We start from the raw sequence: 54,618 nt of genomic DNA, 5'->3' as shown, positions 1-54,618 counted from the left end.
CTCGGCCGGTATCCGGGCTGGCGGCGGTCCGGCTCGCCTTCCCGCGCGATGACGCGCAGTGGCCCGCGTCCGCATGCAAGACTTGCACGCGAAACGCGCCCGAGCCGGCCTGCGTCACGGGACGCGGCCGCTTACCGTTGCGGGGGCAGCGCAGGTTGGCGGGCTTCCGGCGCCCGCGCCCTGCTTCCCGTTTAACCGCGCGTGCCACGCGCGAGCACCGAGGCGGCGCCAGTTTAGGAGCGGGTCGCGCGAGCGTCAAGGAAGCGTCCGGACGTGCACGGGACGCGCCGATTCGCGGCAAGAAGCAGGGGTGTTACGACTGGAAACGTTACAGATGTCGGATTGCGCGTTATTCCGCGCTAAAATGCTGGGTCTTTAGAGGACGCAGCAAATGCTCAACGAACTCGAAACCCTATCTCAAAATATTGGCCGTCTGATTTCGCTGAACAAGCGCTATCACTCGGAACGGCTCGCGCTCGAGGAGCAGGTCGCGCAATTGCGCGCGGATGCGGACGCTGTCCGCGCGGAACTCGCGCAACTGCGCGATGAACGCAATGCACTTGCGGCCGAGCGTGACACGCTGTCAGCGAAGATCGACGACGCCCAGGTGAAACTGAACGCGATTCTCGAAAAGCTGCCACGCTCGAAAAGTGCGGAGCAAGCCGACAACCAGCTCGACCTGCTGGATGGGCAGGCGCGTACGGATGGCGATGACGCGGCCAGCCACGGAGAACATGCATGAGCACCAAGCAGATCGAAGTCTCGATTCTCGGTCAGGCCTATCGGCTCGCCTGCTCGGCCGAGACCGAAGCGGCACTGCTCGAAGCGGTCGCGCGGGTCGATGCCGAAATGTCGAAAATCCGCTCGAACAGCTCGGTACGCGGCACCGATCGCATCGCCGTGATGGCGGCGCTGTCGCTCGCGTCCGAATTGCTGCGGCTGCAAACGAGCGTGCGGCACGGTGAAGCATTTCCGGCGGAGGAAATCCGTCGTACAATGCACCAGATGAATGAACAGCTCGGCGCGGTGCTCGCACAGCACGAGACGCAGTAACGTTTTAATCGATGCGTCGATTCCCCTTGATCTCGGCGATCAACGGTGGTCAAATTGGCGCATCGAATCACAGTTCAGTCAGCTTCCCTGCCTGGTTCGCCAAGGTCATATATTCCTTGAACCAATGCCATGTGCACGGTTGCGGAAATTTGTAGCACGGGCGCGCGCGTCACTCTGTCTGATGTACCCGAAGTGCTGCTAACTGCGACCAATTCTGAACCTCAGGTTCAGGATGCCGGCCTAGCGGCCAAGGCGGGGGCCTATCCAACGGCATCGGGCGAAGCCCGGTGCCGTTTTCTTTTGTAGCAGCCTCTTTCTGCGTCGATCACGATCCATGCAATACTGGCTGATGAAGTCCGAACCGGACGAAGCAAGCATCGACGATCTCGCCAATGCACCGCAGCGCTCGCTGCCGTGGACGGGCGTGCGCAACTATCAGGCGCGCAATTTCATGCGCGACACGATGAAGATCGGCGACGGCGTGCTGTTCTATCATTCGAGCTGCCCCGAGCCGGGCATCGCGGGTCTCGCCGAAGTGTCGTCGACGCCCTACCCCGACCCCACGCAGTTCGATCCGAAAAGCCCCTATTACGACCCGAAGTCGACTCAGGAAGCACCGCGCTGGCTGCTCGTCGACGTGCGCTACGTGAAAAAAACGCCGCTCGTGCCGCTCGCCGCACTGCGCGAACACGACGAACTCGCCGACATGCGTGTGCTCGCACGCGGCAACCGGCTGTCGATCACGCCTGTCACGCGCGCCGAATGGCGCTTCATCACCGAAAAGCTGATGAAGTAGGCGCATGCCAAAGGTCAAATCTGGTCAGTACGCGTCGCCGCCACGGAACTCGCGGCGCTTTCGCGCGGCCTAAGCAACCGCTGTCGGCCGATCAGGCCGACTGCCGTTTTTCGTCGCGCGGTACGCCCGCGTCGTGCACGCGCGATCCGCGTGCACGCCCTCGCACAAGGAGTCCAACAATGACCAAGAAATCCGCACTCGCGCTGTCGCTCGCCCTTGCCGCCGCCGTGCCCGTCGCGCTGACGCTCGCGTCGACCACCGCGCACGCGCAAACCGCGAACCCGCACTTTCCGGAGCCGGCAGGCGTGCTGTCGCTGTCGTCGCAGGCCAGCGCCGACGTGCCGCAGGACATCATCCACATCACGCTGTTCTACGAGCAGCAAGCCAAGGATCCGGGCAGCCTCACCGCGCAGTTGAACCAGCGCGCCGACGCAGCGCTGTCACAGGCGAAGGGCGTATCGGGCGTCACCGCACACACGGGCGCGTTCTCCGTGTACCCGAGCACCGATCGCGACGGCAAGATTTCCGCGTGGCGCGGCCGCACCGAGGTCGCACTCGAATCGCGCGATTTCGCTGCAGCGTCGAAGCTTGCGGGCCAGTTGTCGAACCTGATGCAGGTCGCGAACGTCGAGTTCTCGCTGTCGCCCGAAGCGCAGCGCGCGGCCGAACAGAAGCTGACGACCGAGGCGATCAAGTCGTTCCGCGCCCGCGCGGACGAAGCCGCGAAGGCATTCGGTTACAGCAGCTACACGATCCGCGACGTGAACGTCGGCGGTGGCCGCAACGTGCAGCCGTACCCTCGGATGATGGCGATGGCCGCCGCGCCGATGGACAGCGCAAAGATGAGCGCACCGATCGCGGTCGAAGGCGGCAAGGCCACCGTGTCGGTCACCGTCAACGGCTCCGTGCAGATGAAGTAACGCGCAGCGCACGGCAGCCCGAAATGAAAAACGCCGGCCCTCGGGCCGGCGTTTTTCATTTGCGTGCGTGTTGTCGATGCACGCGCCGATCGCACGTGCACCGGCATCGGATCATGCAGCGGCATGCGCCGCGCGACGGCGATACGCCCAGACCATCAGCGCGATGCCCCCGAGGATCATCGGCAGCGACAGCCACTGCCCCATCGACAGGCCGAGCGCGAGCAGGCCGAGGAAGTCGTCGGGCTCGCGGGCGAACTCGACCGTGAAGCGTGCGAGCCCGTAGCCGATCAGGAACAGCGCGGACACGGCGCCCATCGGCCGCGACTTGCGCGAGAAGAAGAACAGCGCGAAGAACAGCACGATGCCTTCGAGCGCGATTTCATAGAGCTGCGAAGGATGGCGCGGCAACATCTGGTACTGCATGAACACGTCGGCGAGATGCCACTTCTCGACGAGTTCCGGATGCTTCGGCAACCATGCCGCATCGTCGCGCATCGCACCCGGGAACAGCATCGCCCACGGTGCGGAAGGATCGGTCACGCGGCCCCACAGTTCGCCGTTGATGAAGTTGCCGAGCCGCCCGGCCGCGAGCCCGGTCGGCACCATCGGCGCGACGAAATCGGTGACCTGCAACCAGTGGCGCTTGCGCTGCCACGCGAACAGCATCATCGCGAGCGTCACGCCGAGGAAGCCGCCGTGAAACGACATGCCGCCCTCCCACACCTTGAACACGTCGAGCGGATGCGAGAAATAGAAATCGGCCTTGTAGAACAGCACATAGCCGAGCCGGCCGCCGAGCACGGTGCCGAGCACGCCGTAGAACATCATGTCGTCGATGTCCTTCGCGGTCCAGCCTTGTGCCGCGACGTGCGGCAACTTCAGCCGGATCCGGCCGACGACGATCGCCGCGATGAAGCCGACGAGATACATGAGCCCGTACCAGCGCACGGCCAGTGGCCCGAGATGGATCGCAACGGGGTCGAAATTCGGGTGAATGATCATGGGTTAGCGAAGAAGTTTTCGAATGCGGTACGGCCGTCGCAAACGCACGGCACCGCGCTTTGGACGGCACCGGCGCGTCATCGTTCACGTCACGTGGCGAGGGCCTGCGCGCGCACGACGTCGATGAAGCCGGCCAGCACGGGGCTCACGTCGCCGGTGCGCCACACGAGGCCCGTCTCGACGACCGGCGCGTGACCGGCGAGCGGCCGGTAGACCACGCCGGTGCGCCGCAGGTTACGCAACGATTGCGGCACCAGTGCGACGCCCATGCCGGCCGACACGAGGCTGACGATCGTCTGCATCTGGATCGCCTCCTGGCCGATGTGCGGAGTTTCCCCCGCCGCGCCGTAGCAGCCCGTAATGATGTCATAAAAGCCGGGCGCCAAACGACGCGGAAAGATCACGAGCGGCAACGCGGCAATCTCGGCGAGACGGACAGGCTCGTCTTCCGGCGCATCGCTCGCCGCGGCCGGCATCGCCACCACCAACGGCTCGCGCACGACGGGCAGGTACGACAGCCCGGCCGCGTGGCGTGGCGGCACGGGCGGAATGACGAGCCCCGCGTCGATGCGGCCCGCGACGAGATCGTCGATCTGCACGTCGCTCGTCGCCTCCGCGAGTTGCAGCCGCACCTGCGGATAGCGCGCGCCGAACGCACGCAGCAGCGCAGGCAGCAGCCCGTAATCGGCGGTCGACACGAACGCGAGCGACAGCGAGCCGGCCTCGCCGCGCGCGAGCCGTCGCGCAAGCGGCGGCAACGCATCGGCCGATGCCAGCAGCCGGCGCACGTCGGGCAGCAGCGCCGCCCCGACCGCAGTCAACGCCACCGAGCGCTTGGTGCGCGCGAACAGCGCGACGCCGAGCGCATCCTCGAGCGCACGGATCGCCTGTGACAGCGGCGGCTGCGTCATCGACAGGCGTTCGGCCGCGCGGCCGAAATGACGCTCGTCGGCGACGGTCACGAAATAGCGCCACTGGCGCAGGTCGGGAATCGAATCGGCCATACCTTTTTCATTCGGAAAACGACTTAATACGCGACAAATAATATATTGGACATCCCAATCCGGAAACTCCATTCTTGACTGATCCGAACCGGCGCGCCGCTCACCGGCATCGCCCAGACAACGATGGAGTCCCCCATGGCTTACAACCGTCGCTCGAAGCACATCACGCAAGGCGTGGCCCGATCGCCGAACCGCTCGATGTATTACGCACTCGGCTACCAGAAGGACGATTTCGACAAGCCGATGGTCGGCATCGCGAACGGCCATTCGACGATCACGCCGTGCAATTCCGGCCTGCAGCGCCTGTCGGACGCGGCCGTCGCGGCGGTGAAGGCCGCCGGCGCGAACCCGCAGATCTTCGGCACGCCGACGATTTCGGACGGCATGTCGATGGGCACCGAAGGCATGAAGTACTCGCTCGTGTCGCGCGAGGTGATCGCCGACTGCATCGAGACCTGCGTGCAGGGGCAATGGATGGACGGCGTGGTCGTCGTCGGCGGCTGCGACAAGAACATGCCGGGCGGCATGATCGCGCTCGCGCGCCTGAACGTGCCGGGCATCTACGTGTACGGCGGGACGATCCGCCCCGGCAACTGGAAAGGCCGGGACCTGACGATCGTGTCGTCGTTCGAGGCCGTCGGCGAATTCACCGCAGGCCGGATGTCGCAGGAGGATTTCGAAGGCGTCGAGCAGAACGCATGCCCGACGTCGGGGTCGTGCGGCGGGATGTACACCGCGAACACGATGAGTTCGTCGTTCGAGGCGCTCGGGATGTCGCTGCTGTACTCGTCGACGATGGCGAACCCCGACCAGGAGAAGGTCGATTCGGCCGCCGAATCGGCGCGCGTGCTCGTCGAGGCCGTGACGCGCGACCTGAAGCCGCGCGACATCATCACGAAGGCGTCGATCGAGAACGCGGTGTCGGTGATCATGGCGACGGGCGGCTCGACCAACGCGGTGCTGCATTACCTCGCGATCGCACACGCGGCCGAGGTCGACTGGACGATCGAGGATTTCGAGCGCATCCGCAAGCGCGTGCCGGTGATCTGCGACCTGAAGCCTTCGGGGAAGTACGTCGCGACCGACCTGCACCGGGCCGGCGGGATTCCGCAGGTGCTGAAGATCCTGCTCGACGCGGGGCTGCTGCACGGCGACTGCATGACGATCACCGGCCGCACGATCGCCGACGAACTGAAGGACGTGCCGAGCGTGCCGCGTGCGGACCAGGACGTGATCTTCCCGATCGACCGCGCGCTGTACAAGGAAGGCCACCTTGCCATCCTGAAAGGCAATCTCGCGGAAGACGGCGCGGTCGCGAAGATCACCGGCCTGAAGAACCCGGTGATCACGGGCCCGGCGCGGGTGTTCGACGACGAGCAGAGCGCGATGGATGCGATTCTCGGCGACCGGATCCGTGCCGGAGACATCCTCGTGCTGCGCTACCTCGGCCCGAAGGGCGGCCCCGGCATGCCGGAAATGCTCGCGCCGACGTCGGCGATCATCGGCAAGGGGCTCGGCGAATCGGTCGGCTTCATCACGGACGGCCGCTTCTCGGGCGGAACCTGGGGCATGGTGGTCGGCCACGTCGCGCCCGAGGCGTTCGTCGGCGGCACGATCGCGCTCGTGCAGGAAGGCGACTCGATCACGATCGACGCGCACCGGCTGCTGCTGCAGTTGAACGTCGACGATGCCGAACTCGCGCGCCGTCGTGCCGCGTGGAAACAGCCGGCGCCGCGCTATACGCGCGGCGTGCTCGCGAAATTCGCGGCGCTCGCCCGGCCCGCGAACCAGGGCGCCGTCACGGGGTGATGCGGGCGCATCAAAAAATGCGACCCCAATAAACATGGCCGCCGGGGAACGCGCAAAACGCGCGTTCCCTTTGCTTTTATAATGCGCGGACCATGTAGCCGGCCGTCCCCGCCGGCGGAGAACCGCATGAAACACTCGATATTGCGCGTCCTGCTCGCCACGCTGGCAATCGGCAGCGCGGCGGCGGCGCGCGCCGACCAGGCCGACGGGCTCGCGCTTGCCCAGCGCAAGAACTGCATGGCCTGCCACGCGATCGGCAAGCCGCTGATGGGGCCGTCGTTCCGCGACATCGCCGGCAAGTATGCGGCGCGCGGCGACGCCGTCGACTACCTTGCCCAGTCGATCGTGAAAGGCAGCGTCGGCGTATGGGGCAGCGTGCCGATGCCCGCCAATACGCAATTGACGAACACCGAAGCCCACACGCTCGCGCAATGGGTGCTGTCGGTGCGCTGAACCGGACGGCCCGGCGGGAATAGCCAGCCTGCCGGATTCCGCCGACTGCCGGGCACGCCCCGGCTACCCGTGCAGCGTCACCGGCAGCTTCAGCGGCTTTGACTGAAATCGCACCCTGTTTTTCACAGGAACAACCAGGTGCTTAGCCGGAATGACCGGCGCGGCGTGCGATCTCTTCGTCGACCGCGTCGCGGACCCAGTCCATCACCTCGGTTTCCAGCGCAAGTGCCACTTCGCGCGTGATCTGGCCAACCAGCCAGGCCGAATGCTCATGCAGCGCGTCGCGACAGCGCGCTTCGATGGCATCGCGCCCTTCTCCCGTCAGATAGTTCGTCAGGCGATTGCGCAGGCGCTCGGCGATGTGCTGGGCATCTTCCGGCGTCAGCCCGGCTGCGGCCTGCGTATCCGGCTGCGGCGCGGCGGCCGGTACGACAGCCTCCGGCATGTGTGCTTCACGCGCGTGCCCCACCGCCTCGTGCGGCACCGCGGCGAACACGGGTTGCGGCTCGTCGTTGCCGGCCAGCGACGATTGCAGCGGCGCACTCATTGCCGCCGAATCTTCGGCGACCACATGCTCCGCGGCGGCGGGTTCGGCCGGCGCATCGGGCTCGGCCGGCGCATCGGTTTCGCCCATCGCCGCGGCCGTTGTCGTCACGTCGCCCGGCAGTTCGACCGCCGGCACATGCGGCGTCGGCACGCGTTCGACCACGACGGAATCGGGATCAAGTTCACTTTGCGAGGAATCGGCCAGTGCCGCTGCGTGCGGCGCGACCACGTCGGTGAGCACCGGAATCGCCGCGCCGGCGGGCGGCCGCGGTGCGTCGGGCGCGGGCACGCGCGGCGGCACCGGCTTGCCCGGCACCAGCACGTCGGTCAGCGTCGGGATCGAGGATGAATCGACTTCTGTCACGGGAACACTCCGTTGACGGTTGCGGCTAGCTGCCCTGCTTGTAGTTGTTCAGCGCGTATCCGCGGTCGCGGTAGAACCGGTAGCGGTCGCGGCCCGCGGCCAGCTCGTCCGGCGCGTTGCCGACCACCTCGAGCAGACGCTCGAAGCGGGCGAACTGCGCGGGCACGGCTGCGCCGAGGTTCAGCAGCACGTGATGATGCGGCGCGCGGTCGAGATCGGCGGCCAGCACGATCGGCGTGCCGGCTGCGTGCTCGCTGTCGACACCGCAATGCGGGATGAAATCGAGCGGCGAGAACGTCCAGAGCCGCTCGTCGAGCGCGCGCAGGCGCGCGGGCTCGGCGAGCACGACGACCGGCTGCCCGGCCAGGTAGGCCTTGCGCAGCAGCCGGCACGCGTACGCGAGCGAATCGCCGACGTTCGAGTGGAAATCGATCCGCGTCATTGCCCGCGTACCCGCAGCGTCGTCAACCCCGCCATCACTGGCCGGCGCGGTCGATCAGGAACTGCGCGAGCAGCGGCACCGGACGGCCCGTCGCGCCCTTCGCCGCACCACCCTTCCACGCGGTGCCCGCGATGTCGAGGTGGGCCCACGGATAGCTCTCCGTGAAGCGCGACAGGAAGCACGCGGCCGTCACGGCGCCGGCCGGGCGCCCGCCGATGTTCGCGAGATCCGCGAAATTCGACTTCAGCTGCTCCTGGTACTCGTCGTCGAGCGGCATGCGCCATGCCGGGTCGTTCGCTTCGCGCGACGCGTCGAGCAGTTCGCCCGCGAGCGCGTCGTTCGTCGAGAACAGGCCGCTGTTGTGGCCGCCCAGCGCGATCACGCATGCGCCCGTCAGCGTGGCAACGTCGATCACCGCGGCCGGCTTGAAGCGCTCGGCATACGTGAGCGCGTCGCACAGGATCAGACGGCCTTCGGCGTCGGTGTTCAGCACCTCGATCGTCAGGCCCTTCATGCTCGTGACGATGTCGCCCGGCTTCGTCGCGTTGCCGCCCGGCATGTTCTCGCAGGTCGGCACGATCGCGACGACGTTGATCTTCAGGCCCATCTCGGCAACCGCACGCATCGTGCCGAGCACCGAACCGGCGCCGCACATGTCGTACTTCATCTCGTCCATGCCCTCGCCCGGCTTCAGCGAGATGCCGCCCGTGTCGAACGTGATGCCCTTGCCGACCAGCACGACCGGCGCGGCCTTCGCGGCGGCGCCCTGGTAGTGCAGCACGATGAACTGCGGCGGCTCGACCGATGCGCGCGCGACCGACAGGAACGAGCCCATCTTCAGCGCCTGGATCTGCTTGAGCCCGAGCACCTCTGCCTTCAGGCCCCAATCCTTCGCGATCTTCTTCGCGGTGTTGCCGAGGTAGGTCGGCGTGCAGACGTTGCCCGGCAGGTTGCCGAGGTCGCGGGTGAGATCCATCCCGTTCGCGAGCGCGACGGCCTGCTTGACCGCGACCTTCGCGGCCTTTTCGTCGGACGGATCGACACTGAACACGACGCGCTTGAGCGTGTGCGACGCCGGCTCCGGCTTGCTCTTCATCTGCGTGAAGCGATAGGTCTCGTTGCGCAGCGCGAGAATCGCCGCGCGCACGCCCCAGTCGGAGCTGCGCTCGTCGACCGGCAGTTGCGCGAGCGTGAACGTGACCTGGACGACCTTGGTCGCCAGCAGCGCGCGCCATGCGGCGGTCGCGGCATCGTTATAGGCTTTCTGATTGAAAGCATCCTGCTTGCCGAGGCCGACGAGCAGCACACGCGACGCGCCGATACCCGACACTTCGTGCAGGAACAGCGTCTTGCCGCGCTTGCCGTCCATGTCGCCGGCCTTCACCACGCGCGAGATCAGCCCCTTGGTGGCCGTGTCGATGTCGAGCGCCGCGCCCGAAAGGGTCTGCGCCTCGAAGATGCCGAGCACGATGCAGTCGGACTTCCCGGTCAGGAACCCCTTCGCCTCGCCTTTGCTCCAATCACAGCCTTTTATGCTAAAGTCCATCGCGCTTGTCCTCGGATAAAATCTGGGCTAAGGATGAAAGCCGCAATTATCCGCTATTTTTCCCGTGGCGGCGCGAGCGCTCCACCACGCGTGCGCAGCCTCCCGCCCTCTTCTCATCAAGAATGATCTTCGAACGCTCCCTCCAGCGCGAGCTTGCGTATACGGCTGGCGCCGTGTTCATGGTGCTGCTCACGATCATGCTCACGACGATGATGATCCGCATCGTCGGCTACGCCGCGTCCGGTGAAATCGATCCGCGGGACGTCCTCGTGCTGATCGGCCTCACCGTGATCGGCTACCTTGCCGTGATGCTCGTCGTCACGCTGTTCGTGTCTATCCTGTTCGTGCTGACCCGGTGGTACCGGGACTCCGAAATGGTCGTGTGGCTCGCGTCGGGCGTGAGCCTTACGCGCCTCATCAAGCCGATCGGCGTATTCGCCACGCCGATCATCCTGCTGATCGCCTTCTTCGCGTTCGTCGGCTGGCCGTGGTCGAACCAGCAAAGCAAGATGATCAAGGCGCGCTTCCAGCAGCGCGACGAGATCTCGCTGCTCGCGCCGGGCCAGTTCCGCGAGTCGGCCGCGAACCACCGCGTGTTCTTCATCGAGAAGATGACGCCCGACCAGAGCAAGGTGCAGAACGTATTCGTGACCTCGACCGAGAACGGCAAGGTCAACGTGGTCGTGTCGCAGACGGGGCATACGGAAACACGCGACGGCAGCCGCTTCGTCGTCCTGGAGGACGGCCGCCGCTACGACGGCACGCCCGGCCAGCCGAACTTCAAGATCATGGAGTTCGAGCGCTATGGCGTGAAGATCACGAGCATGCCGGTCACCAACGTGCCGACCACCAACAGCACGCCGACGCCGGACCTGCTGCGCAGCCCGACGCGCGACAACCTCGCGGAATTCGCGTGGCGCGCGGGGCTGCCGCTGATCGCGATCAACCTGATGGTGCTCGGCATCCCGCTGTCGTACCAGAACCCGCGCCGCAGCCGCACGATCAACCTCGTGATGGCCGTGCTGATCTACCTGACGTACTCGAACCTGCTGAACGTCGTGCAGGCGCAGATCGAGCAGGGCAAGATGTCGTTCGGCGTCGGGCTCGTTGGCCTGCATCTGGTTGTCGCGGTAATCGTCGCGTTCATCTTCTGGTTGCGCGTGCGCAATCGTCCGCTGTTCACACGCGCGCTGTTCGGCCGCTCGGGAGCATGATCGATGCGGCTCTATGAAAAGTACTTCGCGCGGCAGATCTACGTCACGTTCGTCTTCATCCTGTTCGCGTTCTCGGGCCTGTTCTTCTTCTTCGACCTGATCAGCGAACTGAACTCGGTCGGGCACGGCAACTACAAGTTCGGCTACGCGGTGTTGCGTGTCGCGCTGCAGACACCGTCGCGCTTCTACGAAATCATCCCGGTCGCCGCGCTGATCAGTGCGATCTACGTGTTCGCGCAGATGGCCGCGAACTCGGAATTCACGATCTTCCGCGTGTCGGGCCTCGCGACCAACCAGGCGCTGCGCTCGCTCCTGAAGATCGGCGTGCCGCTCGTGATCGTCACCTACCTGATCGGCGAATTCGTCGGCCCGTACGCCGACCAGCTGTCCGAACGCGTGCGGCTGCAGGCGCTCGGCGCATCGGTGTCGTCGAATTTCCAGTCGGGCGTGTGGGTGAAGGACACGCTCGCGGCCCGTGAAAACGGCGAGCAGGTCACGCGCTTCGTCAACGTCGGCAGCCTGTCGCCCGACTCGACGATCAGCAACGTGCGCATCTACGAATTCGATTCGAAATTCCAGCTGCGCAACGTGCGGATCGCGCAGACGGGCCGCTACGAGCCGCCCGGCCACTGGCTGCTGAAGGGCGTCACCGAGACCGAGCTGACGCCGATCAAGCCGGTCAGCGGCCAGCCGCCCGACGCGCTGAACCCCGTATACCGGTCGCAGCAGGTATCGCTGCCCGAATACCGGCTGCGCTCGGACCTCACGCCGCAGATCCTGTCGGTGCTGCTCGTGTCGCCGGAGCGCATGTCGATCATCAACCTGTTTCGCTACATCCAGCACTTGCGCGAGAACCAGCAGGACACGCAGCGCTACGACATCGCGCTGTGGCGCAAGCTGCTGTATCCGTTCGCGGTGTTCGTGATGCTCGTGCTGTCGCTGCCGTTCGCATACCTGCACACGCGTGCGGGGGTGGTCGGCGTGAAGGTGTTCGGCGGCATCATGCTCGGCATGAGCTTCCAGCTCCTCAATACGCTGTTCTCGCACATCGGCACGCTGAACACGTGGCCCGCGCCGCTCACCGCGGCGACGCCGGGCCTGATCTATCTCGCGCTCGGCCTGTTTGCACTCAAGTGGGTCGATCGGCACTGAGCGCCGCGTCACGACGGAGGCTTCGACATGAGTTCGCACGGCATCGTCCTGTTCGGCCACGGCGCCCGCGACCCGCGGTGGGCCGAGCCGTTCGAGCGGCTCGCCGCGCGGCTGCGCGGCGCCCCCTCCCCTGCTGCACACGTGTCGCTCGCATTCCTCGAACTGATGACGCCGTCGCTCGGTGACGCGGTTGCCGCGCAGGCCGCGGCCGGCTGCTCGCACATCACCGTGGTGCCCGTGTTCTTCGGCCAGGGCGGCCATGTCCGCCGCGACCTGCCGCAGCTCGTCGACGCATGCCGCGTCGCGCATCCCGGTGTCGAGATCCGTTGCGCCACGGCCGTCGGCGAGGACGACGGCGTGCTCGACGCGATCGCGCGCTACTGCATCGACCAGATCGGCGACGGCGCGTAAGCCACGCATTCACGGCCCACAAAGAAAAAGCGCTGGCTTCCGCCAGCGCTTTTTTCGTTTGGGACTCCAGCCGGATTCCGCTCAGGCGGCATTCCGCATTGGATCGCCGGCTTCTGCCTGCCCGGCGCGCTCGGCGAACGCATCGCCGATCATCAGCAGGCTCGGTTCCGCGGGATCGAGCCACGCCTGCGCGTCGCCCGCCGCCATCCGCGCGAGCGTCAGCGTCAGCGTGCGCTCGCGCGCGGTGCTGCATGCCTCGACGATCGCCACGGGCGTCGCCGGCGCACGGCCTGCGTCGATCAGTTCCTGCGCGATGCCGGGCGCGCTGTCGCGGCCCATGTAGTAGACGATCGAATCGGCGCGCGCGGCTTCGCGAATCTCGTCGCTGCCCGGCGCGCGGCTGTGCGTCGCGAACGCGACGCTGCGCGACACGCCGCGCAACGTCAGCGAACGCTTCAGCGTCGCCGCCCCGGCCAGCGCCGCGGTGATGCCCGGCACGACCTCGTAGTCGATACCGGCCGCTTCCAGCGCGCGCATCTCCTCTTCGGCGCGACCGAACAGCATCGGGTCGCCGCCCTTCAACCGCACGACGCACGCATGCTCGCGTGCCGCATCGACGATCTGCTTGTTGATGAAGTGCTGCGCGGTCGAGCGCTGCCCGCAGCGCTTGCCGACCGCGATCTTGCGCGCATTCGGCGCGTAGTCGAGCATCGCGGGCTCGACGAGCGCGTCGTGCAGCACGACATCCGCCTGCTCGAGCAGCCGCGCGCCGCGCACCGTAATGAGGTCGGCCGCGCCCGGCCCTGCTCCGATCAGATACACCTTGCCCATGTTTGTCGCTTCACCTTCCAGCGGGCGTCGGCTCCGGCCCGCGCCGCCGCAAAGCGGCGCGGTTTTCCGGTTATGCCGAGAACGCCCGGATCATCCCTGCGGCAACCGTGTGATGCGTCGCCTCGTCGATCAGCACGAACGCGCCGGTACCCGGATGCGCGTCGTACGTGTCGCAAACGATCGGCTTCTGCAGCGTCAGCGCGACGCGGCCGATGTCGTTCATCTTCAGCTCGTGACGGTCGGTCGCGTGCGACAGCGTGTGCACGTCGAGCACCTGCTTGACCCCACCGATCTTCGCGAACACCGTGCTGGTGGTCTGCTTCAGCAGGTACTTGCGCTGCAGCGACAACGGCGTCTCGTCGAACCAGCACAGATCGGCTTCGAGCTTCTTCGCCGGCGCGACCGGCTCTCCGGACGTGACGAACATGTCGCCGCGCGACACGTCGACGTCTTCCTCGAGGCGGATCGTCACGGCCTGGCCCGCGTACGCCTGCGGGACGGACGCCGTGCCGCCCGGCACCGGCGCGACGATCTCGGCGATCGTCGCCGTGCGGTTCGACGGCAGCACGACGATCTCGTCGCCGACCTTCACTTCACCCGACTCGATACGGCCCATGTAGCCGCGGAAATCGTCGGCCGAGCTGCCGTCCTGGCGCGCGACCCATTGCACCGGGAAGCGCAGCGCGTCATGCGCCTGCGTCTCGACCGGCAGCGATTCGAGCACGTCGAGCAGCGGCTCGCCCGCGTACCACGGCATGCGCTCGCTCGCGCCGACGATGTTGTCGCCCTTCAGCGCCGACACCGGCACGAAGCGCACGTCGGCGAGGCCGAGCTGCTTCGCGAGCGCGACGTACGCATCGCGGATCTCGTTGAAGCGCGCTTCGCTGTAGTCGACGAGGTCCATCTTGTTGATCGCGACGATCACGTGCTGCAGCGCGAGCAGCTTGACGATCGCGCTGTGGCGCTTGGTCTGCGGCAGCAGGTCGGCCACGCCGTTCTCGACCGTCACGCGCGTCGCGTCGATCAGGATGATCGCCGCGTGCGCGGTCGATGCGCCCGTCACCATGTTGCGCGTGTACTGCTCGTGGCCGGGCGTATCGGCGATGATGAACTTGCGCTTCGCGGTCGCGAAGTAGCGGTACGCGACGTCGATCGTGATGCCCTGCTCGCGCTCGGCTTCGAGACCGTCGGTCAGCAGCGCGAGGTCGAGCTCGTCGCCGACCGTGCGCTTGTTCTTCGCACGCGACAGCGCGGACAGCTGGTCGGACAGCACGGCCTTGCTGTCGTACAGCAGGCGGCCGATCAGCGTGCTCTTGCCGTCGTCGACGCTGCCTGCGGTAATGAAACGCAGCACGCCGAGGTCTTCGGTGTTCTCGATGATGCTCATGATGTGAATGTCCTCGTGTGCCTCAGAAATAACCTTGCTTCTTGCGCTGTTCCATCGCGGCTTCGGACGCCTGGTCGTCCATCCGGGTCGCGCCGCGCTCGGTGATCTCGGTCACCGCCGTCTCGGCGATGATCTTCTCGACGTCGTCCGCGTCGCTCTCGACCGGGCACGTGCAGGAAATATCGCCGACCGTGCGGAAGCGCACCTGGGCGAGCTCGCTCGTCTCGCCGTCACGCATCGGCGTGAGCGGCGTGACGGGCACGAGCAGCCCGTTGCGGCGCACGATCTCGCGCTCGTGCGCGTAATAGATCGACGGCAGTTCGAGGTTCTCGCGCGCGATGTACTGCCACACGTCGAGCTCGGTCCAGTTCGAGATCGGGAACACGCGCAGGTGCTCGCCCTTGTGCAGGCGGGCGTTGTACAGGCTCCACAGTTCCGGGCGCTGTGCCTTCGGATCCCACTGGCCGAATTCGTCGCGGAACGAGAAGATGCGCTCCTTCGCACGCGCCTTCTCTTCGTCACGACGCGCACCGCCGATCAGCGCGGTGTAGCCGTGCTGCTCGATCGTCTCGAGCAGCGTGACGGCCTGCGCGGCATTGCGCGAATCGGTTTCGCGGCGCAGCACGACCGTGCCGCGCTTGATCGAATCCTCGACGTGGCCGACAACCAGCTCGGCGCCGAGTTCTTTCGCGCGGCGATCGCGGAAGTCGATCACTTCTTCGTAGTTGTGGCCCGTGTCGATGTGCACGAGCGGGAACGGCAGCGTCGTCTTACGGTTCGCGCCGAGGCCGAATGCTTTCAGTGCCAGATGCAGCACGACGACCGAATCCTTGCCGCCCGAGAACAACAGCGCCGGCTTGCTGCATTCGGCGACCAGTTCGCGCAGGATGTGGATCGACTCGGCTTCGAGCCAGTCGAGGTGGCCCATGCGGCTGTCGGCACCGGCGGGCGGGGCAAAGGCGGATTGCTCGAGCGTCGTGCTCATGTTTTCAGTCCTTCTCTTCTGGGTTCGTGCCGCCCGCTGTCGCAGGCGGCGCAATAGTCAGTTTCTTGTCAGGCTTTCAGTGCGTGGCGCCGGCTTCTGCGGGAATCGGCGTGATCGTCGTGATGTGCAGCCCGCATTCCTTCGTATCGCGCGACTCCCACCACCAGCGGCCCGCGCGGCTGTCCTCACCGGGACGGATCGCCCGCGTACACGGCTCGCAGCCGATGCTCGGGTAGCCGCGCGCATGCAGCGGGTTCACCGGCACGTCGAACGCCTCAAGGTACGCCCACACATCGCTCTCGGTCCAGTCAGCGAGCGGATTGTACTTCGCGATCCCGCGCGCTTCGTCCTGTTCTTCCTCGTGCAGTTCGGCACGCGTGACCGACTGCTCGCGGCGCTGGCCCGTGACCCATGCGCCGACGTCCGCGAGCGCGCGATTCAGCGGCTCGACCTTGCGGATGTGACAGCACGACTTGCGCAGTTCGACGCTCTCGTAAAACGCGTTCAGGCCGTGCTCCGCAACATACTGGTCGACCGCATCCTGCTGCGGATGGAACTGCTCGATCTCGTAGCCGTAGCGCTCGCGCACGCGGTCGATCATGCCGAGCGTTTCCGCGTGCAGGCGGCCCGTGTTCAGCGAGAAGATGCCGATTCGCACGCCCTTCGACAGGATCGCATGCGTCAGCAGCATGTCTTCCGCCGCGAGGCTGCTCGCGAACTTCACCTTCTCGTGACGGGCACCGATCTGCGCGAGTAGCGCGTCGAGGCGCTCGACCTTCGCGGCGAGCTCCGGCGTCAGCGTGGTGGCGGTCGCGGTGCTCATGCGCCCACCTTCGCTTCTGCCGACGCGGCGCGGCGGCGGAACAGCGGTTCGGGCTGGTCGAACGCGCCCTGATACCGCTGCGTGAATTCCGTGAACGCATTCAGCGCGTCGTGGATGTCCTTGTCGGCGCGCACCGCGAATGCGTCGAAGCCGCAGCGCGACATGTACAACAACTGGTCGCGCAGCACGTCGCCGATCGCGCGCAGCTCGCCCGTCCAGCCGTAACGCTCGCGCAGCAGGCGCGCGATGCTGTAGCCGCGGCCGTCCGCGAAGCGCGGGAAGTCGACGGCAACCAGCGAAATCGCACCGAAATCGGCCGCGAGATCGGCCGGCTCGCTGTCCGGCGCGAGCCACACGCCGAGCTCGTCCTTCGTCTTCGCGGCGACGAGCGCGGCGCGCTCGGCCTGCCACAACGCGAACGGCACCAGCACCTTGCCGGCCGGCAACGCGTCGACCGCGGGCAGTGCGCCGTCTTCCGCCGCGCGCACGACCTGCCATGCATCGTCGATCACAGCACGGTTCTTGATAATCGAAGCCATCTGCTAATTCCTTGTACCCGGTTGGTTACGCGTTCACTGCCTGGCGCGCCGCATACACGCGCTCCTTGAACGGCGTGATGCCGATGCGGTCGTACGTCTCGACGAAGCGCTCGCCGTCGATGCGCGATTCGACGAACGTGTCGATCAGCTTCGCGATCACGTCGGGCACTTCTTCCGCCGAGAACGACGGCCCGATCACGCGGCCGAGGCGCGCGCCGTTCCGGCCCGTGCCCTGCTCGCCGCCGAGCGACACCTGGTACCACTCGGCGCCGTCCTTGTCGACACCGAGGATGCCGATGTTGCCGACGTGGTGGTGACCGCACGAGTTCATGCAACCGGAAATGTTCAGCGACAGGTCGCCGAGGTCGTACACATAGTCGAGATCGTCGAAACGCTGCTGGATCGCCAGCGCGATCGGGATCGACTTCGCGTTCGCGAGCGAGCAGAAATCGCCGCCCGGGCACGCGATGATGTCGGTCAGCAGGCCGATGTTCGGCGTCGCGAAGCCGGCGGCCTTCGCCTTTTCCCACAGCGCGAACAGGTCGCGCTTCTTCACGTTCGCGAGAATCAGGTTCTGCTCGTGCGACACGCGCAGCTCGCCGAACGCGTACGCGTCGGCCCAGTCGGCCACCAGATCCATCTGCTGGTCGGTCGCATCGCCCGGCGCGACACGGTGATCCTTCAGCGACAGCGTGACGGCTGCATAGCCGGCCACCTTGTGCGGCGCGACGTTACGCTCGACCCAGCGCGCGAACGCCTTGTTCTCGAGCAGGTGCTGTTCGAACGATGCGTCGGTGTCGGCCAGCTTCTCGTAGACGGGCGGCTGGAAGTACTGCGACACGCGATCGACTTCCGCCTGCGTGAGCGTCGACGGGCCGTCCTTCAGGTGCTGCCACTCTTCCTCGACCTGCTGCGCGAACTTCGCGGGCGACAGGGCCTTCACGAGGATCTTGATGCGCGCCTTGTACAGGTTGTCGCGGCGGCCGTAGCGGTTGTACACGCGCAGCACGGCTTCGCAGTACGTGAGCAGGTGCTGCCACGGCAGGTCTTCCTTGATCACCGCGCCGATGATCGGCGTACGGCCGAGGCCGCCGCCCGCGAGGATGCTCGCGACCACCTCGCCCTGCGCGTTCTTCTTCAGGTACACGCCGAGGTCGTGGATCTGCACAGCCGCGCGGTCGTGCGTCGAGCCCGACACCGCGATCTTGAACTTGCGCGGCAGCCACGCGAATTCGGGATGGAACGTCGACCACTGGCGCAGGATTTCCGACCACGGACGCGGATCGATCTCCTCGTCCTGGGCGACGCCCGCGAACTGGTCCGCCGTGATGTTGCGGATGCAGTTGCCCGAGGTCTGGATGCCGTGCATCTGCACCGACGCGAGCTTCGCGAGGATCTCGGGCGTGTCTTCGAGCTGGATCCAGTTGAACTGGATGTTCGAGCGGGTCGAGAAGTGGCCGTAGCCGCGGTCGTGTTCGCGGGCGATGCGCGCCAGCATCCGGAGCTGGTCGCTGCGCAGGTTGCCGTACGGAATCGCGATGCGGTGCATGTACGCGTGGCGTTGCATGTACAGGCCGTTCTGCAGACGCAGCGGACGGAACTCGTCTTCGCTCAGCTCGCCCGACAGGCGGCGGCGCACCTGATCGCGGTACTGCGCGACACGCTCGTCGACGATCGTCTGGTCGTATTGGTCGTACTGATACATTCGGGGACCCCAGGGGTTTTCGTGGTGACCGCGCGACGTCCTAGCCACGTCGCGCCCGAATCTCCGTTGCGTCGTCACTGCCGCCATCCGCTGCCGGGTGGATTGCTAATGACGAAAACAGATATCCATATTTGAAAAACTCCGGTGAATCGTAATAAACTCGCCTTATATTTCAAACGACTAAAAAATTCTGTTGATATGCGGAAGGGTTATAAATGAACCTGCACCAATTTCGCTTCGTGCGCGAGGCCGTCCGGCAGAATTTCAACCTCACCGAGGCCGCCAAGGCGCTCTACACGTCGCAACCGGGGGTATCGAAGGCGATCATCGAGCTCGAGGACGAGCTCGGCGTGGAGATCTTCACGCGGCACGGCAAGCGCGTACGCTCGCTCACCGAGCCGGGCAGGATCATCCTTGCGTCGGTCGAGCGGATTCTCCAGGAGGTTGAAAGCCTTAAAAGGGTCGGAAAAGATTATGCAGCACAGGACCAGGGCAACCTGACCATCGCCGCGACCCACACGCAGGCCCGCTACTCGCTGCCGGCCGCGATCGCCGAATTCAAGAAGCGCTTCCCGAAGGTGCACCTGTCGATCCTGCAGGGCAGCCCGACGCAGGTGGCCGAGATGGTGATCCACGACCAGGCCGACCTCGCGATCGCGACCGAGGCGATCTCCGACTACAAGGAACTCGTGTCGCTGCCCTGCTTCCAGTGGCACCACGCGGCCGTCGTGCCGGCCGACCATCCGCTGCTCGAACGCAAGCCGGTCACGCTCGACGATCTCGCGCAGTACCCGCTGATCACGTACGACGATGCATTCGCGGGCCGCAAGAAGATCAACCATGCGTTCGCGCTGCGCGGATTGTCGCCGGACATCGTGCTCGAGGCGATCGACGCCGACGTGATCAAGACCTACGTCGAACTCGGCCTCGGCGTCGGCATCATGGCGGACATCGCGTTCAATCCCGAGCGCGACCGCAGCCTGCGGCTGATCCCGGTCGGCCACCTGTTCGGCAGCAACGTGACGCGCGTCGCGCTCAAGCAGGGTGCCTACCTGCGCAGCTATGTGTATACGCTCGTCGAACTGCTGTCGCCGACGCTGAACCGCAAGCTGATCGAGCAGGCGCTCAAGGGCGAATCCGAATCGTACGAACTCTGAGCGGCGTGTATAAACACGGGGGCGCACATCGCGCCCCTTTTTGCTGTCCGACGGAGAATTCCGCATGACGCTTACCGCCCTGTTGCGCCCCGCCGCTGCCGGCGCCCTCGTATTGGCCTGCGCCACCGCACATGCCGACCTGAAGGTCGGCGTCGACCTGTCGTCGACCGGCCCGGCCGCCGCGATCGGCATCACGAGCAAGAACGCGATCCTGATGTGGCCGAAGACGATCGCCGGGCAGCCCGTCCAGGTGACGGTGCTCGACGATGCGTCCGACCCGGGCACCGCGGTGCGCAACATCCGCAAGCTGGTCGACGAGGATCATGTCGACGTCGTGGTCGGGCCGAACATCACGCCGGCCGCGCTCGCGGCGCTCGATGCGGTGGCCGCCGGGCAGACGCCGATGATCACGCTGGTCGGCTCCGGCGCGATCGTCGAGCCGCAGGAAGGCACGCGGACCTGGGCATTCAAGATGGCGCAGAGCGACCGGGCGATGGCCGACGTGATGACGCGCTACATGGCCAACCACGGCGTGAAGACGGTCGGCTTCATCGGCTTCGCGGACAGCTATGGCGACAGCTGGCTGAACGAGTTCACGCGCTTCGCGGACCTGCGCAAGATCCGCGTCGTCGCGACCGAGCGCTTCAACCGCACCGACGCGAGCGTCACGGGCCAGACGCTGAAGCTGATCGCGGCGAAGCCCGACGCGATCCTGATCGCGGGCTCCGGCACGCCGGCCGTCCTGCCGCAACGCACGCTGGTCGAGCGCGGCTACCAGGGCCCGGTCTACCAGACGCACGGGATCGCGACGCCGGAATTCATCAAGCTTGGCGGCAAGGACGTCGACGGGACGCTGTTCCCGACCCAGCCGGTGGTCGTCGCGCGCACGCTGCCGGCCGATCATCCGGCCCGCAAGTCCGCGCTCGCGTTCGTCGATGCGTACGAGGCGAAGTACGGTGCCGGCACGGTCACGCAGTTCGCGGGAGACGCGGCGGGCGTCTACCCGCGCCTCGCCGACGCGGTCGGCCGCGCGTTGAAGGCAGCGCCGCCCGGCACGCCCGCGTTCCGCGCGGCGCTGCGGCGCGAGCTGGAACGCGCGCACGAGCTCGTCGTGCCGAACGGCGTCGTCAACACGAGCAACAAGGATCATGTGGGGCTCGACCAGCGCGCGAGCGTGATGGGGATCGTCAAACAGGGCCGGTTCGTCTACCTGAGCCAGTGACGTATATGCCGGGCAACCGGGTAGCTTGCCCGGCGTCGGAATTGCGGGCATAATCCGCGTTTCGCCGCGCACAATCGCATGCGCGGACAGGATCAAGCCCAGGTGGTGAAATTGGTAGACGCAGGGGACTCAAAATCCCCCGCCGCAAGGCGTGCCGGTTCGATTCCGGCCCTGGGCACCAGCATTCTCGCAGCGTGACGCGCTGCGCCTCCCGAAACCCGCGCAAGCTCGCCGCTTCGCGGGTTTTTTGTTTTTGCCATGCGCGCCGCGACGCGTGCGCGCCCTGTGTCGGCTGCCGATCCGCTGCGCGCCGGCCACGCCGGCGCGCATCAGCCTTGCCCGCAGAACCCGAGGATCGCGTCGGCGACCGCCGCCGGCGCCTCGCGCTGCGGAAAGTGGCCGACGCCATCCAGCACCTGTCGCGCGTAGCGCCCCGCGAAGAACTGCTCGCGCCCGGCCGAGCTGTCCGGATGATTGCAGGTGTCCGCGCCGCCGTGCAGTACAAGCGTCGGCAGCGCCAGCACCGGCGCGGGATTCAGCCGTGCGTCGTCGTCGGCATAGGCCGGCGTGCCCGGCGCGAATCCCCACCGATGCCGGTACGAATGCAGGACGACGTCGAGCCAGTCGGGCCCGTCGAACGCGGTGGCGGCCGCCTCGAAATCGCCGTCGCGATACCAGCCCGGCGGCGACCACGTATCCCACATCAAGCGGGCAAACGCGCGACGATCGTCGCGCAACGCCTGCTCGCCGCGCGGCGTCGCCATGAACCAGTGATACCAGTAGTTGCGCGCCTGCTGCAGCGACAGCGGCTGTCCCGGATCGTTGGTGCCATACCCGACCGACAGCATCACGAGATGGGATGCGGCGCCATCGCGCAGCCCGCACGCGTTCGCGACTGCCCGCGCGCCCCAGTCGTGCCCGACCAGCATGGGCCGCTCGATGCCGAGCACATCGACGAAGTCGAGCAGGTCGCGCCCGAGCGCCGCAAGCTGGCCGCTACGCGGCGCGGATGCGTCGCGAAAGCGGGTCGGCGCAAATCCGCGCAGCGCGGGAGCGAGCACCCGGTAGCCGCGCGCGGCGAGTGCGCCCGCCACGGCGTCCCAGCCGACCGGGCTGTCCGGCCAGCCGTGCAGCAGCACGGCCACGCGTTCGCCGCGCGGGTTCCATTCGAGATAGGCAATGTCGAGCGACGCGGTCGTCGCATGCGCATAGGTCGTCATCGTGCACTCCGTGGGATCGATCCGAGTACACGATGGTAGGCCGGTCTTTCATCACGATTCATTGAGTATCATTGTCAATTCTTCGAATATTGCGTTGAATCGATCCATGGAACCGCTGACCGACCCCGCGTCGACGTCGCTCGACATCACGCTGCTGCGCACCTTCCTCGAAGTCGTCGACAGCCGCGGGTTCGCGCCGGCCGCCGAACGGCTCGCGCTGACGCCGTCGGCCGTCAGCGGCCACATCAAGCGGCTCGAACAGGCAGCCGGCACGGTGCTGCTCGCGCGCACGACACGCCGCGTCGCGCTTACGCCAGCCGGCGACACGTTGTACGCATACGCGCGCAACATCGTCGACATGGAGCGCGAAGTGCGCGCGCGGCTGCGCGGCGCGCCGGCGCACGGGCCGCTGCGGGTCGGCGCGTCGGAAGATTTCGCGGGCGCGTGGCTGCCGCAGGTGCTGCGCACGTTTCGCGACCGCCACCCGCGCACGTCGATCGAGCTGAAGGTCGGCATCACCGCGTCCCTGCTGCACGAACAGACGCTCGGCCGGCTCGACGTCGTGTTCGGCAAGCAGTGCCGGCAGGTCGACACGCCAGGCGAACTGCTGTGGGAAGAACCGCTCGTGTGGGCGTTCGCGTCGGATCGCACACTCGACGCCGGCGACGACGTGCCGCTCGCACTGTTTCCGCAGCCATGCGTCTATCGGGAGGCCGCCGTCGCGGCACTTGCCGCTGCACTGCGGCCGTTCCGCGTGCTGTTCGAGAGCAGCAGCATGGCCGGCTGCGTGTCGGCCGCGCTCGCGGGCTTCGCGGTCACCGCACTGGCGCGCAGCCAGCTGCGCGACGGCCTGCGCGAATGCGGCCCGCAGGACGGTCTGCCGGCGCTGCCGGCCGCGCGCTTCTACGCGTTCGCGGCGAAACCGGACGGCGCCGGCGCGGCATTGATCGATGCGGTGCGGGAAACCGGGCGCAGCCGGCACTTCGCGGCGCAGCCCGGCTGAAACACGCGCGACGGCACGTGACGCAAACCGGCCGTGCCGGTCAGTCGCCCTCCGCGCCCGCCCCCTCCCCGCTCCTCGTCAACGCGCTCACCATCAGCTCCCCGAACCATTCGATGAACGCATTGAGCCGGCGCGAACGGTGCCGCCGGTGCGGGTACACGGCCGACACGTCCATCGGTGCCGCGCGGTGGCCGGGCATCACGTCGACGAGCGCGCCGCTGTCGAGCAGATGTTCGACGTCGAAGCGCGGAATCTGGATCAGCCCCATCCCGGCGATACAGCTGGCGATATAGGTTTCGGCGTTGTTGACGATCACCCGGCTCGGCAGCGTGAGCGTGTGCCGCTGGCTGTCCGCGCAGTATTCCCAGTCGAGCTCGCGCCCTGTCGTCGGCGACGCATAGCCGATCGCCCAGTGCCCGTGCGCGAGCGCATCCGGATGCTCGGGCACGCCGCATTCGCGCAGGTAGTCGGGGCTCGCGCAGTTGATCAGCGTGAACTGCCCGAGCGGCCGCACGACGAGGCTGCTGTCCGCGAGCCGCCCCACGCGAATCGCGCAGTCGACGCCCTCCTGCACCAGGTCGATCGAACGATCCGTCGAACCAAGCGACAGTTGCAGCTTCGGGTACCGCTGAAACAGCGACGGCAGCGCAGGCGCCACCATGCGGCGCGCGATCCGGCTCGGCACGTCGACGTTCAGCCGGCCGATCACGTCGCGGTCGCGGCGGCGGAACAGGCGGTCGAGTTCGTCGGCCTCCGCGAGCAGGCGCCGGCCGCGTTCAAGCAGCAGCACGCCGTCGGCGGTCAGTTGCACCTGGCGTGTCGTGCGGTGCAAGAGACGTGTACCGAGCCCCGTCTCCAGCTGCTGAACCGCCGCCGACACGGTCGCGCGCGGCACGTCGAGCGCATGCGCGGCCTTGATGAAGCTGCCCATCTCGGCAACCTGCAGGAAGATTCTGACCTGATCCAGCTTGTCCATCGGCAGGGAACGTAGATTCGGACGAATGCCGCCGCCAGCCGTCGCGCGTCGCGGCGAGGTCCGGTGGCACCAAGAAAACGGGCGCGCAGCCGCGAGGCCACGCGCCCGTCCATTGTCCACGCAAACGCGCCATTGCGGTGCGCCGCGCGGCCCGTTGCCGGGTCGGTTACTTGGTCGTATAGCCGCCGTTGATCAGGATCGTCTGGCCCGTGATCCACCAGCCGTCGGTGACGAGATGGCGGATGAACGGCACGACGTCCTCGATGTCGGTCAGGCCCGTCTTGCTGAACGGCGACAGCGCGGCCGCCGTCTTGTGATACGCGACCGCATCGGCGCCTTCGGCCGGGTAGAAGAACGGCGTGTCCATCGGGCCCGGCCCGACGGCCGTCACCGAGATCCCGCGCGCGCCGTATTCCTTCGACGCCGCGCGCGTGAAATGCTCGACCGGCGCCTTCGACCCTTCGTACGCCGCATAGAACGGCGTGAACGCGCCGAGCAGCGACGTCACGAGCGTGACGAGCTTGCCGTGATCCTCGAGGTGCCGCCCCGCTTCCTTGATGAAGAAGAACGCCGACTTGCTGTTGACCGCGAACATGTCGTCGTACTCGGCCTCGCTGATCTCGGTGAACTGCTTCTTCAGCACCTTGCCGACCGTGTTGATCGCGATGTCGATCTTGCCGAAGCGCTGCTTCGCGTCGTCGAACAGCTTCTCGACCGCGGCGGCCGTCGTCAGGTCGCCCTGGAACGTTGCGGCTTGCGCGCCGGCCGCACGCACCGCGGCAGCCGTCTCCTCGGCCTGCGTCTGCGATGCGGCACTGTTGTAGTGAATCGCCACGGCCTTCGCGCCGTGGCTCGCCAGGTCCCGCGCGATCAGGCCGCCGAGATTCTTGGCGCCGCCTGCGATCAGGACGACCTTGCCTGCGAGCGTATGCGTTGCCACGGTTGACTCCTTTTCTCGTTGAACGAAGCTTGGAGTGTAGGCACGCGCGACGCACCGGTCAGCCGGTCGCGACTGGATGGATTATCCAGAAAAACGATCCAATCGAAGCGCGGCAGTGCGGCCTGCCGCACCGACAGCCGCACCGGAATCTGCAATCGATGGATTGCGCCAATGCCGGCCGGCTCAGCGCGCGTACAGCGTCGCGTCGATCTTGCCGAGCAGCCATTGCATGCCGGCCAGATGCTGCTGGTCGTGGCTGCACAGGTAGTGGACGAGCCCGCGCACGGTCAGCGAACCGTAGCCGTCGAACGCCCCGGTGCGCGCGAGCTGTTCGGGCGTGAGGCGCGACACGAGCTCCAGCGTCTCGCGCCGCGCTTCGCGGATCGCCGCGAGTACGTCGGACGCATACGCGTCGTTGTAGCGGCGCTCGATCGCGAGCGCGTCGCCATCGATCGACGCGAGCAGCGGCCGGTCTTCGTCGAGCATCCGCCGCAGCCGCACGTGATAACCGTCGATCTCGATGTCGCGCACGTGGCAGAGCTGCCCGAGCGGCGAAAAGTGCTCGCTCGGAATCCCGGCCCAGTCGTCGGGCGTCCAGCGCGCGTAGCCGTCGGGCACGGCCGCGAAATGGGCTTCGAGCAGACGGGGGAAATCGGCGAGTGCGTCGAGCGTCGTCGGATTCATGCGGGACTCCCGGTCCGATGGGAGCGGCGGCAGCCCTGGCACGGGCCTGCCGCCGCCGTTGCGTCACTTCACGCTGAAGCCGTACGCGCCCTGCGTGCGGTGCCCGTCGGTCGCGACGGCCACCCACTTCACCGTATAGGCGCCCGTGCCGACCGCCGTGAGCGGCACCGTCATCCGCTTGCGGTTCGACGCGTCGATGCGCGCGCGGCCGTCCGACACCGTCTTGCCGCCGCCGTCGACCACGACGATCGAGCTGAACGCCGGCTCCAGCGGCTCGGTGAAGTCGATCGTGACGGCGGCGGGTGCGGCATCCACCGCCGCGCCCGCCGCCGGGTCGCTCTTCGCGAGGTGCGCGTGCGCGAACGCGGCCGACGATACGGTCGCGGCAACGATGACGGCGGCCGCCTTGCGGCCGAACGGGAACGTGGCAAAGGGCATGGACTCTCCGTGAAGAATGAACGGGCGCCGCGCGCCGCGCGGCGTACCGGCAGCTTACCAGCGCATGCGCGTTCACGCCGGGCGCGCGCCATCGCTTGATAGAATGCGCGCGCTATGGATCTCGAAAGCATTCTCTACACCCAGGGCTTCGGCTCGCGCCGCCAGTGCCGCGGCCTGATCGAAGCGGGCCGCGTCACCGTGGCGGGCGCCAGCGCGACCGACCCCGACGCCGGCTTCGATACCGACGGCCTCGTGTTCTCGGTCGACGATACGGCGTGGCCGTTCCACGCGCGCGCGTATCTCGCGCTCAACAAGCCGGCCGGCTACGAGTGTTCGCGCGATCCGCAACACCACGCGAGCGTGTTCAGCCTGCTGCCCGCGCCGCTCGTCGCGCGCGGCGTGCAGTGCGTCGGTCGTCTCGACCAGGACACGACGGGCCTGCTGCTGCTGTCCGACGACGGCCAGTTCGTGCACGCGTACACGTCGCCGAAGCGCAAGGTGCCGAAGACCTACGTGGCGACCGTGCGCCACCCGCTCGACGACACGCAGCTGAACATGCTGCGCACCGGCGTGCAGCTGCACGGCGAGCCGAAGCCGATCGCGGCGGTCGCCGCCGACGCGCGCGACACGCACGCGCTCGTGCTGACCGTCCTCGAAGGCAAGTATCACCAGGTCAAGCGCATGGTCGCGGCGGCGAGCAATCGCGTCGAAGCGCTGCATCGCGAAAGCATCGGCGGCTTCGCGCTGCCGGGCGATCTCGCACCCGGTGCGTGGCGCTGGCTCGATGACGCCGACCTTTCAGCGTTGCGCAATCCCGTCAAAACCCTGTAAGGGAAAATCCGCACGATCGTTCGACGCCCGGCCGCATCTCGGCAGCATGTTCCCCCGCTATACTCGAATCACAAGCTGTACGAGCAGCGATGCAGGGGAGACATCATGAACATCGACCATTCTTTTGAACTGTCGTACGTGATGATCGCGTTCGCGGTCGTCGGGGTCATCGTGATCGGCGGGCTGCTGGCCGCGATGCACCTGAAGCACAAATATCATCCGAACCTGATTGGCGCACTGATCGGCGCGCTGTTGTGCTTCCTGCTGATCGAGGCGTTACCGGCGCTGACCTGACGCGCTGCCCGGCGCGAGCGTTTGAAGGAAATCGTCTACGGTCGGATAGCGCAACGTCACGCACAATTCGGCCTTCAGCCGTGCGTTGGACAGGCGCCGCGACTCGCGCATGAACGACAGCAGTGTCGGTTCGAGCTGACGCTCGGCGTCGGCGCGGCTGACGCGTGGCGGCCTCGGCAGGCCGAGCACCTGCGCGACCCGGTCGAAATACTCTCCCATCCGCAGTTCGCTGTCGTCCGACGCATGCACGGCGCGCGCCGGCTTGCCCCGCTCGGCCGCGCGGCGCAGGATCGCCGCGAGATCGTCCGCGTGGATGTGGTTCGTGTAGACGTCGTCGGCCGGTTCGAGCGCCGGCGTGCCGCGCTCGAGCCGTGCGACCGGCAGACGGTTTGCCGCGTAGATGCCCGGAATGCGCACGATGCGTGCGGACAGCACGCCGCGCACCGTCGCCGCACGCAGTTGCCGCTCGGCCGACACGCGCCGGAACGCGCGCGGATTCGCCGGGCGCAGCGGATGCGTTTCGTCGATGCGCGCGCCACCGCAGTCGCCGTAAACGCCCGTCGTACTGGCGTAGACGAGCCTCGGCGCACAAAGGCCGTCGGGTACAATACGCGCTGCCCGAACGGGCGCGCCGGCCTGGCGGGCAGCGGTGCGCAGCGTTCGGAGCCGGCCGACCGCCGGTGCCGGCGGCACCGGTGGCCGTCGTGCAGGCACGGTCGTTGCGGCGATCAGCGCACGTGTGCGCCGGTCGTCGTGGCCGTCGGACTGCGGCGGTGCGAGATGCAGGATCGTGCGGGCCAGGCCCGCGAGGCGGCCGAGCGTCGCCCGGCGATCGAGATCGCCGACGATCGGTATCGCGCCCGCGGCGCGCAGTTCGTCGCGGCGAGCCGGATGGCTCGTCAGCGCGAAGACCCGCAGGTTGCGGCGCGTGTCGCGCCATTGCGCGACGCAGCGCATGCCGACGTCGCCACAGCCGACGATCAGTGCGCGCGGCCGGCGCAGGATTCGAGTCGCGATCATGTTGGTTGCGAAATCAGTAGCCACCGTTGCGCGACGCGCAACGGGTTTGCATTGTAGCTGCCGTGCTCGACATGCACGGTCCCCACATTTTGTTCTAGTTTGGTTCTATGGCATTCAACGTCACTCTCAAGCAAAGCGGCCGGCAATTCCAGGTCGAGTCGGACGAAACCGTGCTGGCCGCTGCGCTGCGCCAGAACGTCCACCTGCCGTACGGCTGCAAGAACGGCGCGTGCGGCTCCTGCAAGGGCCAGATCGTGTCGGGCCAGATCGAACAGGGCCCGCACGCCGCGTCGGCACTGTCCAATGACGAGCGCACGCGCGGCCTCGCGCTGCTGTGCTGCTCGAAGGCGCAGTGCGATCTCGAAATCGACGTGCGTGAAATCGCCGGCGTCGACGGCGTGCAGGTCAAGAAGCTGCCGTGCCGGATCGCCGCACTCGAGCGCAAGGCCGACGACGTGATGGTCGTGAAGCTCCAGTTGCCCGCCAACGAACGCCTGCAGTATCTCGCGGGCCAGTACGTCGAGTTCATCCTGAAGGACGGCTCGCGCCGCAGCTACTCGATGGCGAACGCGCCGCACGAGGAGGGCCCGATCGAGCTGCATATCCGCCACATGCCGGGCGGCAAGTTCACCGACCACGTGTTCGGCGCGATGAAGGAACGCGACATCCTGCGCTTCGAAGGCCCGCTCGGCACGTTCTTCCTGCGCGAGGATTCCGACAAGCCGATCGTGCTGCTCGCATCGGGCACGGGCTTCGCGCCGATCAAGGCGATCATCGAGCACGTGAAGCACACGGGCATCACGCGCCCGATGACGCTCTACTGGGGCGCGCGCCGCAAGAAGGACATCTACCTCGGCGAGCTCGCCGAGCAGTGGGCGCGCGAGATTCCGAACTTCAAGTACGTGCCGGTGCTCTCCGAGCCGGACGCAGGCGACCAGTGGACGGGCCGCACCGGCTTCGTCCATCGCGCGGTGATCGAGGACCTCCCCGATCTGTCGGGCCACCAGGTGTATGCCTGCGGCGCGCCGGTGATGGTCGAATCCGCGCAGCGCGATTTCACGCAGCACCACGCACTGCCGGCCGACGAGTTCTACGCCGACTCGTTCACGAGCGCTGCCGATCTCGCGCATCCGGTCTAAGGTCCGCCCATCCGCGTACGGCACCGCACGCCGCGATGTCACATCCATGGCATCGCGGCGGTTTACAGTGAGGCGCGGGATGCCTTATGCTTGCGCACATGAACTGCTTCCTGTCCGCCCTTCGACGTCGCCGCTCGCCGCTCCGCCCGGATGCCGCAGGCTCGTCACGGACTCGCGCGTAACCCCCACACTGCTTCACCGGTTACGCACAAGCTGTTCGACCCACCAGCCACGGCCTTCCGTGGCTTTTTTATTGCCCATTTTCCGTCCACCCTCCGCTGGAGTCTGCTGCCATGCCCCTGAACGATTATCCGATCGACTCGCTGATGTACATCACGAACCGCCCCGACATCGTGTTTACGCACGGAAAGGGTTCGTGGCTCTACGATCACACGGGCAAGCGCTATCTGGACTTCATCCAGGGCTGGGCCGTCAACAGCCTCGGCCACTGCAACGAAGGCATCGTCGAAGCGCTGAAGACGCAGGCGGAAAAGCTGCTGAACCCGTCGCCCGCGTTCTACAACGAACCGATGGCGAAGCTCGCGGGCCTGCTCACGCAGCACAGCGTGTTCGACAAGGTGTTCTTCACGAACAGCGGCGCGGAAGCGAACGAAGGCGCGATCAAGCTCGCACGCAAGTGGGGCCGCAAGTTCAAGAACGGCGCGTACGAGATCATCACGTTCGACCACAGCTTCCACGGCCGCACGCTCGCGACGATGTCGGCCAGCGGCAAGCCGGGCTGGGACACGATCTACGCACCGCAGGTGCCGGGCTTCCCGAAGGCCGAGCTGAACGACATCAACTCGGTCGAGAAGCTGATCACCGACAAGACCGTCGCGGTGATGCTCGAGCCGATCCAGGGCGAAGGCGGCGTGATTCCGGCCACGCGTGAATTCATGCAGGCGCTGCGCGCACTGACGAAGCAGCACAACCTGCTGCTGATCGTCGACGAAGTGCAGAGCGGCTGCGGCCGGGCGGGCACGCTGTTCGCGTACGAGCTGTCCGGCATCGAGCCGGACGTCATGACGCTCGCGAAAGGCATCGGCGGCGGCGCCCCGCTCGGCGCGCTTCTGTCGAAGGCCGAGGTCGCGGTGTTCGAGGCCGGCGACCAGGGCGGCACGTACAACGGCAACCCGCTGATGACGGCGGTCGGCTATTCGGTGATCTCGCAACTCGTCGCGCCGGGCTTCCTGGAAGGTGTGCGTGCGCGCAGCGAATACCTGAAGCGCAAGCTGCTGGAGTTGTCGGAAGAGCGTGGCTTCGAAGGCGAACGCGGCGAAGGCCTGCTGCGCGCGCTGCTGCTCGGCAAGGACATCGGCCCGCAGATCGTCGAGAAGGCGCGCGACATGCAGCCCGACGGCCTGCTGCTGAACGCCGCGCGGCCGAACCTGCTGCGCTTCATGCCCGCACTGAACGTGACGACCGAGGAAATCGACCAGATGATGGCGATGCTGCGGTCGGTTCTCGACACGCTCTAAGGAGAGCCCGCAAATGAATGCCGTCGCCGAAGCTGTCGCCATCCGCCCGTTCGAACGCGCCGACACCGATGCCGTGCTCGCGGTATGGCGCGACGCGTTCCCGCAGTACGAAGACGCCGACGCGCCACCGCACCGCAATCCGCTGCGATCCATCGAGCTGAAGCTCGCGACGCAACCGGAACTGTTCTTCGTCGCGACCAGCGGCGCACGCGTGGTCGGCACGCTGATGGCGGGTTTCGACGGGCATCGCGGCTGGCTCTACTCGTTCGGCGTATCGAACGACGCGCGCCGGCTCGGCATCGGCCGCGCACTGATCGCGCATGCGGAACGCGCGCTCGCCGCGCGCGGCTGCCTGAAGGTCAATCTTCAGGTGCTGCCCGGCAACGACGATGCGTGCCGCTTCTACGCGGCGCTCGGCTATCGCGTCGAGGAACGCATCTCGTTCGGCAAGACGCTGCCGGCCGCATGAAGCGAAGGCCGGCAGCCCGCCACTTCAGCGGGTAATCGGCCCCGCGCCCGGCAGCGGATTGCCGAGCGCGTCGGTCGGCACGGCCTGCTGCTCGAACGCGGCGAAATACGCGGCCCACTGCGTGTCGCTCACGCGCACGATCAGCGCACCGTCCTGCCAGATGTCGTTGTGGTCGTTATGGTCGTCGCCTGCGCGATGCAGGTAGGTCGAACCGGTCGAACCCTGGTTCATGTGCGTGTCGTGGATGCCGTTGCCTTCGGCATACGAGCGGCCGAACACGACGACGTCGAGCCCCTGCGACTGCGCGGCGTTCACCAGCCGCAGCAGCGACGGGATCGGCTCCTGATTCTCCGTGCCGTCCATCACGGCGCTCGGGCGCCACGCGCCCGTTTCGTTCAGGATGTCGCTGCGCAGGTAGTCGAGCGCGGGCAGCGCGGCCTGCCCCGTCAGGTCCGTATAGCCTTCGGCCGCGGCCGCGAGGGTCTGCGTGATCGGGTGGTGGAAATCGTAGACGAGCTTGTAGTTCAGCAGGTCGTCCGCGTCGTTGGTGCCGACGTTGATCGCGACGTCCCAGTCGCCGCCGGGCAACGCCAGCGTCAGGTGGATGTGATACTGGATCTCGCTGCCGTGCGGCGAGCCCTTCAGCGTCGCCACCGATGTCACCTTCGCCTTCACAAAACCGTAGTCCAGACTCATGCGTGCTCTCCGTGTCCCGATGGGCCGTCGATGCTACACGGCCCGTGTGTCGGTTTGCGGGCGACCGGCAACGGGCGGCCGCCCCATCGTTCCCGCGCCGCGTGCGCGGCGCACCAGTCGAATGGAGTCGCACTCGCACGCACAAGTTCGACCCGAATCTCATGACACGAAAAAAAAGCTGTCACGGCATCCCGTGACAGCCTTTCGACAGCCCGTGTGCGGCGTGCCCGGCACCTGCCGTCGCACACCACCGGGCCCGCTCATTCACTCACTCATTCACCCAGGTACGCGGCACGCACCTTCGGATCGTCGAGCATCTGCTTCGCATCGCCTTCCATCGTGACCGTGCCCGAATCCATCACGTAGCCGCGGTCGGCCGCCTGCAGCGCGAGGCGCGCGTTCTGCTCGACGAGCAGCACCGTGATGCCCTCCTTCGAGATTTCACGCACCACTTCGAAGATCTTCTCGACCATGATCGGCGACAGGCCCATCGACGGCTCGTCGAGCAGCAGCAGCTTCGGCTTCGAGAGGATCGCGCGCGACATGGCCAGCATCTGCTGCTCGCCGCCCGACAGCGTGCCCGCGAGCTGCGTCGCCCGCTCCTTCAGGCGCGGGAAGAAGCCGAACATGCGGTCGACGTCCTTCTTGATCTGCTCGGTGTCGTTGCGCAGGTACGCGCCCATCTGCATGTTCTCGACGATCGACATCCGCGCGAAGATCCCGCGACCTTCCGGCACCATCGCGAGGCCTCGCTTGAGCAGCTCGTGCGTCGGAATGCCCCTGATCGACTTGCCGTCGTACTCGATGTCGCCCGCCGAGTACGCCTTGAGACCCGTGATCGCCTTCATCGTCGTGGTCTTGCCTGCGCCGTTCGCGCCGATCAGCGTCACGAGCTCGCCCTGACGAACTTCCATGTCAACGCCCTTGACGGCCTGGATGCCGCCGTAGTTGACCTGCAAGCCCTTGATTTTCAACATTGCCGCTGCCATCAGTGCACCCCTGCGCCGAGATATGCCTCAATCACCTTCGGATTCTTCTGCACGTCCTGCGGCAGACCCTCGGCGATCACCTTGCCGTAATCGAGCACCGTCATCCGGTTGCACAGCCCCATCACGAGCTTCACGTCGTGCTCGATCAGGAGAATCGTGCGGCCATCCGAGCGGATCTTGTCGAGCAGGCGCGTGAGTTCGACCTTCTCGGTCGCGTTCATCCCGGCCGCCGGCTCGTCGAGCGCGAGCAGCTTCGGATCGGTCGCCAGCGCGCGCGCGATCTCGAGACGGCGCTGGTGGCCATACGACAGGTTGCGCGACGTGTAGTCCGCGTACTGGAGCACGCCGACGTATTCGAGCAACTCGATCGCGCGTTCCTTGATCTCGCGCTCCTCCTGGCGTTCGGCCGGCGTCTGGAACACCGCGCCGAGCAGCCCGTGCTTGGTGCGCACGTGGCGGCCCACCATCACGTTCTCGAGGGCCGTCATCCCGCCGAACAGGCGGATGTTCTGGAACGTGCGCGCGATACCCGTCTTCGCGACCTGATGCACCGCGGTCGGCTTGTATTCCGTGCCGTCGAGCTTGAACTCGCCGGAGTCCGGCGTGTAGAGGCCCGTGATCACGTTGAAGAACGTCGTCTTGCCGGCGCCGTTCGGGCCGATCAGCCCGTAGATCTCGCCTTCCTTGATCTCGAGGCCGACGTCGGACAGCGCCTGCAGGCCACCGAAGCGCTTGTTCACGCCTTTGACGGACAGCCGGATTTGTTTGTCGCTCATGTGTGTATCCCCTGTGTCCGTAGGTTAAGCGCGCACCGGCTTCTTGCTGTTGCGCTTCGCCAGTTTCGCGATCCTGTCCTCATGCTTCGGCGCGGGCCACAGGCCTTCCGAGCGGTACAGCATGATGACCACCATCGCGAGGCCGTACAGCGCCTGACGGATCACTTCCGTATCGACGACGTCGTGGCCGAACAGCGCATGCTGCAGCGGGCTCATCGTCGAGCGCAGGAATTCCGGGAAGATCGCGAGCAGCACCGCACCCAGGATCACGCCCGGGATGTGGCCCATGCCGCCGAGCACCACGCAGGCCAGCACGACGATCGATTCCCAGAACGTGAACGATTCCGGCGACACGAAGCCCTGGAACGAACCGAACATCGCACCCGACAGGCCGCCGAACGACGCGCCCATCGCGAATGCGAGCAGTTTCACGTTGCGGGTGTTGATGCCCATTGCCTTCGCCGCGATCTCGTCTTCGCGGATCGCCGCCCATGCGCGGCCGATACGCGAGTGCTGCAGGCGCGTACACACCCAGATCACCAGCAGCGAGCACAGCACGAACAGGTAGTAATACATGTAGACCGACGGCAACTGGATCCCGAACAGCGAGTGCGTCTGCGCGAGGCTGAAGTCGCCGAGGTGCACCGGATCGATGCCCGTGATCCCCTTCGGGCCGTTGGTGATGTTCACCGGACGGTCGAGGTTGTTCATGAAGATCCGGACGATTTCACCGAAGCCGAGCGTCACGATCGCCAGGTAGTCGCCGCGCAGGCGCAGGGTCGGCGCGCCGAGCAGGATCCCGAAGGTCGCCGCCAGCGCCATCGCGATCGGCACGATGATCAGGAACGGGATGTGCAGGCCGTTCGGCGCGAGCGCCGCGATCCACTCGAATTGCGAGGTCAGGTGCGGCGAGCTCAGCAGCGCCGCCGTGTAAGCGCCCACCGCGTAGAACGCGATGTAGCCGAGGTCGAGCAGGCCGGCGAAGCCGACCACCACGTTCAGGCCCAGCGCGAGCATCACGTACAGCATCGCGAAATCGAGCACGCGGACCCAGTAGTTGCCGCCGGCCGAGCCGATGACGATCGGCGCCGCGATCACGAGGACCGCGGTCAGGAGGCCGATGATGACGGTCTTGGCGGTGTTGCGCTCTTCGACGAGCGACGTCGAGGATTCGATCGGTTGAATGGATGTCATGTTGTTTGCTCCCTTCCGTTACGCGCGATCCGCGACACGTTCGCCCAGCAGGCCGGACGGACGGAACACCAGCACGATGATCAGCACGATGAAGGCGAACACGTCCTGGTAGTTACTGCCGAATACGCCACCCGTGAGGTTGCCGATGTAGCCGGCCCCGAGCTGCTCGATCAGGCCGAGCAGCACACCGCCGACCATCGCACCGCCGAGGTTGCCGATCCCGCCCAGCACCGCGGCCGTGAATGCCTTCATGCCGGGGATGAAGCCCATGTAGAAGTGCACGTTGCCGTATTCGGATGCAATCATCACGCCGGCCAGCGCGGCGAGCGCGGAGCCGATCATGAACGTCGCGGAGATCACGAAGTTCGGGTTCACGCCCATCAGGCTCGCGGTGTTCGGGCTTTCGGCGATCGCGCGCATCGCACGGCCGAGCTTGGTCTTGTGCACGAGCAGCAGCAGGCCGGCCATCACGATGAACGCCACCGCGATGATCACGATTTCAGTCACCGAGATCACGGCGCCGGGCGTCGTGTCGGTCGCCTTGATCACGTTGATCGGATCGGTCGGCAGCAATTGCGGGAACGGCAGCGGGTTGCGCGACCAGATGATCATCGCGGCGGTCTGCAGCAGGATCGACACGCCGATCGCGGTGATCAGCGGGGCGAGGCGCGGTGCGCGACGCAGCGGCCGGTATGCGACCCGCTCGATCGTGAAGCCGACGAATGCACAGACGACGGCGGCGATGCCCAGGCCGATCGTCAGCGTCGCGACGTTGCCGAGTCCGGGGAAATGGTTCTGCAGCACGGTGATGGCAGACAGGGCGACCATCGCGCCGATCATCAGCACGTCGCCATGCGCAAAGTTGATGATGCCGAGAATGCCGTACACCATCGTGTAGCCCAACGCGATGATGGCGTAGACACTGCCGAGCACCAGCCCGTTGAGAACCTGCTGGACGAAAATATCCATTTAAAGCTCCTTGGCCCGTGCAGCCGGAGGACGTTGCGCCCCGCGGGTAAGCGAGGAATCGCGCCTTCTCGGCGACACTGCGGGTACTAGTCGATACCGGTAAGGGTGGATCGTCCCGGCGCGCGCCGCCCGGCCTGTACGGCCGGACCTGCCGCCGGAGCGGATACAAAAACGGCACCGCACTGTTCCGGTGCCGTCATGAGTCCCGTCGCTAAATCGTCACGACGTCGAGGACGGTGTTCGTGGCCTCCTTGAAGTCGTAGGGCAGCATGCCGAGACGGCCATCGTCCGGTTGCCCGGCATCCGTGCCTTTTCCCGTCCGGTGCGAGGCACGCCCCGCACGCGGGCAGTTCGGATTCCGTGCCGCGCCACCTCGCAAGGCAGCGTGAACACCGCGCCCGACATTCGTCAGGACTGCGTCGGAATCCATCGTGCGAACCAGACCGCGCGCCGCGACATCATTGCTCGCGGCAACGCGCTGTTTCGTCGAATCGAAATGAAAGGGGGCCGGCGGCATCGGCACGCTGCCCGTAGCGCCGGGCACCATGGCCGGCCTGCGTCGAGCGGCGCGGACGGTCGCTGTCACGCCACGACCGGCGGCTTGCTGTGTTGCAACCTGCGTACCCGCGGCCTGACCGTTCGCCAGGCCAAGCGCGTTGATTTCCTCGATCGCCAAACGTGCCCCGTTTTCCTTGTCCTTGCCCAATTGCGCGATGCAGCACGCGAACGGTGCCGCACGACCGGTTCCGGCGACGCGCACGCCACGGGTCGGCGATGCCGCGAGCACCGCAGCCTCCCTCCCCGCCCCGTCGTCGCTCTTTTTGCTGCAGCCGGCAAGCATTGCAACCGGTGCGGCGACGGACACGGCGTAAGCCAACTTCACATGCATTGAATGGTCTCCCGCGCCTTGCCCAAACCCGATTTCAAGGCCGTTCAGGCCTGAAAACGGGCGCATTGTAACTCCATTTATAGGACGCCAATAATCCTGATTCGATGGGGTTTTCCTGCATTGCAACCAATTTTGAGAGACGCTTGAAAACGCTCGGGGCAACCCGGTTGCACCATTAATCCGAATAATGGTTGCGATTGCCATTTCGACAGGCAAAAAAAAGCGCGCCGTAAGGCGCGCTTCGGTGTTCCGCAGGTGCGATGCGTCAATCAGGCAGCGGGCGGCAGGTTCAACCCGCGCGGCAGCGGAAACGACACGTTTTCCTCGATGCCGTCGAGCGCGCGCACATTGCGCACACCGAGCTCGCGCAGCCGCGCGATTACAGCCTGGGCGAGCACTTCGGGGGCCGACGCGCCGGCCGTCACGCCGATACGACGCTTGCCTGCGACCCATGCCGGATCGATCTGGTCAGGCGCATCGACCATGTACGCGTCCACGCCGCGCTTCTCGGCCACTTCGCGCAGGCGGCTCGAATTCGAGCTGTTCGGGCTGCCGACGACGATCACGACATCGCACTGCGGCGCCATGAACTTCACGGCGTCCTGGCGGTTCTGCGTCGCATAGCAGATGTCCTGCTTCTTCGGCTCGCGGATCTTCGGATACTTGGCCTTCAACGCTCCGATGATCTCGGCTGCGTCGTCGACGGACAGCGTCGTCTGTGTGACGAGCGCGATGCGTTCGGGATCGGCGAGTTCGAGCTTCTGCACGTCCTCGACGCTCTCGACGAGATGCATGCCGCGCTCGACCTGCCCCATCGTGCCCTCGACTTCCGGATGGCCCTTGTGCCCGATCATGACGATGTCGACGCCGTCCTGGCGCATCTTCGCCACTTCGACGTGCACCTTCGTGACGAGCGGGCAGGTTGCGTCGTAAATGCGCAACCCGCGCACGTCGGCTTCGTCGCGCACGGCTTTCGACACGCCGTGCGCGCTGAAGATCACGGTATTGCCGGCCGGCACTTCCTCGAGTTCCTCGACGAAGATCGCGCCTTTCTTCTTCAGATCCTCGACCACGTACTTGTTGTGGACGATCTCGTGACGAACGTAGATCGGCGCACCGTGCATCGCAATGGCGCGCTCGACGATCTCGATCGCACGATCGACGCCCGCGCAGAAACCGCGCGGCTGGGCCAGCAGGATTTCGGCATCGGCGGCGACGGTCTGCCCGGACAGCGTATCGGTGGTGCTCATGATTACAGGATTCCGATGATTTTCACTTCGAACGTGAGCGCTTGGCCCGCGAGCGGATGATTGAAGTCGAACAGTGCCGAGGTTTCGCCGACTTCCTTCAGCACCCCCGCGTATCGGCCGCCGTCCGGCGCGTTGAACTCGATCAGTTCGCCCGGCGTGAAATCGTCGCCGACCATCCCGTTCTCGCGCAGCGTCGACAGCGTGACGCGCTGGAGCATGTCGGGATTGCGGGGACCGAACCCCTGTTCGGGCGTTAGCTGAAAAGTCGAATGGTCGCCAACCCTGAGCCCGATCAGAATCTGTTCCAGCGACGGCGCCAGTTGCCCCGCGCCCAGCAGCAGCGTGGCCGGCTTGTCGGTGAAGGTGTTGACGATATCGGCGCCGTCGGCCAGTGCCAGCCGGTAATGCAACGTGACGTGGGAACCGGGCTTCACTTCGGATAGATCGATGAGGCTCATGAATTACTCGTTCAGTCGGCGCCCGATACGGCCGAAAGGCCCGGCGCAAAGCCAATATTGTAAGTCACCTGAGCGCGCAAGGCGGAAAGTGCGACGACGTCGCGCACACTGCCCGCCGCCAACGGAGTTTCGAGCATGCTGTCACCCTGCCTAGCCCTGCCGCCCGTCGAATGCCGCGACAGCACCGACCTGCCGGCCGATCCGCCCGGCCGTGCCCTCCCGATCCACCGCCGCAAGCGCCGCCCGCGCGGCTGGCGGCCCGAGCGGCCGCGCGAGCGATTGCTGGAGCGCGGGCCGGACGCACTGACCGACGACGAACTGATCGCACTGCTGCTCGGCACCGGCAAGCCCGGGCACGACGTATTCGTCACCGCCCGCGCACTGGTCGTGCAGTTCAAGACGCTGCGCGGGCTGCTCGAGGCAACCGCCGACGATTTCGAGGCGCACCCCGGCATCGGGCCTGCGCGCTCCGCACGACTGGTTGCGGTCCTCGAGATCGCGCGGCGCGTGCTGAAGGAGAAAGCACGCGAGAAGAAGCAGATCGATTCGCCCGGCGCGGTCGAGGATTATCTGCGGCTGAAGATCGGCGCGCGCCCGCACGAAGTCTTCGCCGCCGTCTACCTCGACGCGCGCCACGGCGTGATCGATATGGAGGAAATCACGCGCGGCTCGCTGACGCGCATGGCCGTCTACCCGCGCGAGATCGTGCGCCGCGCGATGGCGCACAACGCCGCGGCGCTGATCGTCGCGCACAACCATCCGTCGGGCGCGGTGCAGCCGAGCGCGGAAGATCGCCGCCTGACCCGCGTGCTGCACGACGCGCTCGCGCTCGTCGATGTCAGGCTGCTCGATCACGTCGTGATCGGCACCAGCGATACTTTTTCGTTCGCACGGGCCGGTTGGCTGTAGACTGTGCGGTTGCGGCCCGCCCAAGGGCGCCGCAACGGCGATGCGAAATTAGGTTTGATTTTTCTGAACTTTTTCTGCTAGAATCGCCGTCTGTCTTTTTTCCAACCAGTTCTAGCCATCGAAGGGCCTTGTCTGTAAGGGCTTCGGCGTTCTGAGTGCAGCCATGGATCACGTGGCGGTACGATGGAACCTTCATCGGCGATCGAACCCCGAATTTAGCGTATTAGGAGTGCTCTCATGGCACGCGTATGCCAAGTAACTGGGAAAGCGCCGATGAGCGGCAACAACGTTTCCCACGCCAACAACAAGACGAAGCGCCGCTTCCTGCCGAACCTGCAAAACCGCCGGTTCTGGGTAGAGAGCGAAAACCGCTGGGTGCGCCTGCGCGTCTCGAACGCCGGCCTGCGCCTGATCGACAAGAACGGCATCGATTCCGTGCTCGCTGACCTGCGCGCACGCGGCGAAGCCTAAGCCCAAGGAGCACAATCATGGCAAAAGGCGCACGCGACAAGATCAAGCTCGAGTCGACCGCTGGTACGGGTCACTTCTACACGACCACGAAGAACAAGCGCAACATGCCGGAAAAGATGGCGATCAAGAAGTTCGATCCCGTCGTCCGCAAGCATGTGGAATACAAAGAAACCAAGATCAAGTAATCTCCGGTTTCTGCCAGCCTGACGGCGACCGAAAAGCCCCGCACCTGCGGGGCTTTTTGTTTTGCACGCACGCTCCGGCGCGACGCGGTATGCTCTCCCCTTTCCGCGGCCACGGCCGCCGGAACGCACAAGATCAAAAGCGCAACGATGGAGATGCAGCATGAAATTCGACGTGGCGATCGTCGGCAGCGGCCTGGCAGGGCTGTCGGTCGCGCTCAACCTGGCCAGCACGCGACGTGTCGCGCTGATCGCGAAACGTTCGATGATGGAGGGCGCGAGCGATAACGCGCAAGGCGGCATCGCGGCTGTCCTCGATTCGGCGGACAGCATCGAGAACCACGTCGACGACACGCTGGTCGCCGGGGGCGGCTTGTGCGACGAAGGCGCGACGCGCTATATCGTCGAGCACGGCCGCGAAGCAATCGAATGGCTGATCTCGCAGGGCGTGCCGTTCACGAAGGACGACGCGGCCGAGCTCGGCTTCCACCTCACACGCGAAGGCGGCCACAGCCACCGCCGGATCATTCATGCGGCCGACGCGACCGGCCATGCGGTGCTCGCAACACTGTCGGCGCGTGTGCGCCAGCATCCGAACATCACGTTCTTCGAAAACCACCACGCGATCGACCTGATCACGTCGGACCGGCTCGGCCTGCCCGGCCGCCGCTGTCACGGCCTGTACGTGCTCGACGTCGACAACGACCGCACGATCACGATCGAGGCGCCGCATACGGTGCTCGCGACGGGCGGCGCCGGCAAGGTCTACCTGTACACGACGAACCCCGACACCGCGACCGGCGACGGCATCGCGATGGCGTGGCGCGCGGGCTGCCGCGTGTCGAACATGGAGTTCATCCAGTTCCACCCGACCTGCCTGTTCCATCCGTATGCGAAATCGTTCCTGATTTCGGAAGCCGTACGCGGCGAAGGCGGCCTGTTGAAGCTGCCCGACGGCACGCGCTTCATGCCCGCGCACGATCCGCGCGCCGAACTCGCGCCGCGCGACATCGTCGCGCGCGCGATCGACTTCGAGATCAAGAAGCGCGGGATCGACTGCGTATATCTCGACATCAGCCACCAGCCGGAAGCATTCCTGCGCGAACACTTCCCGACGATCCACGCGCGCTGCCTCGAATTCGGCATCGACATCGCGAAACAGCCGATTCCCGTCGTGCCGGCCGCACACTACACGTGCGGCGGCGTCGTCACCGACCTCGCCGGGCGCACCGATCTCGCGGGCCTGTATGCGGTCGGAGAAACGTCGTACACGGGGCTCCACGGCGCGAATCGGCTCGCCAGCAACTCGCTGCTCGAATGCCTCGTGATCGGCCGCGCAGCGGCCGAGGCGATCGAGGCAGCCGGCTTCGATGCCGATACGCCGGCCACGCTGCCCGCCTGGGACGAAAGCCGCGTGTCGGATGCGGACGAGGAAGTCGTCGTTGCGCACAACTGGGACGAGTTGCGCCGCCTGATGTGGAACTACGTCGGCATCGTGCGCACCGACAAACGCCTCGAGCGCGCAAAGCACCGGCTGTCGCTGCTGCGCGACGAGATCCACGAGTACTACGCGAACTTCCGCGTGACGCGCGACCTGCTCGAACTGCGCAACCTCGTCGACGTGGCGACGCTGATCGTGAAAAGCGCACACTCGCGCCACGAAAGCCGCGGGCTGCACTACAGCCGCGACTGGCCTAACTCGCTGCCGAAGGCGCTGCCGAGCGTGCTCACGCCGCGCGCGCGTCGCTGAGCGGTACGCCCTTCCGGGCGGCGGCCGCACAAAAAAAGCCGTTGGCGTTTCAGCGCCAACGGCTTTTTTGTCTGATCGACGGCGTTCGGTCAGTCGACGATCCGCATCGAATAGTCCGTCGCGCGCACGTCCTTCGTCAGCGCGCCGATCGAGATCCGGTCGACCCCCGTCTCCGCGAACGCACGCACCGTATCGAAATTGACGCCGCCCGACACTTCGAGCACGGCCTTGCCGTTCGCCACGCGCACCGCTTCACGCATCATGTCGAGCGTGAAGTTGTCGAGCAGCACCGACTGCGCGCGATGCGCGAGCGCCGTATCGAGTTGCGCAAGCGTCTCGACTTCGACCTGCACGGGCACGCCCGACTCCAGCGCGAACGCCGCGTCGAGCGCCTCGCCGACCCCGCCTGCCGCCGCGATGTGGTTCTCCTTGATCAGGATGCCGTCATACAGCGCGAGACGCTGGTTCTCGCCGCCGCCGACGCGCACCGCATACTTCTGCGCAAGCCGCAGGCCCGGCAGCGTCTTGCGCGTATCGAGGATCTTCGTGCGCGTACCTTCGACACGATCGACGTAACGACGCGTGGCGGTCGCCACGCCCGACAGCAGTTGCAGGAAGTTCAACCCGTTGCGTTCGGCCGTCAGCAGCGCGCGCACCGGCCCTTCGAGTTCGCAGACGGTCGAATCGGGCATCATCCGGTCGCCTTCGCGATAGCGCCATTGCACGGCGATCGCCGGATCGATCCGGGCGATCACGGCCTCGAACCACGGCACACCGCACAGCACGGCCTCCTCGCGCACGATGATGCGGGCACGGCGACGCTCGCCGGCCGGTACGAGCCGCCCGGTCTGGTCGCCGGTGCCGACGTCTTCCGCGATTGCATCGGCCACGTTGCGCGCGATCGCGTCGTCGAATGCCGCGCCGTATTGCTCGCGGACGATGTCGAACAGCGGGGATACGGCCGAACTCGTCATGCAGCCCCCACGTTCGCAAACAGTTGCTGATCGCGTTGCAGATCGCCGCTCGCCTGTACGCGCTTCTTGTGTGCGGCCGCGAAATCGAGCATACGGTCGATCGGCAGGCGTGCGCGCTCGCCGATCGCGGGATCGACGAAAATCTCGTTGTGACCGCGCTCAAGCACGTCGGCAAGGTTCGCGAGGCCGTTCATCGCCATCCATGGGCAGTGCGCGCAGCTCTTGCAGGTGGCGCTGTTGCCCGCCGTCGGCGCGGCGATGAAGGTCTTGCCGGGCGCCGCAAGCTGCATCTTGTGCAGGATGCCGAGATCGGTCGCGACGATGAAATGCGTGGCGTCGAACTTGACCGCCGCGTCGATCAGCTGCGTGGTCGAGCCGACCACATCAGCCTGCGCGACGACGTTTTCCGGCGATTCGGGGTGGACGAGCACCTTCGCGTCCGGATACTCGGCGCGCAGCAGGTCGAGCTCGATGCCCTTGAACTCGTCGTGAACGAGGCACGAGCCTTGCCACAGCAGCATGTCCGCGCCGGTTTTCTTCTGGATGTAGCGACCGAGATGGCGATCCGGTGCCCAGATGATCTTCTCGCCGCGCGCGTGCAGGTCGGCCACGATCTCGAGGCCGATCGACGACGTGACCATCCAGTCCGCGCGCGCCTTCACGGCGGCACTCGTATTCGCGTAGACGACGACGGTGCGGTCCGGATGCGCATCGCAGAACGCCGAGAATTCGTCGACCGGGCAGCCGAGGTCGAGCGAGCAGGTCGCGTCGAGATCGGGCATCAGGATTCGTTTGTTCGGGCTCAGGATCTTCGCGGTTTCGCCCATGAAGCGCACGCCCGCGACGATCAGCGTCTGCGCGTCGTGGTCACGGCCGAAGCGGGCCATTTCAAGCGAATCGGCGACACAGCCGCCGGTTTCGTCGGCGAGCTCCTGCAACTCTGCGTCGACGTAGTAGTGCGCGACCAGCACGGCCTTTTCACGCACGAGCAATGCCTTGATGCGCTCCTTCAGCGCAGCCCGCTCTTCGGCGGACGGTGCATCGGGCACCTTGGCCCATGCCTGCCCCACGCCGCACACGGTCCCTGCTGCAACGGGCCGGTCGTACTCGACGGGTTTGATCGTCGATTGCATCTCCATATCTCCAGTCGACCAGCGTTGGCGCTTGAGCGCTGACGCCGGTCCCATGCTTCGCGGTCGATCCGAGTTCGCGCTTTGGCGCCAACGCTGACCCCATCCCTGATCTCGCCCCGGAACAACACTTCCACGCTGTCCCAAGCCTCATACCAATCCGGCCCTGCCGATCACCCTTCAAAAACCGGCGGACCAAATAAAAAAACCCCGCCAACGCGGGGTTTTTGACGTCCTTAGATTCTAATCGATTTCGAATCAGGCGTAGCGGCGCAGGCGCGTCGCGAATTCCTGCAGCGCCTTGATGCCGCTTTGTTCTGCGCGATGGCACCAATCCTGCAATTGTGCGAGAAGCTGTTCGCGCGATGCGGTCGAACGATCCCAGATCGCGGCGAGATCCTGGCGCAGCTGGAAGTACGTGTGCAGCTTCTGGCTGTTCGCGAAGATTTCCGGCAGCAGCTTTTTCTGCGGCTCGTCGAGGCCGTCGGCGTCCTTGTGGAACCACTTGCGCGCGCCACGCATCATCTGGTACTTCTCGCCGCCGATTTCCTTCAGGTGGGCGAGCTCCTGACGGTACGCACGCTTCACGGCCTTGCCGTAGCGCGCCATCACTTCGTAGCGGTTCGACAGCACGGCCTGCAGCGTTTCCTGGTCGAGCACCGTCTTCGGCTTGTTCAGGCGCGGCGTCGGCGCGACCTTCTTCACCTTCGCAAGACCGAACGCCGACATGATGCGGATGTACATCCAGCCGATGTCGAACTCGTACCACTTGTTCGACAGCTTCGCCGATGTCGCGAACGTGTGGTGGTTGTTGTGCAGCTCTTCGCCGCCGATCACGATGCCCCACGGGAACAGGTTCGTGCTCGCGTCGGCCGAGTTGAAGTTGCGATAGCCCCAGAAGTGACCGAAGCCGTTGACGACGCCAGCCGCCCAGAACGGAATCCAGACCATCTGCACGGCCCACACGGTGAGGCCGAGCACGCCGAACAGCGCGACGTCGATCACCATCATCAGGCTCACGCCGAGGATCGGGTACTTCGAGTAGATATTGCGCTCGATCCAGTCGTTCGGCGTGCCGTGGCTGAACTTGCGCATCGTTTCTTCGTTCTTCGCTTCCGCGCGATACAGCTCGGCGCCTTCGAGGAACACCTTCCAGATGCCGCGCGTCTGCGGGCTGTGCGGATCTTCCTCGGTCTCGCACTTCGCGTGGTGCTTGCGGTGAATCGCGGCCCACTGGCCGGTCAGCATGCCGGTCGTCATCCACAGCCAGAGCCGGAAGAAGTGGCTCGCGATCGGATGCAGTTCAAGCGCGCGGTGCGCCTGGCAGCGGTGCAGGTAGACCGTCACGCCGATGATCGTGACGTGCGTGACGGCGAGCGCGAACAGCGCGACCTGCCACCACGAAAAATGCAGGAGCCCGTGGGAAAGAAAATCGAGCAGGGAATTCAACAAGGCAGTTACCTGTGATGAGAGCGACGCCGGCCCGCGCCAGACGTCAGAAAAATGAAAGCATACCGCGTGTAGACCAGAATTTTACTTCAACCGTTCCAAGTCTTTGTAAAAAATGAACATTTTCTTGCCCTGACGCAACAAACCCAGTCCATGAGCGGACTTGGAAAGGCCCGCGATCCGGTTCCGGCCGCGGGGTCGATACGTTTGGCGACCGGCGCGCGTCACGCGGCCGGTGCGTGCCCGTTCACGGCGCCGTTGCCGGCCGCCGCGCCCGCGGCGGCAAAGCCGTCGGGCAACCCGACGACGCGCACTTCGCGCTGCGGGAACGGAATCGAGATCCCGTGCTCGCTGAACAGGCGCCAAATGTTGCGGTTCACGGTCGAACGCACGCCGGACGTGCCTTTCGCCGAATCCTCGATCCAGAAACCGAGCTCCAGGTCGATCCCGTCCGCACCGAAACCCACCAGATACGGGGTCGGAGCGGGCTCCGCCAGGACGCGCGGCACGCCCTTGGCTGCATCGGCGAGCAGCGTGAGCGCGTGCTCGACATCGCTCGTGTACGCGACCTGCACCGCGACCTTCGCGTAGCCGCGCGTCAGGTACGACGACTGGTTCTGCACGACGTCGGTGATCAACTTTTCGTTCGGGATCAGCGTCTCGTTGCCGTCGAGGCCGCGCACGACAGTGTAGCGCGTGCGGATCTGCGTAACGACGCCCTGCAGCCCGCCGACGCTGATCGCATCGCCGAGCCGCAGCGAGCGGTCGAGCAGGATGATGAAGCCCGACACGTAGTTGCTGGCGATCTTCTGCAGCCCGAAACCGAGGCCGACACCCACCGCGCCGCCGAACACGCCGAGCACCGTCACGTCGATGCCGACCAGCGACAGCCCGATCAGGATCGCCGCGAACACGAGCAGCGCGCGGCCGACCCGCGACAGCACGACCTTCAGGTTCGCGTCGAGCGTGGTCGCGCGCGCAAGACGATCCTCGAGCACCGAGCCGAGCCACATCGCGACCATCAGCGTCACGCATACCCACAGCGCGCCGGAAATCACCGACAGCAGCGTGAGGTGCGCATTGGCGACACGGAACTGCACGCTGTCGAGCCAGCCGAGCACGTCACGCTGAATGCCGAGCACGGTCAGCACCATCGCGGCCCACACGACGGTCGACACGATCTTCTCGACGATCGACAGCCACGCATGCGTGTGGCCATCGCGCGCGAACACGCGCCGCGCAAAGAAGAACAGCACGTAGATCAGCCCGATGCCGAACAGCGGCACGAGCGCGAGCGACAGCAGCGACGTCGACATGAACGGGTCGAACGCAAGCTGCGCGCCGCCCACGAACACGCTGCCGAACAACGGGAACAACGCGCGCTTCAGGCTTTGCGCGCCCGCCCCGGGCGCACGTCCGGCCGCCCGGCGGCGCGCATCGATCCGGCCGTGCACGAAGCGCGCGGCCACCCATGCGAAGCACAGCGCGCCGATGAGGATCGCCGCCTGCCAGATCATCACCGGCTGGTGGAAATCGCGGATGACCGAGGCCAGCCGGTGCGACAGCAGGCGGCTCTGCAGATTCTCCATCGTCCGTCCGGCCTGCCGTTATTGCGCGGCGCGCCGTTCGAGCACCGCGGCGAAGAAACCGTCGGTCGCGTGACGGTGCGGCCACAGCGAAAGGTAGTCCCCCGTCTCCAGCTCGATGCGCTGGTCTTCCAGCACCTTCTGCGCCGGCACCAGCACGAACTCGGGATGGTCGGCCAGGAACTGTTCGACGATGCGTTCGTTCTCCGCGTCGAGCACGCTGCAGGTCGCGTAGACGAGCCGGCCGCCCTTCTTCACCAGGCGCGCGGCGCTCGCGAGGATCGACGCCTGCTTCGGCGTCAGCTCGTCGATTGCCGTGCGCGTCTGGCGCCACTTCAGATCCGGGTTGCGGCGCAGCGTGCCGAGGCCGCTGCACGGCGCATCGACCAGCACGCGGTCGATCTTGCCGGCGAGCCGCTTGATCTTCGCGTCGTGCTCGCTGTCGATCAGCACGGGATTCACGTTCGACAAGCCGCTGCGCGCGAGGCGCGGCTTCAGCTTCGCCAGGCGCTTTTCCGACACATCGAACGCATAGAGGCGCCCGGTCGAGCGCATCATCGCGCCCAGCGCAAGCGTCTTGCCGCCCGCACCGGCGCAAAAATCGACGACCATCTCGCCACGGCGCGGCGCGACCAGCGAGCACAGCAGCTGGCTACCTTCGTCCTGCACCTCGATCGCGCCTTCCTCGAACAGCTTCAGGCGCGTCAGCGCCGGCTTGCCGACCACGCGCACGCCGAACGGCGCGAACGGCGTCGCGCCCGCATCGATGCCGCTCACGCGCAGCGCTTCGATCACCTGGTCGCGCGTCGCCTTCTGCGCGTTTGCGCGCAGGTCGAGCGGCGCCGGGTAGTTCAGCGCGGCGGCAAGCTGCGCGAGCTCCTCGCCGTCGAAACGGGCCGACAGCGCCTGGTAAATCCAGTCGGGCAGATTCGTGCGAATGCGCACGGGCAGGCTCGCCGGATCGATTTTCGACACGTGTTCGAGCCACGCGGACTCGGTGTCCGACAGGAACGGCTTCAGCGCATTGCGGCCGGCCGTCTGCATCAGGCCGAGCAGCGTGAGGCGTCGCGCGGGCGTGCCGGTACCGCTCTCGGCGAGGTGCGAAAACTCCATCTTCCGGCGCAGCACCGCGAACACGGCCTCGGCGATCACGCCGCGCTCGGCGTGCCCGAGCTTCGGATGCGCGCGGAAGAACCGGCTCGTCGTCGCATCGGCGGGGCCGGCGAACTTCAGCACCTCGGCCAGCAAAGTCTCGGTCTGGCCGATCAGGAATCCGTGCAGTTTCATACGCCCTCACTCGTTTCGGTATGCGGTTGATCCGCGAAAATCCAGCGCGCCTCCTCCGGCGCGACCACTGCACGGCCGTTCTCGAGGCGCAGACGGCCTTCGATGAACCAGCGCACCGCGCGCGGATACAGCACATGCTCGACCGTCAGCACACGCTGCGCGAGCGCGGCTGCGTCGTCGCCCGCGCGCACCGGCACCGCGCCCTGCGCGACGATCGCGCCACTGTCGAGCTCGGGAATCACGAAATGCACGCTCGCGCCATGCAGCGCGACACCCGCATCCAGCGCCTGCTGGTGCGTGTGGATGCCCTTGAAACTCGGCAACAGTGACGGGTGGATGTTCAGCAGCCGGCCTTCGTATCGTCTGACGAATGCGGGCGTGAGGATGCGCATGAAGCCGGCGAGAACCACGAGATCGGGAGCAAAGCGGTCGATTTCGGCGGCAAGCGCCGCGTCGAAGCTGTCGCGGCCGTCGAACGACCGGTGGTCGACCACCGCGGTCGCCACCCCGTGCGACGCGGCAAAAGCCAGGCCGGCCGCATCGGGCCGGTTGGCGATCACGGCAGCAATCTCGGCCGGCCAGCGTTCCTGCGCGCACGCGCGGACGATGGCCTCCATGTTGCTGCCGCGACCGGAAATCAGGATCACGAGTTTTTTCATCCGCGAATTTTACCATTCGCCCCCGCGTTTCCCGCCTTCTCGGCCGCCGGCCCGCCCGAACGTTTATAATCTTGTGCTTTGCGGCACCCCACCGCCCATTCCCCGACGCTGCATCCGCTATCGTGAAAGTCTTCCGCGGCCTGCCCAACGCCGAGAGCCGCGCCCCGTGCGCGCTGACGATCGGCAACTTCGACGGTGTCCATCGCGGCCACCAGGCCCTGCTCGCGCGCGTGCGCGCGGCAGCGGACGCGCGCGGCCTGCCCGTGTGCGTGATGACGTTCGAGCCGCACCCGCGCGAATTCTTCAACCCGGCCGGTGCGCCGCCGCGCATCGCGATGTTGCGCGACAAGCTCGAGGCGCTGCGCGATCACGGTGTCGACCGCGTGGTCGTCGAGCACTTCAACCACACGTTCGCGAGCCAGTCGCCGCAGGCGTTCGTCGAACGCACGCTGGTGAACGGGTTGCACACGCGCTGGATGATGGTCGGCGACGATTTCTGCTACGGCGCGAAGCGCGCGGGCACCTTCGACACGCTGAAGGCGGCCGGCGAGCAATACGGCTTCGAGGTCGAGCAGATGGGCACGGTGGCGGGCAGCGACGGCACGCGCATCTCGAGCTCGGGCGTGCGCGCCGCGCTCGCGGCCGGCGATCTCGATGCGGCCGCGCAGGCGCTCGGCCACGGCTATGCGATCAGCGGCCACGTCGCGCACGGGCTGAAGCTCGGCCGCGACCTCGGCTTCCCGACGCTGAACCTGCCGATCGCACACAAGCGGCCGGCGCTCGCGGGCATCTTCGTCGTGCAGGTGCACGGCCTCGGCCCCGCCCCGCTGCCGGGCGTCGCGAGCCTCGGCCTGCGCCCGACCGTCGACGATTCGGGCCGCGTGCTGCTCGAAGTCCACCTGCTCGACTGGCACGGCGACGCGTACGGCAAGCTCATCCGCGTCGAATTCCTGAAGAAGCTGCGCGACGAGGCGAAATTCGACGATCTCGAGGCGCTGTCGCGCGCGATCGCGCTGGACGTCGCCAATGCGCGCGCGTATTTCATCGAGCGCGACCGTGCGCCGGGCAGCCGCGCCACGGGCTTCTCGACGTCGGCCACCGACCGAATTAGCTGATCCGGATGGCGGCGCCTTCGCGCCGCACCCTCGCGCCGCTCACTCGCGCGCCTACCCGATTCACGACGCTCGCGCGTCCCCCGAGATTTAGATAGCGATCCCATCATGAGCAACAAGAAAGCCGATTCGAAACCGCAGGCCAAGTATCCGGTCAACCTGCTCGACACGCCGTTCCCGATGCGCGGCGACCTGCCCAAGCGCGAGCCGCAGTGGGTCAAGGAATGGGAAGAGCGCGGCATCTACGAGAAGATCCGCGCGGCCAGCGCCGGCCGTCCGAAGTTCATCCTGCATGACGGCCCGCCGTATGCGAACGGTGACATCCACCTCGGCCACGCCGTCAACAAGATCCTGAAGGACATCGTCGTCAAGTCGCGCAACATGGCCGGTTTCGACGCACCGTACGTGCCGGGCTGGGATTGCCATGGGATGCCGATCGAGATCCAGATCGAGAAGCAGTTCGGCAAGTCGCTGCCGGCGGCCGAAGTGATGAGCAAGGCGCGCGCGTACGCGACCGAGCAGATCGAGAAGCAGAAGGTCGGCTTCAAGCGTCTGGGCGTACTCGGCGACTGGGCCAACCCGTACAAGACGATGAACTTCGTCAACGAGGCGGAGGAGATTCGCGCGCTCGGCAAGATCATCGAGAAGGGCTACGTGTATCGCGGGCTGAAGCCGGTGAACTGGTGCTTCGACTGCGGCTCGGCGCTCGCTGAGGCGGAGGTCGAGTACAAGGACCGCACCGACCCGACGATCGACGTGATGTTCGCGTTCGCGGAACCGGAAAAGACCGCGCAGGCGTTCGGCCTGCCGGCCCTGCCGCGCGCCGAGGGCGGCATCGTGATCTGGACCACCACGCCGTGGACGATTCCCGCCAACCAGGCGCTGAACCTCCATCCGGAAATCGTCTACGCGCTGGTCGACACCGAGCGCGGGCTGCTGATCATCGCGGAAGAGCGCGTCGCCGCGTGCATGGAGGAGTTCAAGCTGACCGGCCGCGTCGTCGCGACCACGCCGGGCGTGAAGCTCGCGAACCTGCGCTTCCACCACCCGCTCGCATCGGCCCACCCCGGCTACAAGCGCACCGCGCCCGTCTACCTCGGCGACTACGTGACGACCGACACCGGCACCGGCGTCGTGCACTCGTCGCCCGCGTACGGCATCGAGGACTTCATGTCCTGCAAGGCGCACGGGATGACCGACTCGGACTTCATCAACCCGGTGATGGGCGACGGCCGCTATATCGAATCGCTGCCGTTGTTCGGCGGCCTGTCGATCTGGGACGCGAACCCGAAGATCGTCGAGGCGCTGAACGCGGCCGGCTCGCTGCTGCGCAGCGAGAAGTACACGCACAGCTACATGCACTGCTGGCGCCACAAGACGCCGATCATCTACCGCGCGACGTCGCAGTGGTTCGCCGGCATGGACGTCACGCCGCGCGACGGCGGCAAGACACTGCGCGAAACGGCGCTCGAAGGCGTCGACGCGACCGCGTTCTACCCGTCGTGGGGCAAGCAGCGCCTGTTCAGCATGATCGCGAACCGTCCCGACTGGACGCTGTCGCGCCAGCGCCAGTGGGGCGTGCCGATGGCGTTCTTCGTGCACAAGGAAACCGGCGAGCTGCATCCGCGCACGCTCGAGCTGCTCGAGGAAGTCGCGAAGCGCGTCGAGCAGTCGGGCATCGAGGCGTGGCAGACGCTCGACCCGCGCGAGCTGATCGGCGACGACGCGAACCTGTACGAAAAGAACCGCGACACGCTCGACGTGTGGTTCGATTCGGGCACGACGCACTGGCACGTGCTGCGCGGCTCGCACAAGGATCAGCTGCAGTTCCCGGCCGACCTCTACCTCGAAGGCTCGGACCAGCACCGCGGCTGGTTCCACTCGTCGCTGCTCACGGCATCGATGATCGACGGCCGCGCACCGTACAAGGGCCTGCTCACGCACGGCTTCACGGTCGACGGCGAAGGCCGCAAGATGAGCAAGTCGCTCGGCAACGGCATCGACCCGCATGAAGTCGCGAACCGCCTCGGTGCGGAAATCATCCGCCTGTGGATCGCCTCGACCGACTACTCGGGCGAGCTCGCGATCTCCGAGGAAATCCTGAAGCGCGTGACCGAAGGCTATCGCCGCATCCGCAACACGCTGCGCTTCCTGCTCGCGAACCTGTCGGACTTCGACTTCGCGCAGCACGCGGTGCCGGTTGAGGAATGGCTCGAGATCGACCGCTATGCGGTCGCGTTCTCGCAGCAACTGCAGACGGAACTGCTTGGCCACTACGAAAAGTACGAATTCCACCCGGTCGTCGCGAAACTGCAGACGTACTGCTCGGAAGATCTCGGCGGCTTCTACCTCGACGTGCTGAAAGACCGCCTGTACACGAGCGCGGCCGATTCGCGCGCACGCCGCTCCGCGCAGACGGCGCTGTACCACCTGACGCACGGCCTGCTGCGCGTGCTCGCGCCGTTCCTGTCGTTCACGGCAGAGGAAGCGTGGAAGGTGTTCCAGCCGGCCAGCGACACGATCTTCACGGAAACCTACTACGCGTATCCGGAAGTCGCCGGCTCGGCCGCGCTGATCGAGAAGTGGGCGCTGCTGCGTGATGTGCGCGGCAACGTGACGAAGGCGCTCGAGGAAGCGCGCACCGCGAACCGCATCGGTTCGTCGCTGCAGGCCGAAGTCGCCGTGCATGCGAGCGGCGCACGCTACGACGCGCTCACGAGCCTCGGCGAGGATCTCAAGTTCGTGCTGATCACGTCGGCGGCGACGGTCGTCAAGGTCGACGACGAAGCGCAAGAAAGCGTCGACGTGGCCGCGTCGACGTACCAGAAGTGCGAACGCTGCTGGCACTACCGTGAAGACGTCGGCGCGCACGCCGATCATCCGACGCTGTGCGGCCGCTGCTTCTCCAACCTGTTCGAAAACGGCGAAATCCGGAGCGCTGCTTAAATATGGCGAAAACCCTGTCGAAACCGGCCAGCGGCGCGCTTGCGCCCTGGCTCGGCATTTCGCTGATCGTGATCCTGTTCGATCAACTGTCGAAGATCGCGATCCTGAAAACGTTCGTGTACGGCGCGCAGCACGAGCTGACGTCGTTCTTCAACCTCGTGCTGGTGTACAACCGCGGCGCTGCGTTCGGCTTCCTGTCGACCGCAGGCGGCTGGCAACGCTGGGCGTTCACCGCGCTCGGCATCGGCGCGACGCTCGTGATCTGCTTCCTGCTGAAGCGTCATGGCCAGCAGCGGCTGTTCAGCCTGTCGCTCGCCATGATCCTCGGCGGCGCGCTCGGCAACGTGATCGACCGGCTCGTCTACGGCCACGTGATCGACTTCCTCGATTTCCATCTCGGCGCCTGGCATTTCCCGGCGTTCAACCTCGCCGATTCCGCGATCACGGTCGGCGCAGTGCTGCTGATCTACGACGAACTGCGTCGCGTGCGCGGCTCGCGCTAAGCGCGCATACTCGGCGTCGACGGCCGGCTTCGCGCCGGCCGTTCCGTTCGACCCTTGGAGGCCTGAGTTGGCACACGCAGAACTCGCAGGAAAACACCTCGTTCTCGGCCTGACGGGCGGCATCGCCTGCTACAAGATCGCCGAGCTCACCCGGCTGCTCACGAAGGCCGGCGCGACCGTACAGGTCGCGATGACCGAAGCCGCCACACAGTTCATCACGCCCGTCACGATGCAGGCGCTGTCTGGCCGGCCCGTCTACACGAGCCAGTGGGACGCGCGCGTCGACAACAACATGGCGCACATCGACCTGTCGCGCGAAGCCGACGCGATCGTGATCGCGCCCGCGTCGACGGACTTCCTCGCCAAGCTCGCGCACGGATTCGCGGACGACCTGCTGTCGACGCTGTGCGTCGCGCGCGATTGCCCGCTGCTCGTCGTTCCCGCAATGAACCGCCAGATGTGGCAGAACCCGGCCACGCAGCGCAACGTCGCGCAACTGCGCGCGGACGGCGTGTCGGTGCTCGGCCCGGATTCGGGCGCGCAGGCGTGCGGTGAAGTCGGTGACGGCCGCATGCTCGAACCCGAG

At 66.4% G+C, this 54,618-nt stretch carries 57 protein-coding genes, 1 tRNA gene, 1 other RNA gene and 1 riboswitch (2 of these 60 only partly in view); of the genes, 27 read left to right on the top strand and 32 right to left on the bottom strand.

Annotated elements, in window-relative coordinates; genetic code table 11:
• A riboswitch (cobalamin riboswitch) is annotated at nt 1-237 on the bottom strand; it reaches 15 nt to the left of the window's first position.
• Between the two features lie 154 nt (nt 238-391).
• From HWX36_RS04160 to HWX36_RS04140, 5 genes are all read left to right on the top strand, one after another.
• Entirely contained in the window at nt 392-742 is a 351-nt protein-coding gene (locus HWX36_RS04160) for an ATPase (RefSeq protein WP_175950997.1), read from the top strand.
• Nucleotides 739-1,053 (top strand): cell division protein ZapA, encoded by a 315-nt coding sequence (locus HWX36_RS04155; RefSeq protein WP_011352906.1) that lies wholly within the window; start codon nt 739-741, stop codon nt 1,051-1,053. The genes HWX36_RS04160 and HWX36_RS04155 overlap by 4 nt, the downstream gene beginning before the upstream one ends.
• 81 nt (nt 1,054-1,134) lie before the next feature.
• Nucleotides 1,135-1,316, top strand: a non-coding RNA gene (ssrS, locus tag HWX36_RS04150) — 6S RNA.
• A gap of 71 nt (nt 1,317-1,387) precedes the next feature.
• Nucleotides 1,388-1,849, top strand: coding sequence for an EVE domain-containing protein (locus HWX36_RS04145; protein ID WP_071334845.1), 462 nt, complete (start codon nt 1,388-1,390; stop codon nt 1,847-1,849).
• 179 nt (nt 1,850-2,028) lie between these two features.
• Nucleotides 2,029-2,769: an SIMPL domain-containing protein gene (locus HWX36_RS04140; RefSeq protein WP_174941592.1), complete on the top strand. Its 741-nt coding sequence runs from the start codon at nt 2,029-2,031 to the stop codon at nt 2,767-2,769.
• Nucleotides 2,770-2,880: 111 nt separating this feature from the next.
• On the opposite strand, the gene lgt is transcribed toward HWX36_RS04140, so the two are convergent.
• Both lgt and HWX36_RS04130 read right to left on the bottom strand, forming a co-directional pair.
• Nucleotides 2,881-3,771, bottom strand: a complete 891-nt coding sequence (gene lgt / locus HWX36_RS04135; protein WP_175950996.1) for a prolipoprotein diacylglyceryl transferase — start codon at nt 3,769-3,771, stop codon at nt 2,881-2,883.
• An 89-nt stretch (nt 3,772-3,860) separates the two neighbouring features.
• Nucleotides 3,861-4,775 carry a LysR substrate-binding domain-containing protein gene (locus tag HWX36_RS04130; RefSeq protein WP_175950995.1) on the bottom strand — a complete coding sequence of 305 codons (915 nt, stop codon included), beginning with the start codon at nt 4,773-4,775 and terminating at the stop codon, nt 3,861-3,863.
• Between the two features lie 135 nt (nt 4,776-4,910).
• Between HWX36_RS04130 and ilvD the strand changes: the two genes are divergently transcribed.
• Nucleotides 4,911-6,584, top strand: a complete 1,674-nt coding sequence (gene ilvD, locus HWX36_RS04125; protein WP_175950994.1) for a dihydroxy-acid dehydratase — start codon at nt 4,911-4,913, stop codon at nt 6,582-6,584.
• Nucleotides 6,585-6,710: 126 nt separating this feature from the next.
• Nucleotides 6,711-7,037, top strand: a complete 327-nt coding sequence (locus tag HWX36_RS04120; protein ID WP_175950993.1) for a c-type cytochrome — start codon at nt 6,711-6,713, stop codon at nt 7,035-7,037.
• A gap of 142 nt (nt 7,038-7,179) precedes the next feature.
• On the opposite strand, the gene HWX36_RS04115 is transcribed toward HWX36_RS04120, so the two are convergent.
• The 3 genes from HWX36_RS04115 to HWX36_RS04105 are packed head-to-tail and all read right to left on the bottom strand — an operon-like array spanning nt 7,180 to nt 9,935.
• The gene (locus HWX36_RS04115; RefSeq protein WP_175950992.1) at nt 7,180-7,947 is read right to left on the bottom strand and encodes a DUF2486 family protein; all 768 of its coding nucleotides are present in this window, start codon (nt 7,945-7,947) and stop codon (nt 7,180-7,182) included.
• 25 nt (nt 7,948-7,972) lie between these two features.
• A complete protein-coding gene (locus HWX36_RS04110; protein WP_039368072.1) occupies nt 7,973-8,389 on the bottom strand; it encodes a DNA polymerase III subunit chi in 417 nt (138 codons plus the stop codon).
• 34 nt (nt 8,390-8,423) lie between these two features.
• Nucleotides 8,424-9,935, bottom strand: a complete 1,512-nt coding sequence (locus tag HWX36_RS04105; protein ID WP_175950991.1) for a leucyl aminopeptidase — start codon at nt 9,933-9,935, stop codon at nt 8,424-8,426.
• Nucleotides 9,936-10,057: 122 nt separating this feature from the next.
• Between HWX36_RS04105 and lptF the strand changes: the two genes are divergently transcribed.
• Genes lptF through HWX36_RS04090 form a run of 3 tightly spaced genes read left to right on the top strand, consistent with a single transcriptional unit; the run spans nt 10,058 to nt 12,712 of the window.
• Nucleotides 10,058-11,149 (top strand): LPS export ABC transporter permease LptF, encoded by a 1,092-nt coding sequence (gene lptF, locus HWX36_RS04100; protein ID WP_175950990.1) that lies wholly within the window; start codon nt 10,058-10,060, stop codon nt 11,147-11,149.
• Between the two features lie 3 nt (nt 11,150-11,152).
• Nucleotides 11,153-12,301, top strand: a complete 1,149-nt coding sequence (gene lptG / locus HWX36_RS04095) for an LPS export ABC transporter permease LptG (protein WP_175950989.1) — start codon at nt 11,153-11,155, stop codon at nt 12,299-12,301.
• A 27-nt stretch (nt 12,302-12,328) separates the two neighbouring features.
• Nucleotides 12,329-12,712 carry a CbiX/SirB N-terminal domain-containing protein gene (locus tag HWX36_RS04090; protein ID WP_175950988.1) on the top strand — a complete coding sequence of 128 codons (384 nt, stop codon included), beginning with the start codon at nt 12,329-12,331 and terminating at the stop codon, nt 12,710-12,712.
• A gap of 81 nt (nt 12,713-12,793) precedes the next feature.
• On the opposite strand, the gene cobA is transcribed toward HWX36_RS04090, so the two are convergent.
• The 6 genes from cobA to HWX36_RS04060 form a co-directional block, all read right to left on the bottom strand.
• Nucleotides 12,794-13,543: a uroporphyrinogen-III C-methyltransferase gene (cobA, locus tag HWX36_RS04085; RefSeq protein WP_175950987.1), complete on the bottom strand. Its 750-nt coding sequence runs from the start codon at nt 13,541-13,543 to the stop codon at nt 12,794-12,796.
• A gap of 70 nt (nt 13,544-13,613) precedes the next feature.
• Nucleotides 13,614-14,930, bottom strand: coding sequence for a sulfate adenylyltransferase subunit 1 (locus HWX36_RS04080; protein WP_175950986.1), 1,317 nt, complete (start codon nt 14,928-14,930; stop codon nt 13,614-13,616).
• Between the two features lie 22 nt (nt 14,931-14,952).
• Nucleotides 14,953-15,915 carry a sulfate adenylyltransferase subunit CysD gene (cysD, locus tag HWX36_RS04075; RefSeq protein WP_175950985.1) on the bottom strand — a complete coding sequence of 321 codons (963 nt, stop codon included), beginning with the start codon at nt 15,913-15,915 and terminating at the stop codon, nt 14,953-14,955.
• 76 nt (nt 15,916-15,991) lie between these two features.
• Nucleotides 15,992-16,738, bottom strand: a complete 747-nt coding sequence (locus HWX36_RS04070) for a phosphoadenylyl-sulfate reductase (protein WP_175950984.1) — start codon at nt 16,736-16,738, stop codon at nt 15,992-15,994.
• Nucleotides 16,735-17,277 (bottom strand): DUF934 domain-containing protein, encoded by a 543-nt coding sequence (locus HWX36_RS04065; RefSeq protein WP_175950983.1) that lies wholly within the window; start codon nt 17,275-17,277, stop codon nt 16,735-16,737. Before HWX36_RS04065 ends, HWX36_RS04070 begins: the two co-directional genes overlap by 4 nt.
• A 25-nt stretch (nt 17,278-17,302) precedes the next feature.
• Nucleotides 17,303-18,982, bottom strand: a complete 1,680-nt coding sequence (locus HWX36_RS04060; RefSeq protein WP_175950982.1) for a nitrite/sulfite reductase — start codon at nt 18,980-18,982, stop codon at nt 17,303-17,305.
• Nucleotides 18,983-19,197: 215 nt separating this feature from the next.
• On the opposite strand from HWX36_RS04060, the gene HWX36_RS04055 reads away from it, so the two are divergent.
• From HWX36_RS04055 to HWX36_RS04045, 3 genes are all read left to right on the top strand, one after another.
• Entirely contained in the window at nt 19,198-20,139 is a 942-nt protein-coding gene (locus HWX36_RS04055; protein WP_046544612.1) for a CysB family HTH-type transcriptional regulator, read from the top strand.
• 64 nt (nt 20,140-20,203) lie between these two features.
• On the top strand, nt 20,204-21,361 hold the full coding sequence (locus tag HWX36_RS04050) for an ABC transporter substrate-binding protein (protein WP_175950981.1): 1,158 nt from the start codon (nt 20,204-20,206) through the stop codon (nt 21,359-21,361).
• A gap of 96 nt (nt 21,362-21,457) precedes the next feature.
• Nucleotides 21,458-21,542: transfer RNA gene (locus HWX36_RS04045), tRNA-Leu, on the top strand.
• A gap of 148 nt (nt 21,543-21,690) precedes the next feature.
• Here the strand turns inward: HWX36_RS04045 and HWX36_RS04040 are convergent.
• On the bottom strand, nt 21,691-22,581 hold the full coding sequence (locus tag HWX36_RS04040; RefSeq protein ID WP_175950980.1) for an alpha/beta hydrolase: 891 nt from the start codon (nt 22,579-22,581) through the stop codon (nt 21,691-21,693).
• A gap of 106 nt (nt 22,582-22,687) precedes the next feature.
• On the opposite strand from HWX36_RS04040, the gene HWX36_RS04035 reads away from it, so the two are divergent.
• Nucleotides 22,688-23,584: a LysR family transcriptional regulator gene (locus tag HWX36_RS04035; protein WP_175950979.1), complete on the top strand. Its 897-nt coding sequence runs from the start codon at nt 22,688-22,690 to the stop codon at nt 23,582-23,584.
• A 40-nt stretch (nt 23,585-23,624) separates the two neighbouring features.
• Here the strand turns inward: HWX36_RS04035 and HWX36_RS04030 are convergent, their stop codons facing one another.
• The 4 genes from HWX36_RS04030 to copC all read right to left on the bottom strand — a co-directional run bounded on the left by HWX36_RS04030 (nt 23,625) and on the right by copC (nt 26,622).
• Complete coding sequence (locus tag HWX36_RS04030; RefSeq protein WP_175950978.1) at nt 23,625-24,560, bottom strand: LysR family transcriptional regulator; 936 nt, start codon at nt 24,558-24,560, stop codon at nt 23,625-23,627.
• 166 nt (nt 24,561-24,726) lie between these two features.
• The gene (locus HWX36_RS04025; RefSeq protein ID WP_175950977.1) at nt 24,727-25,500 is read right to left on the bottom strand and encodes an SDR family oxidoreductase; all 774 of its coding nucleotides are present in this window, start codon (nt 25,498-25,500) and stop codon (nt 24,727-24,729) included.
• A gap of 183 nt (nt 25,501-25,683) precedes the next feature.
• Nucleotides 25,684-26,184, bottom strand: coding sequence for a DinB family protein (locus HWX36_RS04020; protein WP_175950976.1), 501 nt, complete (start codon nt 26,182-26,184; stop codon nt 25,684-25,686).
• A 63-nt stretch (nt 26,185-26,247) separates the two neighbouring features.
• Nucleotides 26,248-26,622 carry a copper homeostasis periplasmic binding protein CopC gene (gene copC, locus HWX36_RS04015; RefSeq protein ID WP_175950975.1) on the bottom strand — a complete coding sequence of 125 codons (375 nt, stop codon included), beginning with the start codon at nt 26,620-26,622 and terminating at the stop codon, nt 26,248-26,250.
• 114 nt (nt 26,623-26,736) lie between these two features.
• On the opposite strand from copC, the gene HWX36_RS04010 reads away from it, so the two are divergent.
• Together HWX36_RS04010 and HWX36_RS04005 are read left to right on the top strand one after the other, a co-directional pair.
• A complete protein-coding gene (locus HWX36_RS04010; protein WP_175950974.1) occupies nt 26,737-27,453 on the top strand; it encodes a 16S rRNA pseudouridine(516) synthase in 717 nt (238 codons plus the stop codon).
• Between the two features lie 105 nt (nt 27,454-27,558).
• Nucleotides 27,559-27,747 (top strand): hypothetical protein, encoded by a 189-nt coding sequence (locus tag HWX36_RS04005; RefSeq protein WP_175950973.1) that lies wholly within the window; start codon nt 27,559-27,561, stop codon nt 27,745-27,747.
• Here HWX36_RS04005 and HWX36_RS04000 read toward each other — a convergent pair.
• Entirely contained in the window at nt 27,730-28,767 is a 1,038-nt protein-coding gene (locus HWX36_RS04000; RefSeq protein WP_175950972.1) for an NAD-dependent epimerase/dehydratase family protein, read from the bottom strand. The two genes, HWX36_RS04005 and HWX36_RS04000, sit on opposite strands and share 18 nt — an antisense overlap.
• Nucleotides 28,768-28,874: 107 nt before the next feature.
• Here HWX36_RS04000 and HWX36_RS03995 point away from each other — a divergent pair, with 107 nt between their 5' ends.
• The 3 genes from HWX36_RS03995 (at nt 28,875) to HWX36_RS03985 (ending at nt 31,853) form a co-directional block, all read left to right on the top strand.
• Nucleotides 28,875-29,906: a CDP-6-deoxy-delta-3,4-glucoseen reductase gene (locus HWX36_RS03995; RefSeq protein WP_039368138.1), complete on the top strand. Its 1,032-nt coding sequence runs from the start codon at nt 28,875-28,877 to the stop codon at nt 29,904-29,906.
• A 293-nt stretch (nt 29,907-30,199) separates the two neighbouring features.
• Nucleotides 30,200-31,384, top strand: coding sequence for an acetylornithine transaminase (locus tag HWX36_RS03990; protein ID WP_096502305.1), 1,185 nt, complete (start codon nt 30,200-30,202; stop codon nt 31,382-31,384).
• A gap of 13 nt (nt 31,385-31,397) precedes the next feature.
• Nucleotides 31,398-31,853, top strand: coding sequence for a GNAT family acetyltransferase (locus tag HWX36_RS03985; RefSeq protein ID WP_175950971.1), 456 nt, complete (start codon nt 31,398-31,400; stop codon nt 31,851-31,853).
• A gap of 24 nt (nt 31,854-31,877) precedes the next feature.
• On the opposite strand, the gene HWX36_RS03980 is transcribed toward HWX36_RS03985, so the two are convergent.
• From HWX36_RS03980 to HWX36_RS37575, 9 genes are all read right to left on the bottom strand, one after another.
• Nucleotides 31,878-32,549, bottom strand: coding sequence for a DUF2278 family protein (locus HWX36_RS03980; RefSeq protein ID WP_175950970.1), 672 nt, complete (start codon nt 32,547-32,549; stop codon nt 31,878-31,880).
• 272 nt (nt 32,550-32,821) lie between these two features.
• Nucleotides 32,822-33,538, bottom strand: coding sequence for an ABC transporter ATP-binding protein (locus HWX36_RS03975; protein ID WP_175950969.1), 717 nt, complete (start codon nt 33,536-33,538; stop codon nt 32,822-32,824).
• Entirely contained in the window at nt 33,538-34,314 is a 777-nt protein-coding gene (locus HWX36_RS03970) for an ABC transporter ATP-binding protein (RefSeq protein ID WP_011352945.1), read from the bottom strand. The genes HWX36_RS03975 and HWX36_RS03970 overlap by 1 nt, the downstream gene beginning before the upstream one ends.
• Nucleotides 34,315-34,338: 24 nt before the next feature.
• Nucleotides 34,339-35,508, bottom strand: coding sequence for an ABC transporter ATP-binding protein (locus HWX36_RS03965; protein ID WP_175950968.1), 1,170 nt, complete (start codon nt 35,506-35,508; stop codon nt 34,339-34,341).
• Nucleotides 35,509-35,526: 18 nt separating this feature from the next.
• On the bottom strand, nt 35,527-36,477 hold the full coding sequence (locus HWX36_RS03960) for a branched-chain amino acid ABC transporter permease (protein ID WP_011352947.1): 951 nt from the start codon (nt 36,475-36,477) through the stop codon (nt 35,527-35,529).
• A 211-nt stretch (nt 36,478-36,688) separates the two neighbouring features.
• Nucleotides 36,689-37,366, bottom strand: a complete 678-nt coding sequence (locus HWX36_RS03955) for an amino acid-binding protein (protein WP_244136321.1) — start codon at nt 37,364-37,366, stop codon at nt 36,689-36,691.
• A 269-nt stretch (nt 37,367-37,635) separates the two neighbouring features.
• A complete protein-coding gene (ispH, locus tag HWX36_RS03950; RefSeq protein WP_011352949.1) occupies nt 37,636-38,616 on the bottom strand; it encodes a 4-hydroxy-3-methylbut-2-enyl diphosphate reductase in 981 nt (326 codons plus the stop codon).
• Nucleotides 38,617-38,618: 2 nt separating this feature from the next.
• On the bottom strand, nt 38,619-39,074 hold the full coding sequence (locus HWX36_RS03945; RefSeq protein ID WP_175950966.1) for a peptidylprolyl isomerase: 456 nt from the start codon (nt 39,072-39,074) through the stop codon (nt 38,619-38,621).
• A gap of 11 nt (nt 39,075-39,085) precedes the next feature.
• The gene (locus tag HWX36_RS37575; protein WP_256093565.1) at nt 39,086-39,211 is read right to left on the bottom strand and encodes a hypothetical protein; all 126 of its coding nucleotides are present in this window, start codon (nt 39,209-39,211) and stop codon (nt 39,086-39,088) included.
• Here HWX36_RS37575 and radC point away from each other — a divergent pair.
• The 4 genes from radC (at nt 39,210) to nadB (ending at nt 42,386) form a co-directional block, all read left to right on the top strand.
• Nucleotides 39,210-39,983, top strand: coding sequence for a DNA repair protein RadC (radC, locus tag HWX36_RS03940; protein WP_175950965.1), 774 nt, complete (start codon nt 39,210-39,212; stop codon nt 39,981-39,983). The genes HWX36_RS37575 and radC overlap by 2 nt on opposite strands.
• Before the next feature lie 237 nt (nt 39,984-40,220).
• Nucleotides 40,221-40,454: a 50S ribosomal protein L28 gene (rpmB, locus tag HWX36_RS03935; protein WP_004186391.1), complete on the top strand. Its 234-nt coding sequence runs from the start codon at nt 40,221-40,223 to the stop codon at nt 40,452-40,454.
• Nucleotides 40,455-40,471: 17 nt separating this feature from the next.
• Complete coding sequence (rpmG, locus tag HWX36_RS03930; protein ID WP_006478046.1) at nt 40,472-40,639, top strand: 50S ribosomal protein L33; 168 nt, start codon at nt 40,472-40,474, stop codon at nt 40,637-40,639.
• A 160-nt stretch (nt 40,640-40,799) separates the two neighbouring features.
• The gene (nadB, locus tag HWX36_RS03925; RefSeq protein ID WP_175950964.1) at nt 40,800-42,386 is read left to right on the top strand and encodes an L-aspartate oxidase; all 1,587 of its coding nucleotides are present in this window, start codon (nt 40,800-40,802) and stop codon (nt 42,384-42,386) included.
• A gap of 89 nt (nt 42,387-42,475) precedes the next feature.
• On the opposite strand, the gene nadC is transcribed toward nadB, so the two are convergent.
• The 6 genes from nadC to purN form a co-directional block, all read right to left on the bottom strand.
• Nucleotides 42,476-43,360, bottom strand: coding sequence for a carboxylating nicotinate-nucleotide diphosphorylase (gene nadC, locus HWX36_RS03920; RefSeq protein WP_175950963.1), 885 nt, complete (start codon nt 43,358-43,360; stop codon nt 42,476-42,478).
• A complete protein-coding gene (gene nadA / locus HWX36_RS03915; protein ID WP_175950962.1) occupies nt 43,357-44,493 on the bottom strand; it encodes a quinolinate synthase NadA in 1,137 nt (378 codons plus the stop codon). Before nadA ends, nadC begins: the two co-directional genes overlap by 4 nt.
• Nucleotides 44,494-44,748: 255 nt before the next feature.
• Nucleotides 44,749-45,942: an acyl-CoA desaturase gene (locus tag HWX36_RS03910; protein ID WP_175950961.1), complete on the bottom strand. Its 1,194-nt coding sequence runs from the start codon at nt 45,940-45,942 to the stop codon at nt 44,749-44,751.
• A gap of 221 nt (nt 45,943-46,163) precedes the next feature.
• Nucleotides 46,164-47,528, bottom strand: coding sequence for a mechanosensitive ion channel domain-containing protein (locus HWX36_RS03905; protein WP_175950960.1), 1,365 nt, complete (start codon nt 47,526-47,528; stop codon nt 46,164-46,166).
• 18 nt (nt 47,529-47,546) lie between these two features.
• Nucleotides 47,547-48,812, bottom strand: coding sequence for an RsmB/NOP family class I SAM-dependent RNA methyltransferase (locus HWX36_RS03900; RefSeq protein ID WP_175950959.1), 1,266 nt, complete (start codon nt 48,810-48,812; stop codon nt 47,547-47,549).
• Nucleotides 48,809-49,471: a phosphoribosylglycinamide formyltransferase gene (gene purN, locus HWX36_RS03895; RefSeq protein WP_011352958.1), complete on the bottom strand. Its 663-nt coding sequence runs from the start codon at nt 49,469-49,471 to the stop codon at nt 48,809-48,811. Before purN ends, HWX36_RS03900 begins: the two co-directional genes overlap by 4 nt.
• Nucleotides 49,472-49,593: 122 nt before the next feature.
• On the opposite strand from purN, the gene HWX36_RS03890 reads away from it, so the two are divergent.
• The 4 genes from HWX36_RS03890 to coaBC form a co-directional block, all read left to right on the top strand.
• On the top strand, nt 49,594-50,586 hold the full coding sequence (locus HWX36_RS03890; protein WP_175950958.1) for a bifunctional riboflavin kinase/FAD synthetase: 993 nt from the start codon (nt 49,594-49,596) through the stop codon (nt 50,584-50,586).
• A 105-nt stretch (nt 50,587-50,691) separates the two neighbouring features.
• Nucleotides 50,692-53,529, top strand: coding sequence for an isoleucine--tRNA ligase (gene ileS / locus HWX36_RS03885; protein ID WP_175950957.1), 2,838 nt, complete (start codon nt 50,692-50,694; stop codon nt 53,527-53,529).
• A gap of 2 nt (nt 53,530-53,531) precedes the next feature.
• The gene (gene lspA, locus HWX36_RS03880) at nt 53,532-54,032 is read left to right on the top strand and encodes a signal peptidase II (RefSeq protein ID WP_175950956.1); all 501 of its coding nucleotides are present in this window, start codon (nt 53,532-53,534) and stop codon (nt 54,030-54,032) included.
• 67 nt (nt 54,033-54,099) lie between these two features.
• Nucleotides 54,100-54,618, top strand: the start of a protein-coding gene (gene coaBC, locus HWX36_RS03875) for a bifunctional phosphopantothenoylcysteine decarboxylase/phosphopantothenate--cysteine ligase CoaBC (RefSeq protein ID WP_175950955.1). Its footprint extends 693 nt past the window's final position; the window shows 519 of its 1,212 coding nt (coding positions 1-519); its start codon is at nt 54,100-54,102; the stop codon falls past the right edge of the window.

It is taken from the genome of Burkholderia sp. BCC0405 (assembly GCF_902833075.1).
In the GTDB taxonomy this organism is placed as follows: domain Bacteria; phylum Pseudomonadota; class Gammaproteobacteria; order Burkholderiales; family Burkholderiaceae; genus Burkholderia.
Note: the sequence above shows the minus strand (reverse complement) of the source record. Positions and strands in the feature narration are given on the sequence as shown.

Excerpts from the sequence above, each read along its gene's own strand:
- lspA (WP_175950956.1), top strand. The coding sequence starts at position 53,532 with ATGGCGAAAACCCTGTCGAAACCGGCCAGCGGCGCGCTTGCGCCCTGG.
- HWX36_RS03955 (WP_244136321.1), bottom strand. The coding sequence starts at position 37,366 with ATGCATGTGAAGTTGGCTTACGCCGTGTCCGTCGCCGCACCGGTTGCA.
- HWX36_RS04035 (WP_175950979.1), top strand. The coding sequence starts at position 22,688 with ATGGAACCGCTGACCGACCCCGCGTCGACGTCGCTCGACATCACGCTG.
- HWX36_RS03985 (WP_175950971.1), top strand. The coding sequence starts at position 31,398 with ATGAATGCCGTCGCCGAAGCTGTCGCCATCCGCCCGTTCGAACGCGCC.
- HWX36_RS03975 (WP_175950969.1), bottom strand. The coding sequence starts at position 33,538 with ATGGCAGCGGCAATGTTGAAAATCAAGGGCTTGCAGGTCAACTACGGC.
- ispH (WP_011352949.1), bottom strand. The coding sequence starts at position 38,616 with ATGAGCACCACCGATACGCTGTCCGGGCAGACCGTCGCCGCCGATGCC.
- HWX36_RS03960 (WP_011352947.1), bottom strand. The coding sequence starts at position 36,477 with ATGGATATTTTCGTCCAGCAGGTTCTCAACGGGCTGGTGCTCGGCAGT.
- HWX36_RS04000 (WP_175950972.1), bottom strand. The coding sequence starts at position 28,767 with ATGATCGCGACTCGAATCCTGCGCCGGCCGCGCGCACTGATCGTCGGC.
- cysD (WP_175950985.1), bottom strand. The coding sequence starts at position 15,915 with ATGAGCACGACGCTCGAGCAATCCGCCTTTGCCCCGCCCGCCGGTGCC.
- HWX36_RS03945 (WP_175950966.1), bottom strand. The coding sequence starts at position 39,074 with ATGAGCCTCATCGATCTATCCGAAGTGAAGCCCGGTTCCCACGTCACG.
- HWX36_RS04145 (WP_071334845.1), top strand. The coding sequence starts at position 1,388 with ATGCAATACTGGCTGATGAAGTCCGAACCGGACGAAGCAAGCATCGAC.
- ileS (WP_175950957.1), top strand. The coding sequence starts at position 50,692 with ATGAGCAACAAGAAAGCCGATTCGAAACCGCAGGCCAAGTATCCGGTC.
- HWX36_RS04065 (WP_175950983.1), bottom strand. The coding sequence starts at position 17,277 with ATGGCTTCGATTATCAAGAACCGTGCTGTGATCGACGATGCATGGCAG.
- copC (WP_175950975.1), bottom strand. The coding sequence starts at position 26,622 with ATGCCCTTTGCCACGTTCCCGTTCGGCCGCAAGGCGGCCGCCGTCATC.
- HWX36_RS04055 (WP_046544612.1), top strand. The coding sequence starts at position 19,198 with ATGAACCTGCACCAATTTCGCTTCGTGCGCGAGGCCGTCCGGCAGAAT.
- HWX36_RS04010 (WP_175950974.1), top strand. The coding sequence starts at position 26,737 with ATGGATCTCGAAAGCATTCTCTACACCCAGGGCTTCGGCTCGCGCCGC.
- purN (WP_011352958.1), bottom strand. The coding sequence starts at position 49,471 with ATGAAAAAACTCGTGATCCTGATTTCCGGTCGCGGCAGCAACATGGAG.
- rpmG (WP_006478046.1), top strand. The coding sequence starts at position 40,472 with ATGGCAAAAGGCGCACGCGACAAGATCAAGCTCGAGTCGACCGCTGGT.
- HWX36_RS04060 (WP_175950982.1), bottom strand. The coding sequence starts at position 18,982 with ATGTATCAGTACGACCAATACGACCAGACGATCGTCGACGAGCGTGTC.
- HWX36_RS04120 (WP_175950993.1), top strand. The coding sequence starts at position 6,711 with ATGAAACACTCGATATTGCGCGTCCTGCTCGCCACGCTGGCAATCGGC.
- HWX36_RS04080 (WP_175950986.1), bottom strand. The coding sequence starts at position 14,930 with ATGAGCATCATCGAGAACACCGAAGACCTCGGCGTGCTGCGTTTCATT.
- cobA (WP_175950987.1), bottom strand. The coding sequence starts at position 13,543 with ATGGGCAAGGTGTATCTGATCGGAGCAGGGCCGGGCGCGGCCGACCTC.
- HWX36_RS04140 (WP_174941592.1), top strand. The coding sequence starts at position 2,029 with ATGACCAAGAAATCCGCACTCGCGCTGTCGCTCGCCCTTGCCGCCGCC.
- nadA (WP_175950962.1), bottom strand. The coding sequence starts at position 44,493 with ATGCAATCGACGATCAAACCCGTCGAGTACGACCGGCCCGTTGCAGCA.
- ilvD (WP_175950994.1), top strand. The coding sequence starts at position 4,911 with ATGGCTTACAACCGTCGCTCGAAGCACATCACGCAAGGCGTGGCCCGA.
- HWX36_RS04130 (WP_175950995.1), bottom strand. The coding sequence starts at position 4,775 with ATGGCCGATTCGATTCCCGACCTGCGCCAGTGGCGCTATTTCGTGACC.
- HWX36_RS04005 (WP_175950973.1), top strand. The coding sequence starts at position 27,559 with ATGAACATCGACCATTCTTTTGAACTGTCGTACGTGATGATCGCGTTC.
- radC (WP_175950965.1), top strand. The coding sequence starts at position 39,210 with ATGCTGTCACCCTGCCTAGCCCTGCCGCCCGTCGAATGCCGCGACAGC.
- nadB (WP_175950964.1), top strand. The coding sequence starts at position 40,800 with ATGAAATTCGACGTGGCGATCGTCGGCAGCGGCCTGGCAGGGCTGTCG.
- lptF (WP_175950990.1), top strand. The coding sequence starts at position 10,058 with ATGATCTTCGAACGCTCCCTCCAGCGCGAGCTTGCGTATACGGCTGGC.
- HWX36_RS04050 (WP_175950981.1), top strand. The coding sequence starts at position 20,204 with ATGACGCTTACCGCCCTGTTGCGCCCCGCCGCTGCCGGCGCCCTCGTA.
- HWX36_RS04090 (WP_175950988.1), top strand. The coding sequence starts at position 12,329 with ATGAGTTCGCACGGCATCGTCCTGTTCGGCCACGGCGCCCGCGACCCG.
- HWX36_RS03995 (WP_039368138.1), top strand. The coding sequence starts at position 28,875 with ATGGCATTCAACGTCACTCTCAAGCAAAGCGGCCGGCAATTCCAGGTC.
- HWX36_RS03990 (WP_096502305.1), top strand. The coding sequence starts at position 30,200 with ATGCCCCTGAACGATTATCCGATCGACTCGCTGATGTACATCACGAAC.
- nadC (WP_175950963.1), bottom strand. The coding sequence starts at position 43,360 with ATGACGAGTTCGGCCGTATCCCCGCTGTTCGACATCGTCCGCGAGCAA.
- HWX36_RS03965 (WP_175950968.1), bottom strand. The coding sequence starts at position 35,508 with ATGACATCCATTCAACCGATCGAATCCTCGACGTCGCTCGTCGAAGAG.
- rpmB (WP_004186391.1), top strand. The coding sequence starts at position 40,221 with ATGGCACGCGTATGCCAAGTAACTGGGAAAGCGCCGATGAGCGGCAAC.
- HWX36_RS03980 (WP_175950970.1), bottom strand. The coding sequence starts at position 32,549 with ATGAGTCTGGACTACGGTTTTGTGAAGGCGAAGGTGACATCGGTGGCG.
- HWX36_RS04040 (WP_175950980.1), bottom strand. The coding sequence starts at position 22,581 with ATGACGACCTATGCGCATGCGACGACCGCGTCGCTCGACATTGCCTAT.
- HWX36_RS04155 (WP_011352906.1), top strand. The coding sequence starts at position 739 with ATGAGCACCAAGCAGATCGAAGTCTCGATTCTCGGTCAGGCCTATCGG.
- HWX36_RS04030 (WP_175950978.1), bottom strand. The coding sequence starts at position 24,560 with ATGGACAAGCTGGATCAGGTCAGAATCTTCCTGCAGGTTGCCGAGATG.
- HWX36_RS03900 (WP_175950959.1), bottom strand. The coding sequence starts at position 48,812 with ATGAAACTGCACGGATTCCTGATCGGCCAGACCGAGACTTTGCTGGCC.
- HWX36_RS04020 (WP_175950976.1), bottom strand. The coding sequence starts at position 26,184 with ATGAATCCGACGACGCTCGACGCACTCGCCGATTTCCCCCGTCTGCTC.
- HWX36_RS37575 (WP_256093565.1), bottom strand. The coding sequence starts at position 39,211 with ATGCTCGAAACTCCGTTGGCGGCGGGCAGTGTGCGCGACGTCGTCGCA.
- HWX36_RS04105 (WP_175950991.1), bottom strand. The coding sequence starts at position 9,935 with ATGGACTTTAGCATAAAAGGCTGTGATTGGAGCAAAGGCGAGGCGAAG.
- lptG (WP_175950989.1), top strand. The coding sequence starts at position 11,153 with ATGCGGCTCTATGAAAAGTACTTCGCGCGGCAGATCTACGTCACGTTC.
- HWX36_RS04160 (WP_175950997.1), top strand. The coding sequence starts at position 392 with ATGCTCAACGAACTCGAAACCCTATCTCAAAATATTGGCCGTCTGATT.
- HWX36_RS03905 (WP_175950960.1), bottom strand. The coding sequence starts at position 47,528 with ATGGAGAATCTGCAGAGCCGCCTGCTGTCGCACCGGCTGGCCTCGGTC.
- HWX36_RS04110 (WP_039368072.1), bottom strand. The coding sequence starts at position 8,389 with ATGACGCGGATCGATTTCCACTCGAACGTCGGCGATTCGCTCGCGTAC.
- HWX36_RS03970 (WP_011352945.1), bottom strand. The coding sequence starts at position 34,314 with ATGAGCGACAAACAAATCCGGCTGTCCGTCAAAGGCGTGAACAAGCGC.
- lgt (WP_175950996.1), bottom strand. The coding sequence starts at position 3,771 with ATGATCATTCACCCGAATTTCGACCCCGTTGCGATCCATCTCGGGCCA.
- HWX36_RS04070 (WP_175950984.1), bottom strand. The coding sequence starts at position 16,738 with ATGAGCACCGCGACCGCCACCACGCTGACGCCGGAGCTCGCCGCGAAG.